General features: G+C 62.3%; 48 protein-coding genes (1 of these 48 running past the window's edge). 15 read left to right on the plus strand and 33 right to left on the minus strand.

The features are described 5' to 3' along the window. Window positions 1-92: 92 nt before the first annotated feature. Window positions 93-623 carry a ferritin-like domain-containing protein gene (locus tag AC3WKX_RS20710; RefSeq protein WP_003217418.1) on the minus strand — a complete coding sequence of 177 codons (531 nt, stop codon included), beginning with the start codon at window positions 621-623 and terminating at the stop codon, window positions 93-95. A gap of 98 nt (window positions 624-721) precedes the next feature. Continuing rightward, window positions 722-1,633, minus strand: coding sequence for a LysR substrate-binding domain-containing protein (locus AC3WKX_RS20715; RefSeq protein ID WP_085984661.1), 912 nt, complete (start codon window positions 1,631-1,633; stop codon window positions 722-724). A 124-nt stretch (window positions 1,634-1,757) separates the two neighbouring features. On the opposite strand from AC3WKX_RS20715, the gene AC3WKX_RS20720 reads away from it, so the two are divergent. Both AC3WKX_RS20720 and AC3WKX_RS20725 read left to right on the plus strand, forming a co-directional pair. Next, window positions 1,758-2,399, plus strand: a complete 642-nt coding sequence (locus AC3WKX_RS20720; RefSeq protein WP_102605729.1) for an FMN-dependent NADH-azoreductase — start codon at window positions 1,758-1,760, stop codon at window positions 2,397-2,399. Between the two features lies 1 nt (window position 2,400). Next, entirely contained in the window at window positions 2,401-2,706 is a 306-nt protein-coding gene (locus tag AC3WKX_RS20725) for a DMT family transporter (protein WP_102367994.1), read from the plus strand. Here AC3WKX_RS20725 and AC3WKX_RS20730 read toward each other — a convergent pair. Further along, window positions 2,699-3,595, minus strand: coding sequence for a DMT family transporter (locus AC3WKX_RS20730; RefSeq protein WP_102605728.1), 897 nt, complete (start codon window positions 3,593-3,595; stop codon window positions 2,699-2,701). The two genes, AC3WKX_RS20725 and AC3WKX_RS20730, sit on opposite strands and share 8 nt — an antisense overlap. A gap of 97 nt (window positions 3,596-3,692) precedes the next feature. Here AC3WKX_RS20730 and AC3WKX_RS20735 point away from each other — a divergent pair, with 97 nt between their 5' ends. From AC3WKX_RS20735 to AC3WKX_RS20745, 3 genes are all read left to right on the plus strand, one after another. Beyond that, window positions 3,693-4,487 carry an AraC family transcriptional regulator gene (locus tag AC3WKX_RS20735; protein WP_003217407.1) on the plus strand — a complete coding sequence of 265 codons (795 nt, stop codon included), beginning with the start codon at window positions 3,693-3,695 and terminating at the stop codon, window positions 4,485-4,487. A 63-nt stretch (window positions 4,488-4,550) separates the two neighbouring features. Further along, window positions 4,551-4,865 carry a PsiF family protein gene (locus AC3WKX_RS20740; protein WP_003217404.1) on the plus strand — a complete coding sequence of 105 codons (315 nt, stop codon included), beginning with the start codon at window positions 4,551-4,553 and terminating at the stop codon, window positions 4,863-4,865. 187 nt (window positions 4,866-5,052) lie between these two features. Next, on the plus strand, window positions 5,053-6,066 hold the full coding sequence (locus AC3WKX_RS20745) for an AI-2E family transporter (protein ID WP_003217402.1): 1,014 nt from the start codon (window positions 5,053-5,055) through the stop codon (window positions 6,064-6,066). A gap of 134 nt (window positions 6,067-6,200) precedes the next feature. Here AC3WKX_RS20745 and AC3WKX_RS20750 read toward each other — a convergent pair whose 3' ends face one another. Beyond that, on the minus strand, window positions 6,201-7,469 hold the full coding sequence (locus AC3WKX_RS20750) for an Hsp70 family protein (protein WP_102605727.1): 1,269 nt from the start codon (window positions 7,467-7,469) through the stop codon (window positions 6,201-6,203). Between the two features lie 288 nt (window positions 7,470-7,757). Here AC3WKX_RS20750 and AC3WKX_RS20755 point away from each other — a divergent pair, with 288 nt between their 5' ends. Next, a complete protein-coding gene (locus AC3WKX_RS20755) occupies window positions 7,758-8,705 on the plus strand; it encodes a DnaJ C-terminal domain-containing protein (RefSeq protein ID WP_003217399.1) in 948 nt (315 codons plus the stop codon). Between the two features lie 2 nt (window positions 8,706-8,707). Further along, window positions 8,708-9,016 carry a chaperone modulator CbpM gene (locus AC3WKX_RS20760; protein WP_003217397.1) on the plus strand — a complete coding sequence of 103 codons (309 nt, stop codon included), beginning with the start codon at window positions 8,708-8,710 and terminating at the stop codon, window positions 9,014-9,016. 5 nt (window positions 9,017-9,021) lie between these two features. Here AC3WKX_RS20760 and AC3WKX_RS20765 read toward each other — a convergent pair whose 3' ends face one another. Continuing rightward, a complete protein-coding gene (locus tag AC3WKX_RS20765) occupies window positions 9,022-14,937 on the minus strand; it encodes an NEL-type E3 ubiquitin ligase domain-containing protein (RefSeq protein WP_102605726.1) in 5,916 nt (1,971 codons plus the stop codon). Between the two features lie 284 nt (window positions 14,938-15,221). Between AC3WKX_RS20765 and AC3WKX_RS20770 the strand changes: the two genes are divergently transcribed. Next, complete coding sequence (locus tag AC3WKX_RS20770; protein WP_102605725.1) at window positions 15,222-20,381, plus strand: dermonecrotic toxin domain-containing protein; 5,160 nt, start codon at window positions 15,222-15,224, stop codon at window positions 20,379-20,381. Here the strand turns inward: AC3WKX_RS20770 and ureC are convergent. The 11 genes from ureC to urtA form a co-directional block, all read right to left on the minus strand. Then, window positions 20,378-22,078, minus strand: a complete 1,701-nt coding sequence (gene ureC / locus AC3WKX_RS20775) for an urease subunit alpha (RefSeq protein WP_003217391.1) — start codon at window positions 22,076-22,078, stop codon at window positions 20,378-20,380. The genes AC3WKX_RS20770 and ureC overlap by 4 nt on opposite strands. A gap of 128 nt (window positions 22,079-22,206) precedes the next feature. Beyond that, on the minus strand, window positions 22,207-22,515 hold the full coding sequence (locus AC3WKX_RS20780; protein WP_003217389.1) for an urease subunit beta: 309 nt from the start codon (window positions 22,513-22,515) through the stop codon (window positions 22,207-22,209). Further along, on the minus strand, window positions 22,512-23,042 hold the full coding sequence (locus tag AC3WKX_RS20785; RefSeq protein ID WP_102605724.1) for a GNAT family N-acetyltransferase: 531 nt from the start codon (window positions 23,040-23,042) through the stop codon (window positions 22,512-22,514). The genes AC3WKX_RS20780 and AC3WKX_RS20785 overlap by 4 nt, the downstream gene beginning before the upstream one ends. Before the next feature lie 5 nt (window positions 23,043-23,047). Further along, entirely contained in the window at window positions 23,048-23,569 is a 522-nt protein-coding gene (locus AC3WKX_RS20790) for a GNAT family N-acetyltransferase (protein WP_102605723.1), read from the minus strand. 9 nt (window positions 23,570-23,578) lie between these two features. After that, window positions 23,579-23,881 carry an urease subunit gamma gene (ureA, locus tag AC3WKX_RS20795; RefSeq protein ID WP_003217383.1) on the minus strand — a complete coding sequence of 101 codons (303 nt, stop codon included), beginning with the start codon at window positions 23,879-23,881 and terminating at the stop codon, window positions 23,579-23,581. A 148-nt stretch (window positions 23,882-24,029) separates the two neighbouring features. After that, window positions 24,030-24,869, minus strand: coding sequence for an urease accessory protein UreD (locus AC3WKX_RS20800; RefSeq protein ID WP_003217381.1), 840 nt, complete (start codon window positions 24,867-24,869; stop codon window positions 24,030-24,032). Between the two features lie 30 nt (window positions 24,870-24,899). Beyond that, window positions 24,900-25,598, minus strand: coding sequence for an urea ABC transporter ATP-binding subunit UrtE (gene urtE, locus AC3WKX_RS20805; RefSeq protein ID WP_003217380.1), 699 nt, complete (start codon window positions 25,596-25,598; stop codon window positions 24,900-24,902). 52 nt (window positions 25,599-25,650) lie between these two features. Continuing rightward, window positions 25,651-26,511 (minus strand): urea ABC transporter ATP-binding protein UrtD, encoded by an 861-nt coding sequence (gene urtD / locus AC3WKX_RS20810; protein WP_003217378.1) that lies wholly within the window; start codon window positions 26,509-26,511, stop codon window positions 25,651-25,653. After that, window positions 26,508-27,587: an urea ABC transporter permease subunit UrtC gene (gene urtC / locus AC3WKX_RS20815; protein ID WP_008439056.1), complete on the minus strand. Its 1,080-nt coding sequence runs from the start codon at window positions 27,585-27,587 to the stop codon at window positions 26,508-26,510. Before urtC ends, urtD begins: the two co-directional genes overlap by 4 nt. Further along, window positions 27,587-29,089, minus strand: a complete 1,503-nt coding sequence (gene urtB, locus AC3WKX_RS20820) for an urea ABC transporter permease subunit UrtB (protein ID WP_003217374.1) — start codon at window positions 29,087-29,089, stop codon at window positions 27,587-27,589. Before urtB ends, urtC begins: the two co-directional genes overlap by 1 nt. Before the next feature lie 134 nt (window positions 29,090-29,223). Then, entirely contained in the window at window positions 29,224-30,489 is a 1,266-nt protein-coding gene (gene urtA, locus AC3WKX_RS20825; protein WP_003217372.1) for an urea ABC transporter substrate-binding protein, read from the minus strand. A gap of 297 nt (window positions 30,490-30,786) precedes the next feature. Between urtA and AC3WKX_RS20830 the strand changes: the two genes are divergently transcribed. After that, window positions 30,787-36,708, plus strand: a complete 5,922-nt coding sequence (locus AC3WKX_RS20830) for a hypothetical protein (protein WP_102605731.1) — start codon at window positions 30,787-30,789, stop codon at window positions 36,706-36,708. Here the strand turns inward: AC3WKX_RS20830 and AC3WKX_RS20835 are convergent. From AC3WKX_RS20835 to AC3WKX_RS20885, 11 genes are all read right to left on the minus strand, one after another. Continuing rightward, entirely contained in the window at window positions 36,705-37,715 is a 1,011-nt protein-coding gene (locus AC3WKX_RS20835; protein WP_003217368.1) for a FecCD family ABC transporter permease, read from the minus strand. The two genes, AC3WKX_RS20830 and AC3WKX_RS20835, sit on opposite strands and share 4 nt — an antisense overlap. After that, window positions 37,712-38,659: an ABC transporter substrate-binding protein gene (locus AC3WKX_RS20840; RefSeq protein ID WP_008439045.1), complete on the minus strand. Its 948-nt coding sequence runs from the start codon at window positions 38,657-38,659 to the stop codon at window positions 37,712-37,714. The genes AC3WKX_RS20835 and AC3WKX_RS20840 overlap by 4 nt, the downstream gene beginning before the upstream one ends. Further along, a complete protein-coding gene (locus tag AC3WKX_RS20845) occupies window positions 38,656-39,444 on the minus strand; it encodes an ABC transporter ATP-binding protein (RefSeq protein ID WP_102605722.1) in 789 nt (262 codons plus the stop codon). Before AC3WKX_RS20845 ends, AC3WKX_RS20840 begins: the two co-directional genes overlap by 4 nt. A 139-nt stretch (window positions 39,445-39,583) precedes the next feature. Next, a complete protein-coding gene (locus AC3WKX_RS20850; RefSeq protein WP_102605721.1) occupies window positions 39,584-41,689 on the minus strand; it encodes a TonB-dependent receptor in 2,106 nt (701 codons plus the stop codon). 152 nt (window positions 41,690-41,841) lie between these two features. After that, window positions 41,842-43,224 carry a PepSY-associated TM helix domain-containing protein gene (locus AC3WKX_RS20855; protein ID WP_102605720.1) on the minus strand — a complete coding sequence of 461 codons (1,383 nt, stop codon included), beginning with the start codon at window positions 43,222-43,224 and terminating at the stop codon, window positions 41,842-41,844. 116 nt (window positions 43,225-43,340) lie between these two features. After that, on the minus strand, window positions 43,341-45,413 hold the full coding sequence (locus AC3WKX_RS20860; protein ID WP_102605730.1) for a TonB-dependent copper receptor: 2,073 nt from the start codon (window positions 45,411-45,413) through the stop codon (window positions 43,341-43,343). A gap of 93 nt (window positions 45,414-45,506) precedes the next feature. Continuing rightward, on the minus strand, window positions 45,507-45,932 hold the full coding sequence (locus AC3WKX_RS20865) for a DUF2946 domain-containing protein (RefSeq protein WP_166742140.1): 426 nt from the start codon (window positions 45,930-45,932) through the stop codon (window positions 45,507-45,509). A 10-nt stretch (window positions 45,933-45,942) separates the two neighbouring features. Next, the gene (locus tag AC3WKX_RS20870) at window positions 45,943-46,425 is read right to left on the minus strand and encodes a copper chaperone PCu(A)C (RefSeq protein ID WP_102606170.1); all 483 of its coding nucleotides are present in this window, start codon (window positions 46,423-46,425) and stop codon (window positions 45,943-45,945) included. Between the two features lie 46 nt (window positions 46,426-46,471). Continuing rightward, complete coding sequence (locus AC3WKX_RS20875) at window positions 46,472-46,867, minus strand: DUF2946 domain-containing protein (protein WP_003217351.1); 396 nt, start codon at window positions 46,865-46,867, stop codon at window positions 46,472-46,474. Window positions 46,868-46,964: 97 nt separating this feature from the next. After that, window positions 46,965-47,252 (minus strand): addiction module antidote protein, encoded by a 288-nt coding sequence (locus tag AC3WKX_RS20880; protein WP_008439033.1) that lies wholly within the window; start codon window positions 47,250-47,252, stop codon window positions 46,965-46,967. 3 nt (window positions 47,253-47,255) lie between these two features. After that, window positions 47,256-47,558, minus strand: coding sequence for a type II toxin-antitoxin system RelE/ParE family toxin (locus AC3WKX_RS20885; RefSeq protein WP_008439032.1), 303 nt, complete (start codon window positions 47,556-47,558; stop codon window positions 47,256-47,258). A gap of 640 nt (window positions 47,559-48,198) precedes the next feature. Between AC3WKX_RS20885 and AC3WKX_RS20890 the strand changes: the two genes are divergently transcribed. Continuing rightward, window positions 48,199-48,438, plus strand: a complete 240-nt coding sequence (locus AC3WKX_RS20890) for a DUF6124 family protein (RefSeq protein WP_003217349.1) — start codon at window positions 48,199-48,201, stop codon at window positions 48,436-48,438. Between the two features lie 58 nt (window positions 48,439-48,496). Here the strand turns inward: AC3WKX_RS20890 and AC3WKX_RS20895 are convergent, their stop codons facing one another. The 4 genes from AC3WKX_RS20895 to cbiE form a co-directional block, all read right to left on the minus strand. Beyond that, window positions 48,497-48,985, minus strand: coding sequence for a PIN domain-containing protein (locus AC3WKX_RS20895; RefSeq protein WP_102606171.1), 489 nt, complete (start codon window positions 48,983-48,985; stop codon window positions 48,497-48,499). Continuing rightward, a complete protein-coding gene (locus tag AC3WKX_RS20900) occupies window positions 48,982-49,260 on the minus strand; it encodes a hypothetical protein (protein WP_102606172.1) in 279 nt (92 codons plus the stop codon). The genes AC3WKX_RS20895 and AC3WKX_RS20900 overlap by 4 nt, the downstream gene beginning before the upstream one ends. A 125-nt stretch (window positions 49,261-49,385) precedes the next feature. Next, window positions 49,386-50,111, minus strand: a complete 726-nt coding sequence (locus AC3WKX_RS20905; protein ID WP_008439030.1) for a cobalt-precorrin-6A reductase — start codon at window positions 50,109-50,111, stop codon at window positions 49,386-49,388. Next, the gene (cbiE, locus tag AC3WKX_RS20910) at window positions 50,108-51,313 is read right to left on the minus strand and encodes a precorrin-6y C5,15-methyltransferase (decarboxylating) subunit CbiE (protein ID WP_102368009.1); all 1,206 of its coding nucleotides are present in this window, start codon (window positions 51,311-51,313) and stop codon (window positions 50,108-50,110) included. The genes AC3WKX_RS20905 and cbiE overlap by 4 nt, the downstream gene beginning before the upstream one ends. A 95-nt stretch (window positions 51,314-51,408) precedes the next feature. Between cbiE and cobG the strand changes: the two genes are divergently transcribed. From cobG to AC3WKX_RS20935, 5 genes are all read left to right on the plus strand, one after another. After that, window positions 51,409-52,710, plus strand: coding sequence for a precorrin-3B synthase (gene cobG, locus AC3WKX_RS20915; protein ID WP_023659365.1), 1,302 nt, complete (start codon window positions 51,409-51,411; stop codon window positions 52,708-52,710). Next, window positions 52,703-53,329 (plus strand): precorrin-8X methylmutase, encoded by a 627-nt coding sequence (locus tag AC3WKX_RS20920; RefSeq protein WP_003217338.1) that lies wholly within the window; start codon window positions 52,703-52,705, stop codon window positions 53,327-53,329. The genes cobG and AC3WKX_RS20920 overlap by 8 nt, the downstream gene beginning before the upstream one ends. Next, the gene (locus AC3WKX_RS20925; protein ID WP_102606178.1) at window positions 53,329-54,060 is read left to right on the plus strand and encodes a precorrin-2 C(20)-methyltransferase; all 732 of its coding nucleotides are present in this window, start codon (window positions 53,329-53,331) and stop codon (window positions 54,058-54,060) included. Before AC3WKX_RS20920 ends, AC3WKX_RS20925 begins: the two co-directional genes overlap by 1 nt. After that, window positions 54,060-55,700: a precorrin-3B C(17)-methyltransferase gene (gene cobJ / locus AC3WKX_RS20930; RefSeq protein ID WP_102606173.1), complete on the plus strand. Its 1,641-nt coding sequence runs from the start codon at window positions 54,060-54,062 to the stop codon at window positions 55,698-55,700. The genes AC3WKX_RS20925 and cobJ overlap by 1 nt, the downstream gene beginning before the upstream one ends. Before the next feature lie 302 nt (window positions 55,701-56,002). Further along, entirely contained in the window at window positions 56,003-56,794 is a 792-nt protein-coding gene (locus AC3WKX_RS20935) for a hypothetical protein (protein WP_102606174.1), read from the plus strand. 1 nt (window position 56,795) lies between these two features. Here AC3WKX_RS20935 and AC3WKX_RS20940 read toward each other — a convergent pair whose 3' ends face one another. Then, a complete protein-coding gene (locus AC3WKX_RS20940) occupies window positions 56,796-57,392 on the minus strand; it encodes a MarC family protein (RefSeq protein ID WP_003217330.1) in 597 nt (198 codons plus the stop codon). Between the two features lie 184 nt (window positions 57,393-57,576). Beyond that, window positions 57,577-57,671, minus strand: the end of a protein-coding gene (locus AC3WKX_RS20945; RefSeq protein WP_102606175.1) for a hybrid sensor histidine kinase/response regulator. Its footprint extends 2,683 nt past the window's final position; the window shows 95 of its 2,778 coding nt (coding positions 2,684-2,778); its start codon lies off the right edge, out of view; it ends in the stop codon at window positions 57,577-57,579.

Raw genomic sequence — 57,671 nt, forward strand, 5'->3', positions numbered from 1 at the left:
GGCGGTGGATCAGTCAAGAATGTTCCGACTGACCCACCGCCTTCGCGAGCAAGCCCGCTCCCACATGGGTTTTGCGGTGTTAGCTGTGTTAGTTACAGGTCCTTCAGAATATCCGCCATGTCGTCGGCGTGTTCTTCTTCCTGGGCCAGGATGTCTTCGAAGATCCGGCGAGTGGTCGGGTCTTTGTCACCGATGTACTGGATGATTTCGCGATAGCTGTCTACCGCAATGCGCTCGGCCACCAGGTCTTCGTAGACCATCTCCTTCAGCGTATTGCCGGCCACGTACTGCGCGTGGGAATTCTTCGACAGCAGGTCGGGGTTGAACTCCGGCTCGCCACCCAACTGCACGATACGCTCGGCCAACTTGTCGGCGTGTTCGGCTTCCTGGGTGGCGTGCTCGAGGAATTCCTCGGCGGCGACATGTGCCTTGACGCCATTGGCCATGAAGTAGTGGCGCTTGTAGCGCAGCACGCACACCAGCTCGGTGGCCAGCGATTCGTTGAGCAGACGCAGGATTTCCTGGCGGTCGGCGTCATAACCTTCGGTCACGGCACCGTTTTCGACGTTCTTGCGGGCGCGGTCACGTAAAGTGGCTACGTCAGACAAATGTGAGTCAGTCATCTCATTCTCCTGGTACTAATCCGGTTTTGCGCCACGCTCTGCCGGCGTGATCGCTCCAAGTTGTGAGTCCCAGGCAACGCAAAAAGTTTTATCGGATTTTACAGAGCGTGCCCCGACAGCCGCGCTTCCTCCTGCAACCACTCAAAAAACGCCCGGACCGGCGGGTGCCGTTCCCGTCCCGGTACGCACAGGGCGCTGTAGCCGGCGCCGTTGACGCGGACCTGTGGCCGGTAAGGCACCAGCAACCCGCTGGCGACGCTTTCCGAGACCAGGATATTGCTCGCCAGCACCAGGCCCTGGCCGGCGATGGCCGCTTGCAGGGCGTAGTGTTCTTCGTCGTATTCGCGCAGCGGCGAAGCGGATTGCAACCAGTCTTCCCCGGCCTTTTCGCACCAGGCCTGCCAGCCCAGGGCGTACAGCCTGGAGTTGTGCCAGCGCACGCTGATCAGGGTCGGGGTGCGCTCGCGCGCCAGGGCGACTTGTTCGGGGGAGCCATACACGGCGAAACATTCGTCGAACAGGCACAAACCGTACAGGTTCGTGTAGTCGTCGATGCTGTAGCGGATCACCAGGTCGACGCTGGCATCCTGCTGTAAATCGACCACGGCGCAGTTGGTGTCCAGGCGCAGGCTGATATCCGGATGGGCGGCATAGAAGCGCCCGAGTCGCGGCACCAGCCACAGAGCGGCAAACGCCGGCGTAGTGGAGAGCGTGAGATTGCCGGCGCTGCGCTGCGGGCGCAGGGTGTCGACGCTTTGCGCGACGTCCAGCAGCGCGCCGTGCAGGCTGTGGAACAGGCGCTCGCCGCGTTCTGTCAGGCGCACCTGGCGCGGAAGGCGCTCGAACAGCGGTACGCCGAGCCAGGTTTCCAGGGAGCGAATCTGATGGGACACCGCCGTCGGCGTGACCGACAACTCCTGGGCGGCGGCCTTGAAGCTCAACAGGCGCGAGGCCGATTCAAAGGCGCGCAGGGCGGTCAGGGGCAGCGAAGCAAACATGTGTGGCTCCATGGATGAATTCAGCTCATCCAAAACAACTATTGCTCATTTGTGAGGGTGGCCGCTCGGCTTTAGATTTATGCGCAACAGAGGCAGCCATTCAGGTTGCCTGAGTCTAGCGTGTGAAGGCCTACAGATGAAAAAAATGCTTGCGATCCATTCCAGCCCCCGCGGCGAACGTTCCCACTCCCGGCGCCTTGCCGAGGTGTTCCTGGCCGCCTGGCACACCGCCAATCCCGACGCGCAGCTGACCCGCCGCGAAGTGGGCCGGGCGTCTATCCCCCATGTCAGCGAAGCGTTCATTGCCGCCAGCTTCCACCCGGAGCCGCAGGCGATGCCGTTGTCCATGCACGCCGATTTGCAACTGAGCAATGAGCTGGTAGCCGAGCTCGTCGAGCACGAACTGCTGGTGATTTCCGTACCGATGTACAACTTCGGGATTCCCAGCGGCCTCAAGGCCTGGATCGACCAGATCGTGCGCATGGGCCATACCGTGGATATCACCCAGGACAGCCAGGGCATCGCCCAGTACCAGCCGTTATTGTTGGGCAAAAAGGCCTTGATCATCACCAGTCGCGGCGGCAGCGGCTTTGGCCCGGGCGGGGAAAACGAGGCGATGAACCACGCCGATCCGCACCTGCGGAGCGCGTTGGGGTTCATCGGCATTGAAGACGTCACGGTGATCGCCGCAGAAGGCGAAGAGTCCGACCCGAGCGTTTTCCGCCGTTCCTGCGATGCAGTCGAAGGGCAACTGCGCGACCTGGCCGGGAGCTTCTGAAGTGTCGTGGCTTTTCCTGCTGATCGCCGCCGGCTTTGAGGTGACCTTCGCCATGGGCATGAAGTACGCCGATGGTTTCACCCGGCTGTGGCCGTCGCTGGTCACCGTCATCGCGGCCGTGGGCGGGATCTACTTCCTGACCCTGGCCATGCGTGAGTTGCCGGTGAGCGTGGCCTACCCGATCTGGACTGCCATCGGCTCACTGGGCACGGTGTTTCTCGGTTTCGCGTTGCTGGGGGAGAGCCTGACGCTGATCAAGCTGGTGTCGGTGGGCTTGATCGTCGCCGGTGTGGTGGGGCTCAAGTAGCTTCCTGCGCGCTGACATTGCTGCGAACCGGCGTCGTCCAGCGCTCCGACAAAATCACCCCGCCCAGGGTCAGCAAGCCGCCCACCAGGTGATACATCGCCAGCTGCTCTTTCAACACCACTGCGGCAATCAACGCGGTGATCAGCGGCAGCAGGTTGAAAAACAGCGTGGTGCGGCTTGGGCCGAGGGTCTTCACCGAATGCATCCAGGCCAGCGGCGCGAGCATCGAGGCCAGCAGGCAGGCGTACAGCACCAGCGGGATATTCGACCAGCCAAGGCCGGCCTTGTCGGAGAGCAGGAACAGCGGAAACAACACCACCACCGCCACCAGCACCTGCAGGTACAGCAACACCAGTGGCGGCAAGCGCAGCTGCCATTTTTTCAGCAGGGTGCTGTAGACCGCGTAGGCGAGGGTGGCCACCAGCATCATCGCGTCACCCATATTCAGCCCGTGTCGCAGCAGGGCGCTGAGACTACCCGCAGAAACCACCACTACCACGCCGGCAAACGACAGCACGGCACCGGTCAGGGCGCCGAAGGTCAGGCGCTGGCCAAGGCTGATGATTGCGGCGGTGAGAGCCATCAGTGGCATCAGCGAGAGGATAATGCCCATGTTGGTGGCCGAGGTCAGGTTCGCGGCGTAATACGCCAGGCTCTGGTACACCGCCATGCCCAGCACGCCGAGGATGAAGATCTTGCCCAGGTTGGGACGAATCAGCGGCCAGTTGGCGATGACGGGTTTGAGCATGAACGGGGTAAACAGCAGGCCGGCCAGCAGCCAGCGGTAAAAACCGATCTCGGCAGGGAAAATCGTCCCCACCGCGAGTTTGTTGACCACGGTATTGCCGGCCCAGATAAAAATGGCCAGTAACGGATAAGCGTATTGCATCGAAAAGAACCAATTGCGTCTATGAGCGGTGATTATCGTTTGTCTGGATCGAAGCCTATACTTCGATCCAGCCATCCGACCTTTGTATCCAGACAACATGCTCAAGAAGTACATCAACCTTCCCGATTTTGACCAGTTGCCGGCCCCGGTGTATTTCCGTTATTCGGAATTCGAGGCTGACACCCATGCCAGTGCGCACCAGCATGCCTGGGGTTCCCTGGACTACTCGGCCCGTGGCGTGATGCGCTTTGAAGTGGCCGGCAGTCGCTTTATGTCGCCGCCGCAATATGCGGTGTGGATCCCACCCAACACCCAGCACAGTTCCTACAACGCCCAGGCGATCGTCTACCGCTCCGTATATCTGGCGCCCGCCTTGTGCGAGCAATTGCCGGCGCAGCCGTGCACCCTGACCATCAGCGATATCCTCAAGGCGATCCTCAGTGATTTCGCCGAGCGTGATGTCAACATTCCCGAGAACGAAGCCGACGTGCGCCTGGCCCAGGTGCTGGTAGACCAGCTCAGGCAGGCGCCGGTGCACGATTGTTTCCTGCCGTATGCCAGCCATCCCGGGTTGCTCAGTGTGCTGGAGGGCATGCAGGCCGACCCTGGCGATAACCGCGCGCTGGCCCAGTGGGCGCAGCAGGTGCATGTCAGTGAGCGCACCCTGGCGCGGCAATTTGTGCGTGAGCTGGGGATGAGCTTCGGCGAATGGCGCCAACGCCTGCGGTTCCTGGCGTCGATCGAGGCGCTGGACAGCGCGCGCAGTGTCCAGGAAGTCGCGTTTGACCTGGGCTACAGCACGGCCTCGGCGTTTATCGCGATGTTCCAGCGCCAGGCCGGCTGCACGCCGGAGCAGTATCGCCGGACCCATATACGCGGCAGGAAGGTGTAACAGGGTTTGACTACACTGCTGGGGAGGCCGTGCCCCTCGGCACGGTAACAGGGAGAAAACTCCATGAAGATGCTGCGTATTCCGCTGTTGATGATGGGCCTGCTGCTGTGTTCCCAAGGCTTTGCCGCGACTGCCGCACAGACGGCTCAGCAACAAAAAATGACTACTTGCAACGCCGAAGCCAAGACCAGTGGCAAGACCGGTGATGATCGCAAGGCGTTCATGAGCAACTGCCTCAAGGCGGCCCCGGCGGCCAACGACGCCAAGACCCTGACCCCCCAGCAACAGAAGATGAAAGATTGCAACGCCACCGCGAAAACCCAGGCGCTGACCGGCGATGCGCGTAAAACCTTTATGAGCACCTGCCTGAAGAAATAATGATGCAGAACTCTGTGGGCGCTGGCTTGCCCAAGATTGCGACCTGACAGTCGATGCCTATGTTTGGCTGACCCACCGCCATCGCAGGCAAGCCAGCTCCCACATTGGACCGTGTTTAGACTTCTCGCTTGATTCACCCAAGGCTGGCAGACTGCCCATCCTTTAACGCCGTTCGTTTTGAGGCTGTATGCCAACGTTTTCTCAGCGTCACGTGTTGTTGTTGGTCAGTTGCGTGCTGATTTTTGGCGGGCTGCTGCTGGTTTTGCCGTTGAAGTTGCTGCCGAGCCTGCTGGCCGGGCTGCTGGTGTATGAGCTGGTCAACATGCTCACCCCGCAGTTGCAGCGGTTGATCGAAGGCCGGCGTGCGCGCTGGTTGGCGGTAGCCTTGCTGGGAACCTTGATCGTCAGCATCCTGACCCTGATCTTCGCCGGGGCCATCAGCTTCCTGCTGCACGAAGCGGAAAACCCCGGGGCCTCCCTCGATAAGTTCATGGGCGTGGTCGACCGTGCCCGCGGCCAGTTGCCGCCGTTCCTCGACGCCTACCTGCCGGCCAGCGCCGCCGAGTTCCGCGTGGCCATCGGCGAATGGCTGAGCAAACACCTCAGCGAACTGCAACTGGTGGGCAAAGACGCCGCGCACATGTTCGTGACCTTGTTGATCGGCATGGTGCTGGGGGCGATCATCGCCCTGCAACGGGTGCCGGACCTGACCAAGCGCAAACCCCTGGCGGCCGCGCTGTTTGATCGCCTGCACCTGCTGGTCCAGGCCTTTCGCAACATCGTTTTCGCGCAGATCAAGATCGCCGCGCTGAACACCGCGTTCACCGCGATCTTCCTCGCGGTGGTGCTGCCGTTGTGCGGGATCCACCTGCCGCTGACCAAGACCCTGATCGTGCTGACGTTCCTGCTGGGCCTGCTGCCGGTGATCGGCAACCTGATGTCCAACACCCTGATCACCATCGTGGCCTTGTCGCTGTCGATCTGGGTGGCGGTGGCGGCGTTGGGCTACCTGATCGTGATCCACAAGGTCGAGTACTTCCTCAACGCGCGGATTGTCGGTGGGCAGATCAGTGCCAAGTCGTGGGAATTGTTGTTGGCGATGCTGGTGTTCGAAGCCGCGTTCGGCCTGCCGGGGGTGGTGGCGGGGCCGATTTATTATGCGTACTTGAAGAGTGAGTTGAAGCTGGCGGGGATGGTTTAGGCATTGATGTTGCCTGGACTGGCCCCTTCGCGAGCAAGCCCGCTCCCACATTTGACCGAGTTCCAACTTTGGAATGCAGCCGAATGTGGGAGCGGGCTTGCTCGCGAAGGGCGCGCCACGGTTTCAGCTAAAACTCAGTAGCCGTAGCGCTTGCTGGCCTCAATCGCCAGACCACTGCCAATACTGCCAAAGATGTTCCCTTCCACATGCTGCGCATTCGGCAGCATCGCCGAGATGCTGTGGCGCAGCGCCGGAATCCCGCTGGAACCCCCGGTAAAGAACACCGTGTCCACCTGGGCCACGTCCACCGAGGCGTCGTTGAGCAGTTGCGTCACCGCATTGCGCACCCGCTCCAGCAAGCCATCGATGGCCGACTCGAACAACGCCCGGCTCAACTCCACGCTCAACCCCGGCTCGACCCGGTCCAGCAGCACATGGCGGCTGTCCTGTTGGGTCAGCTGGATCTTGGTTTCTTCCACTTCCATCGCCAGCCAGTGCCCGGCGCGCTGCTCGATCAGGTTGAACAGGCGGTCGATGCCACCCGTGTCCTCGATGTCGTAGCGCATGCTGCCCAGTGCCAGCTTGGATTTCTGCGAGTACACCGAGTTGATGGTGTGCCAGGTCGCCAGGTTCATGTGGTGGCTGGTGGGCATATAAGCGCCGCTCTTCATGCGGCTGCCGTAGCCGAACAGCGGCATCATGCCGGCCAGCGAGAGCTGCTTGTCGAAGTCGGTACCGCCGATGTGCACACCGCCGGTGGCGAGGATGTCGTCGTGGCGGTTGTCGATCTGGCGGCGCTCGGGCGACAGGCGCACCAGGGAGAAGTCGGAGGTACCCCCGCCGATGTCGACAATCAGCACCAGCTCTTCTTTCTCGATGGTGGACTCGTAGTCGAAGGCCGCGGCAATCGGTTCGTACTGGAACGAGATGTCCTTGAAGCCGATCTTGCGGGCCACGTCCACCAGGGTGTTCTCGGCTTCCTGGTCGGCCATCGGGTCGTCGTCGACGAAAAATACCGGACGGCCCAGCACCACTTCTTCGAACTCACGCCCGGCGGTGGTCTCGGCGCGGCTCTTGAGTTGGCCGATAAACAGCGCCAGCAGGTCGGTGAACGGCATGGCCGTGCCCAATACACTGGTGTCGTGCTTGATCAGCTTGGAACCCAGCAGGCTCTTGAGCGAGCGCATCAGCCGGCCTTCGTAGTTTTCCAGGTACTCGTGCAGGGCCAGGCGACCGTACACCGGGCGGCGCTCTTCGAAGTTGAAGAACACCACCGACGGCAGCGTGATCTTGTCGTCCTCCAGCGCGATAAGCGTTTCCATGCCGGGACGAATCCAGCCGACGGTGGAGTTGGACGTGCCGAAGTCGATACCGCAGGCACGGGCTGGGGATGGGTTTTTCATGTCAATCGGGTTCCGGTTGAAAAACGGCCGCGCAGTGTATGCCACCCGCGTGCAGATGCGTAGGCCGACTATCCGCTAAATACAACGGACTTGTTACCTTGAAAGCCCGGTGTTTGCCCCCAAATCCTCCCCATACGGTTGGTGGCTGCAGGATTCTGCCCGCAGCGCCGATAAACTTCTGACGCACCCTTCGGTCACAAGATTGAGATCGGTCAATCCAGACGCCGCAAACAGGCGCATGCTGTGACGCTGGCAGTGCGATATCGATAACGGACGGTGATACTCCCGATGGACTTCAAAGACTATTACAAGATTCTCGGCGTCGAGCCGACTGCCGACGACAAAACGATCAAGGCCGCCTATCGCAAGCTGGCGCGCAAATATCACCCGGACGTGAGCAAGGAAAAGGACGCCGAAGCCAAGTTCAAGGACGCGTCCGAAGCCTATGAAGCGCTGAAAAGCGCCGACAAGCGCGCCGAATACGACGATCTGCGCAAATACGGCCAGCATGGCCAGCCGTTCCAGGGCCCGCCAGGTTGGCAGAGCCGTGGTGGCTATGGCGGCGGTGGCCAGGACACCGGCGACTTCTCGGACTTCTTCAGCTCGATCTTCGGTTCGCGCGGCAATGGTTTTGGTGGTGCCCAGGGCCGCAGTGCCGGGCGTCGAGGGCAAGATGTGGAAATGGAACTGCCGGTCTTCCTCGAAGAGACCCTGTCCAACGAGTCCAAGCAGGTCAACTTCCAGGTGCCGCAATACAACGCGGCCGGCCAGCACGTCAGCAACACCACCAAGAGCCTGAACGTGAAGATCCCGGCCGGTGTGGCCGACGGCGAGCGCATCCGCCTCAAGGGCCAGGGCGCGCCTGGGATTGGCGGTGGTGCCAATGGTGATCTGTACTTGATCATCAAGTTCGCGCCACACCCTAAATTCGATGTGGAAGGTGAGAACCTGATCATCACCCTGCCACTGGCCCCGTGGGAGCTGGCGTTGGGCACGGAAGTGGCGGTGCCGACCCTCACCGGCAAGATCAACCTCAAGGTGCCGGCCGGCAGCCAGAACGGCCAGCGCATGCGCGCCAAGGGCCATGGCTTGTTGAACAAGGCCGGGCAGCGCGGTTACCTGTTTGTGCAACTCAAGGCGGTGATGCCGAAAAACACCGACGACGAGGTCAAGGCGTTGTGGCAGGAACTGGCACAAAAAGCCGCCTTCGATCCAAGAGAATCATGGAGTAGCTAACGATGAGCAGTCCCCGTTTGGTTCAAGTGAACATGGCAGAATTCTGTGAGGCCACCGACCTGTCGGTGGCCTACGTGATCGAAATCGTCGAGCACGGCATCGTTGAACCGGTGGGGACCAGTCCCGAGTCCTGGCGCTTCACCGATTATGAACTGGCCCTGGCCAAGCGCGCCTCGGCGCTGCAAAAGGACCTGGAGCTGGAATGGGAAGGCGTCGCCCTGGCGCTCGACCTGCTGGAGGAAGTCCAGCAACTGCGGGCCGAGAACCAGATGCTCAAGCAACGGCTGGGGCGGTTGGTGCAAACGCCCTGAATCCATCAGGTGATGCTGCAGCGCGCCTTGCACGGCACCCAGTCGCGCAGGGTCAGCGAGCGAATCAGTTGCGCCTCGTCCACGGCCAGTTGCAGTTGCACATTTTCAGCCTGGGTTGCGTATGCCTCATCACTGAGGGCGCCCGCATCGTGTTCCTCGGATAACGCATTCAAGCGCACGTCATGGGGCTCCCTCAGGACTCTGAACTCATCGTCATAATGGTTGCGAATAAAGGCCTGCCAGAATTCGCGGCCCAGCAGCGACTGTACGAGCGTTTTGGAGTTGTCCAGTTTTTCTATTGTGATGGCGGCATTATTCAGGATCTGCGGCGCTACCTGTCCCGTTGCGAGGTAGCGGGCATCGTTGGGCTGACCGGGCAGGCCGAGGCGGCGGGCCAGGCCCATGCGATAGGCCAGGCGAATTTCAATATCTTCCAGTTTTTCCAGGGCGGCGACTTTTTGTTCAGGGGTCATAGTCGACGTGCGAATCATGCCTTCTCGAACCCGAATGTCTGCGCTGGCTAATTTTTCCACCTCGTCCAGGCGAAAAAGACCTTTGGCCAACGTGTAGAGTGCCGGTCCCGCCTCGCCATCGGCGGCATAGCGCGTGGCTTGCCACGTCAGCACCTTGGTCTCCATGTCACTGAACACCAGGGCCGACCGATCGCCGCAGCGCGGGTCACCCGCCAGGTTGAACAGCTCTTCCCGCAAGCCATCGTCCCGGGCCGCATAGAGCAATTGCCACAGGCGCGATTGCAGGTCGGTATAGCGGCTGCGGTACTCCGCCGATTCTTTGAGGTTGTCGAGGATGTCGAGGAAGATCTGCGAACCGGGTTTCTCGGCAATCGACTCCCACAGGCTGCGTCGTGCGTCGATTTCCTCGGGTGACAGACCATCCATCCAGTGCTGGTATGCCGGCTCCGGTGTGTCGTCCACGATCTGTTCTTGAGGCGCGTGAACCTCGACTGTAGCGGGCTGTGGCGCCCGATAACGCATCGCGCCGGGCTGCCGGCCCGCTGCTGCCTCGCGGTGGAGCAAGGTTGCATTGCTCCAATACTCGACCAACTGCCTGCGGGCTTCGGTGCTCAGCGGGTTGCCGTCGATAAAGGTGACGTTGTTGACGTAGATGAATGCCTCGGCCTCCTCGGGCAGCGGGTTGACCAGGGACTCGGGCAACTGCGTGATGCGGTTCTGCGCCAGGTTAACGATGTCCAACGCCTGATGTGGCCCCAAGCCCTGCGGCCACTCGGTGATCCCGGTGTTTTTCAAATTCACCCTACGCAGGTTCGGCAGGGTTGCGAAGTTGGGGGTACGCGCCAGGGGGTTGCGGCTCAGATTGATGATCTTGAGTGAAGTGAGCCCCTCCAGCAGATCCACGTCGGCCTCGCTCAGGGAAAGTTGGTTGCTCCTGAGGTCCAGGCGGGTAAGCCGAGTCATCCGGGCAACGCTGGGCGGGATTGAACGCAACTCTCCGTACGACAGGTCGAGCCAACGGGTGTGACTGAAGTGGCCGAGAAACTCATCCAGGCCGTATACGGATTGCATGTCCTGAAGCTTGATTGACCCAACGTGGCTGAAATCTGCTTCCAGCGCAGGCAAGTCGCCGACTCTCAAGCCGAGTGCTTCAAGGGTGTAGCCGGCGGGAGAACCATCTTGGGCCAGCACTTTGGGAGTCATGCGCCGCCAGCACGCCTTGAGGTCTCGAGCGAATTGCTGGCGATGGTTGGCATCCCCTGCACGCAGGTTTTCGCTGTCGGCAGCCACCAGGAACCGTTGTGTGGCCCAGGCGTTCAGTTGGGTGCTCAAGGTTTGCCACTCGCCTTCCAGGCGCGTCAGTTCAGCCGGCGCCCCGTCGCCTGCGTGCAATACGAATTGCTCGTTTTCCTCCTCGCTGTAGCCGGGAAACAAGTCCCTTATCCGCCGCATTTCGTCGGTGTGGCTCAAGGGTACTTCGAAGGCGCCAGGCTGGCCGCCGTTGCGCCAGCCCGGGCGAGTTTGTGCCAGGCGAGCGATGTACGCCCGCATCTGCTGATTGGCTTGCGGGGTGAATGGGTTGTCACGCAGGCGGGTCATGCGGTTGAGACGGATGCTGGCTTCCACGTTTTCGGGGGCTGGGTTGAGCAGGCTGTCGGGCACCGCGCTCAGGTGATTGCCGGACAGGTCGACTTCTCTCAGCTCCGGCAGTTCCAGCAGGCCTGTGGGCCACTGATTGATCCGGGTGTCACGCAGCTCCAGCTTTCGCAGTCGTAGCAGCGGGCTGAAATCCGGCAGGGTGCCCAAGGGGTTGTCGTTCAGGCACAGTTCTTCCAGGCGGCTCAGGCCGGCCAGTTGGCCGGCGCTGATTTCGCTCAGGCGGATGGCATTTTTCGACAGGTCCAGGTGCGTCAGCGCCTTTATGGCCGTGATTGCTTCGGGCAGTTCGGTCAGCGTGTGGCGTCCGATACCGCCGACTTGTTTGAGGGTCAAACGTTTCAGATTGGGGAAGTTGCCAAGGAACTGCCCGGGGCCGTCGCTGAAGCTCACGTAGTCGAGAACCAACTCCTCGACATGGGCAAAATCGGCGTTGAGTTTGGGCAGGTTCACCTGGGCGCTGATTTCCAGTCGGCGCCCGGTGTAGGCCCCGGCACGGTCCACGGTCTGTCGGCGCCAGCAATCTCTCAATGCATCGGCCACTGACTGCTCTCGGCCTCCCGGGTTTACCTCAAATGGACGCCGGCTCGTATCTTCTCGGGCACTGCGATTCACCCAGTCCTTGAGTGCGCGTTTGAGGGCGGCGTACTGGTCTTCCCGGCGCGTCAATTCAGTGCGCGCATCGCTCCCGAGGGTCTCGATGAAGGCTGTGGCCTGCTCGTCGCTGAACCCCGGATACAGCTTGCGCACCCGCGTATGGGTGCTGCGCAATTGAGTGAGTTTGTGCAGCGGGGAGCCGCCCCGCAGGCGCAGGTCTCCTGCCAAGGGTTTGCGCAGCATCGGGTATTCCAGCAGCACCGAGCGCAGCTCGTCCCGGGCCAATGGCGTTTGCCGCACCCGCTGCTTCAGGGTGCCGGCGTCCCGTGCGGCTTCGCCAAGTGCTCGACGCTGGCCCTGTTCAAGGCGTGCCAGAACGGCGCCATACAGGTCGGTGGCGCCGAACGCTCCGTCTTCACCCATCGCCAGCACCAACGGCAGTGCGTCGGCCTCTGGGCCGACGGCGTCGATCAGGGGGCCCTGTTCGCTGCCCAAGCGGATTTCCACCCGAAGGCTCGGGTCCCAACCCGGCAAGCTGGGCAGGGTATGCAGGGCCAAGCGCAGGCTGTCCTGGCTCTGCAGGGTGTCGAGGAACAAGCCTTCATAGGCCCGTGCCATGCGCACTTGCTGCTGGCTTTCGCGCGCCAGGGCGGTGAGCCTTGGTGACAACTGCTGATGGCCACTCAGCGCAGTTAAATCCGCGTCCGTGGCGGTTTCCAGCAACTGCCTGGCAACCTCCGCCGGCAGGCCGGAAAACCTGTCAATGAGCTGCTGTACCGGGGGCGAGCGGGTCAGGTTATGGGCGCGATAATCCGCGTCGAACAGCGAGGTCCGACTGTCCCGGGCGGCCTGGGCAACTTCCCGGCGCCACAGCATCGTCTGTTCGTCCAGCACCCGGGGAGTCGGGTCGAGGACCGCCGGATAGCTCAAGCCTCGGTGCGCCACCACGCGCTCGGTGATCGCCGGGTCGGCCAGCGCATAATCCAGCGGGTCGTCACTGCCCATCTTCTCGATAAAGGTCTCGATCCGCTGATGGATGCCAAAGCGCGCCAGGCTGTCACTCAACAGGGCGGGCGGCGGTTGCAGGTCCACATGCAGTTGGCGCAGTTGATCGGCGCGAGTGCCACTGGCCAGGCGTGCCTGTTCCAGTTGTGCGTCGCTCAAGCCCCGTGTGCGATAACCCAGGCGGCGCATCAGCGCCGGGCCGTCCCAGGTCAGCGGTTCTTCGCCTTCATGCAGCCAGGCACCTGCGCCGTTATGCGCCACCTGCGGGGCATAAGCGTCGGAGCGTGTGGGGTGTTGTATGCGATAGGTGTCGCCGTCGGGCTCGGGTTTGACGGCATACAGTTGAGCGTCGAGGGGCAACAGCGGCTGCTGGTCGTGGCTGTGCAAGCCCAGGTCATCAAACGTGGCGTCCTTGGGCAATACGACGGGGCTGCGATAAGGCGTAAGGTCCGGCTTCCACAGCCGCTGCTCGCCACCTGGCAAACGCACCGGCTTGAGCCCTTGTACCAACGCGGGTGTAGGCGGTGCAGCGAGCTTTTGCAGGCCTTTCCCCGCGCCGGCCAGCAGCGCCATGGCGGCCAGGTTTTGCGCGACGTCGAACCAGTGCGTCTTGGCCGTGTCCCGGTCGCCTTCGCCCCAGTCGATCACACCTTCGAAGGTTTCGTAGAGCAATTGGCCCGCCATGGCGGCCAGCATGATTTCGCCGAGCACCGGGACGAACGCCAGTCCCAGGCCGAGCACGGTAGCGCCGGCCTCCAGCCAACGGGCGATTTTTTGCCCGCGCACCCGGGCGTCGACATCGGCGGTGGGCACTGCCTGGTCGCGCGCATCGCCGAGGGCCTTGTCGCGGCCATGTTCAAACAGGTTGGCCCACAGGTCGACGTTGTCAGCCCACAGGCCCTGTCTTGAGACCACCATCAGGTACAGGTCGGGAGCGCCCGTCTTCACCACCCTGCAGCCGGCTTTCGGGGGCGGAAGCGACTGGGGCATGACCGTCGTAGTCAATACCGGGAAGGCCAGTTGCAGCATTGTCTGGGTCACCGGCGAACGCGCTACTGCGTCGACGGCGGCGGTGGAGTCCGCAGCGGGTTCGGTAAACCGGTTGAAGAACGCCGGCTTGTCATGCTCATTGAGAAACTGGCTGAAAAAATGCTGGTAGCTCGTGGGCGTCGGGCGGTTGTTATTGCCGGATTCGCTTGGCGCTTTGTCGCGCGCCACCCACTGGCGGTTCAGTTCGGTTTTCAGCGCATCAAGGCTGTTGTAGCGCTTGAGCGGGTGCTCCGGATCGTGGGGCAGGTAGACGATGAAGTCGGTGGCATAGCGATATTTTTCCACCGGTGTAAACACCACGCTCCCCATGAGCGCGCGGTCCATCACGCTCAGGCAACTGAACCACACCGGCTTGCCGCCCAGCGTCGGGTTGCGTTCGCCGTCGACCACCTTGAGCACCATGGTGAAGTCATCCGGGAGAATGTCCTGCTTGAGCAGCGCCAGGTACGCCGCAGCCCTGAGGGCATCCTTCTGGCTGGTGATCACGGCGTCGCGCAACCGGGTGGCGGCCGTCTCGTCGGTGGGCAGTAATGTTTCCTTGAGGTGCGCCTGGTAGCGGGCACCCACGTCCAGCGTACGGCACAGCCTGATAAAGGCGGGTACGGTCAGCGCCGGGCTGATCCTGGGAGAGGCGCCTTCCCGGTCCGGGTATTGGGTGAACCCGGAGGCAGGATCGAATGCGCCGTCTTCACCTTCACTGGCTTCAAAGTTATGCAGGGCAGCCTGCACCAGCGACACCTCCAGTACTTTGTATTCGCCGGCCTTGATCCCCAGGGTGCCGAGCCTCAGCGGCTCATACAAACGAAGAGAGGTGCCTTCGACATCCACGGTGAGGTTGAATTGTTCTTTCAGCGCGCCGTTGAGCAGGCCTATGGCGAAGGGCTTGAGTGCCTGGACGTTGGCCAGGTGTTTATCCACCGCGTGTTGGGATTTGAAACTGGTTTCATTGAACCCCTTCAGGGTTCTTCGCTGCAGCGGCGACAAGCTGTCCATCCACTGCGCCTGTTCGAGCCTGGCCTGTTTCAACGCTTCTATGCGGTGGGCCGGCGCCTGTACCAGCCAGTCCGGAATGGCCTGGCGAATGAACGCACTGTTGTCGTCGGAAGATGAGAGGGGAGTAACGGAGGGGGCATCCTGCATGGGGGCATTCCTTTGGGTAAGCAAAGGAAAAAGGCTACTGAAAACCGCTGTGGATTAATAAGTCGAAAAGCCGCTGGATAGCACGCAATAGTTAACGCATCGGCCCCGGATTACCTATGGATCGACGACTTAATTACCCCATGGAAATCCCCCCGTGTGCATCAAGCCTGTCAGCGCTTTTTGAGTGTTCGTCCATGGGGGGCAATCCGTTCAAATAGCTACCGCCGAGTGCCGGGGGCGACTGATTAAGGTCATTGCCTTAATTTCCCTATCGGTACTCGTTTATGCCAGCACCTCAAGCCTCCACCTCGCTCCTGCCGGGCGGCGAAGGGCGTCACTATGCACAGATCAAAGCCGCCATCCCCGAAAGCCTGGTCAGCGCATCTCCTGCCCTGCGTGCAGCCATCACGCAGGCCAAGCCAGAGATCCCCGCCTGGTATGCGGCCACCACCCCGGCACAGAAGGCTGCGCTGCAAAACCTGTTGGAGGCGAGCATCAAGTCTCACACTGCACTGGAGCAAGCGACCGGCAAGGTGCAAGAGGTCAACGCCTTCGCCCGGCCATTGCTTGAAGCCGCGTTGAAGGCCGCCGGGTTTGAGCTGGACGTCAACCAGGTGCATCTGCGCCTCTATGTACCGGTCGAAGGACTAGCGACAGGCTACCGGACCAAGACTTTGTCCCTGTTGCAAGCGGCCTTGAACAATTTTGAAGCGCGCGAGACCCGCGCCGGGTTCTTCGACAGTGCTTCAGGCTTTATCACCGCTCCCGGCGCCGATGGCCGTTTCGAGCGCCATACCACGACCCTGACGATCGAGACCTTCGCCCGGTTATGCCGCGACCTGGACCTGGGCAGGCTGTACCAGGAACACCTCACCACCTACCTGCTGCCCGTGCAAACCGTGTCCAGGAACCTGCTGCGTGAACGCTTTATCACCCGGCAAAAGGACGCCTTCAGAGCCGCCGCCTACGTGGCGTTGCTCAAAGGTGATATTCGCAGCGACGACTACGCGCTACTGCTGCGCATCGCCAATGGCGAGCGACGCATCAAGCACGAAGGCAAGCAGGTCTGGCACCGCTGGCCCAGTATCATGGAACTGCAAATGCACGGCTGCCTCATGATCGACCCGAGCGTGGAGCATGGGTATGGCACCTGGCTTATCGTCTACATCCCCGACCACCCCGAGCACCCCATCAAGCGCTACAAAACCTTTGCCGACTATGCAGAGGAAACGACCCGTGAGCTGACCGCTTACAGGCCAGAGGACTATTGGGACAGCAGGGGGGTTCAGGTCACGGCCCACCAACAGTTTTTCTCACGGTTCATCGGGAAAAAATACCTGGCTTACTACTACGGGCGGTTCACCGAGAAACGCGTCGATGAACCGCAAAGGCGCGTGGCCCTGGGCCCTGATCCAGCGTGGCGACAGTACTACGCAAGAAAATCCCTTACCGAACTCCAGGCGATCAACGCCGTCATAAAGTCCCCGCGACATATCAGCCGCACGCCGCAGGACCAGCCAAACCTGAACCTCAACGCCCACCCGATCAAGGGGCTGTGGATCGACGTCGACCCTTGGGACGAGCTGTACGCCGACATGCGCAAGCGCGCACTCGACGATGGGTTGAGCATGGCGATACCCACCGCTCACACCGACGCGGCTGGCCACGACCGGCGGATGGCGCATCTGATGAACATCGGCCTGTTCACCTTGAACCTGGTGTCGATGTTCATTCCGCCCTTGGGTGCACTGATGGCGGTGGTCACGGCCGGGCAACTGCTGTACGAAGTGCTGGAGGGCGTGGTTGAACTCGGCCAGGGTGACCGCGAGGCCGGCTGGGCGCATATCGCTGACGTGCTGGAAAATCTCGCGCAACTGGCGGTGGGCGGCGCTGCGTTGCATATCAGCCTGTCGCCGTTTATCGAAGGACTCAAGGCCGTCAGGCTGCCGTCGGGCAAGGCCCGCTTGTGGAAGCCGGACCTTGCGCCCTATGCGCAGGACATCCGACTGCCGGCAGGCTCGGTTCCCGACCAGGCGGGACTACATGCCGTCAATGGGCGCCAGGTCGTGTCGGTGGACGGCAATCGCTACGCCGTGACCGCGCAAGACGAACCGGGCGTGTACCGGGTCCAGCACCCCAGCAGGCCCGAGGCGTATGAGCCTCAGATCGTCAACAACGGTTCTGGCGCCTGGACCCATGAGGCCGATGAGCCCCTGACGTGGCAAGGTGCTCCGCTGATGCGGCGACTGAGCCATGTAATGGAAGGCCTGAGCGATACGCAGTTGGAGCAGGTGCGCAAGATCAGTGACACCGATGAAAGCGTGCTGCGCCGGCTGTACGTGGAAAGCGAGCCGACGCCGGCAATCACACTCGACACGGCGGTTCGCATGCGGGCTTACGGGCGCGCCGAAAGCTTGAGTGGGCAGATCCTTGCGGGGTCGATGTCGATGGACCTGGGCAGCTACGCCGCGTCGTTGATGGTGGAAATGACCGGCTGGCCGCCCGGCAGGACCATCGAAGTATTTGACGGCCAGGGCACCAGCAGGACAGCTGCGTTGTATGGCCAACCTCATGCGCCCGGGACGGAACTGATCAGCATCAGCCGCATCGACCTGTTCGGCGGCAAGCTGCCGGCGTTGATCGTCGAGAGTTTGCCCGAGGAGCAGCTTAAAAACCTGCTCGGCCAACATATGCCCTACGGGGCCGTGCTGCGTAGCCAGGCGTTGCAGGAACGGCTGGGAATCTATGCAAAACAGTCCCTGCGGCGGGTGTTCGACAGCCTTTACCTCGGGCGGTCATCGCCTGGCAGCGCCGAACTGCAACTGTTCGCGCGCGACTTCAAAAGCCTGCCACCGGTCATGGTCGAGGAACTGCTGGAAGGTGCCAGCCCCTCGCAGCGGGCGAGCCTGGTCAACAATCGCAAGATTCCCCTGGAGCTGGCGCAGCAAGCGCGCCGGCAACTTGGGCATCTGCGTCTGGCCCGGGCGTACGAAGGGCTTTATCTGGACGAGTTGGCCAATGTCGACACCGAAGCGCTGGCGCTCAACACGCTGGAGCGCCTTCCTGGCTGGCGAAACGACTTGCGCATTGAGGTTCGCGAAGGCTCCCTGGCCGGAAGCCTGCGTGCCGGCTATGGCCCACCCGAGTCCGCGCACCGCAAGGTATTGGTGCACAGGGGCGATGGACGCTACGAGGCGTTTGACGCACGAGGGCAAAGCCTGCATGTCGTCGACAATCTGTACGGCGCCTTGCAACATGCCCTGCCAGACACCCACCGCCAGTCTCTGGGATTGCCAGGCATTGGGCAGGGGCCGGAGTTAAGAGGCAAAATCCAGGAACATGCCCTGTCGCGCGGTGCCTTGCGCAAGGTGCTGCAGATGCAACCCGCCCAACCGTTCTTCAAACCGCTATCGCAGTTGTCGGGCGGCAGGCGTGGGTACCCCTTGAGCGGGCGCGGCGGGTGGGCGTTTGAGCGGAGCCTGCAGGCACGCATTCGCAACTTGTACCCGGACATCACCGCCAACGAAATTGCCGAGTTGCGACCTCTTGGCGACCCACTCGATCTCACCTGGGTACAGGAACTCGAAAGCGAATTCAGCAACCTGACTCAGACGTTGCGAACCTGGCAGATCAGCGCTCGCGCAGGCGCGTCGACCAGTGGCCAGGCGGCAGATCGGATTTATCGGGCCAGGGGCCGGATCGTCAAGGCCATTGAGGCGGCCTGGCGCAGAACCGGGCTGCGGGATATCGACGGCAATGGTCGATACCTCGGCCAGGCCATCAAGTGGGATGGGGTCGAATTGCGCCAGCAGTTGCGCACCCTGCCGCCATTGCCGGCCGACTTTGATCACGTCAGTAAGCTGACCCTGCGCAGCATGGCCTTGACCAGTGACGACGTCGATGGGTTTGTTTCCAACTTTCGCAGCCTGCGCAGCTTGTCCGTGCAAGCCTGCCGGTTGACGCGGCTGCCGCCGGCCATTGCCGCCATGCCGCACCTGACCGAGTTGTATCTGGGAGGCAATGAAATAGTCCTGAGTCAGGAGAGCGTCATGGTCTTGGGCAAACTGAAACAGCTCAAGGAGCTGTCGCTTGAAAGCAATCCATTGGGTCTGGCGCCGGACGTGAGTCGCATGCCTGATTTGCGCCAGCTGTGGCTGGCTGAAACAGATTTGGAGGAGTGGCCTGCCAGCGTGTTTCGCCTGCCGCGCCCACGGCATTTCATTCTGGATTTGCGTGAGAACGCGCTTATCCGCGTACCGGTATTTGCGCCGGGTTCTGATAACGCCCGGATCATCGCGCGCACGACGCTCTCCCGAGAGCTACTGAGTACTAAAGCCGTGAGCGATTTCAGGTTATATATCGAGGCAGCCGGTAATGATCCGGATCGTCAGCTTCCACCCAAAGGCCGGGCCGATAGCAAACTCTGGAAAACGGGATTGACCGACGAGGAATGGGAATCCAAGCAGCAATTGTGGCAAAGGCTGGAGGATGCCTTCGGTTCTGAAGCTTTTTTCAACGAAATTCGCTACCTGTCCAAATCAGGGGATGCCGTAGTCGAGGGCAAGCGCTACCTGCCGGAGCTGACTGCGAAAGTATGGCGCATGCTGGAGGCCATGGGCGAAGACGCCGAGTTGCGAGAGGAGCTGTTCCGCATGGCACAGTTCCCCACGGCTTGCGTGGATGCGGGGGCGCAGTTGTTCAATGCCATGGGGGTTGAAGTGTTGTTGCGCTCGGCCTATGCCAATGAAGACGCGAATGCGGTGAGAAGCAGCGTGCTCAAGTTGGCCAGGGGCAAGTGGCGATTGGAGGAGTTGGGGCGGATCGCTCATGCGCGCGTGGCACAATTGATCAGTCAAGGCGCCAGGTATAGGGAGTATGACCAGGAGGGCATGTTGGTCTCTCATTACGACAACGCAGGCAATGAGATCCCGCCTATTGATGAGGTCGAGATCTACCTGGCCTACACCTCGCAGCTTTCCGCCCGCCTGGACTTGCCGTGGCAGGCCAGAACCATGCTGTACCGCGAAGAGTATGTGACGCCGGCCATGGTAGAGGCGGCGTACGAGCAGGTGACAGCGCTGGACCAGGGTGAGCAGTTGCGCAAGAACCTGATCGAGCAGCCGATGTGGAAGGAGTTTCTGGAGCGGGCCCACAAGGTGGAATACTTGAGAATCTTCCGGAAATCTGACGCGTTGCTCGACTATGAGGACGCGCAAGCGCAATGGGCCAGGGATGGCGGCTTGTCTGCCGAGGCCAAGAAGGACCTGAGCGACACCATCGCCAGGACCGCCGATATCCTCGGTCGGCCGCGCGGTAACAGCCTGCCGGGAACCGTCATGAGTCGGGCTGAATACGACACTTCGCTTGCCAGCATCACCAGCGAACTCAACTCATTGAACACGACACTGACCGACCAGGCGATCAGTGCCGTATTTGGGGCTTAGAACAAGAAGTACCGCTGCGCCATCGGCAACACATCCGCAGGCTCACACCACAGCAATACTCCATCGGCCTTGACCTGGTAGGTCTGCGGGTCAACCTCGATATCCGGCAGGTAATCGTTGTGGATCAAGTCGGTTTTCTGCACCGCGCGGCAACCCTTGACCACGGCGATCTGCTTCTTCAACCCCAACTGCTCCGGCAGGCCTGCCGCCAACGCCGCCTGGCTGATAAAGGTCAGGCTGGTGGCGTGCAGCGAGCTGCCGAAGCTGGCGAACATCGGGCGGTAGTGCACCGGTTGCGGCGTCGGGATCGAGGCGTTGGCGTCGCCCATGAGGCTTGAGGCAATCGCGCCGCCCTTGAGGATCAGGGTTGGCTTGATCCCGAAAAACGCCGGGCGCCACAGCACCAGGTCGGCCCACTTGCCCACTTCAATCGAGCCCACTTCGTGGCTGATGCCGTGGGTAATCGCCGGGTTGATGGTGTACTTGGCGATGTAGCGTTTGGCGCGGAAGTTGTCATTGCCTTCGCCGTCGCCAGGCAATCGCCCGCGCTGTTTTTTCATCTTGTCGGCGGTCTGCCAGGTACGTGTGATCACCTCGCCAACCCGCCCCATGGCCTGGCTGTCGGAGCTGATCATCGAGAACGCGCCGAGGTCATGAAGGATGTCTTCGGCGGCAATCGTTTCGCGGCGGATGCGGCTTTCGGCAAAGGCCACGTCTTCGGCAATGCTCGGGTCCAGGTGATGGCACACCATCAACATGTCCAGGTGTTCGTCGATGGTGTTGCGGGTGAACGGCCGGGTTGGGTTGGTGGAGCTGGGCAGCACGTTGGGGAAGCCACAGGCCTTGATGATGTCTGGCGCGTGACCGCCACCGGCACCTTCGGTGTGGTAGGTGTGGATGGTGCGGCCCTTGAAGGCGGCGAGGGTGGTTTCGACAAAGCCGGATTCGTTGAGGGTGTCGCTGTGGATCGCCACCTGCACGTCGTACTCGTCGGCGACGCTCAGGCAGTTGTCGATGCTCGCTGGCGTGGTGCCCCAGTCCTCGTGCAGCTTCAAGCCAATGGCACCGGCCTTCACTTGTTCGATCAACGGCTCCGGCAGGCTGGCGTTGCCCTTGCCGGTGAAGCCGATGTTCATCGGGAACGAGTCGGAGGCCTGGAGCATGCGCGCCAAGTGCCATGGGCCGGAGGTGCAGGTGGTGGCGTTGGTGCCGGTGGCCGGCCCGGTGCCGCCGCCGATCATGGTGGTGACGCCGCTGGTCAGTGCTTCTTCGATTTGCTGCGGGCAAATGAAGTGGATGTGGGTATCGATGCCGCCGGCGGTGAGGATCATGCCCTCACCGGCAATCACTTCGGTGCTGGCGCCGACACAGATGGTCACGCCGGGCTGGATGTCCGGGTTGCCGGCCTTGCCGATGGCGGCGATGCGGCCGTTTTTCAGGCCGACGTCAGCCTTGACGATGCCCCAGTGGTCGATGATCAGCGCGTTGGTGATCAGGGTGTCGACCACCTCATGGGCGAGCAATTGGCTCTGGCCCTGGCCATCACGGATCACCTTGCCGCCGCCGAATTTCACTTCTTCGCCGTAGACGGTGAAGTCCTGTTCGACTTCGACGAACAGCTCGGTGTCGGCCAGGCGGACCTTGTCACCAACGGTGGGGCCGTACATGTCGGCGTAGGCTTGTCTGGAAATCTTCATGTGTTTAGTTCCTGATCGTTCCCACGCTCTGCGTGGGAATGTCGCCCTGGACGCTCTGCGTCCGCTCTTGAAGGTCGTGACGCGGAGCGTCACAGGATGCATGCCCACGCAGAGCGTGGGAACGATCATTAATCCAGGTCGCCCATGATGCGTCCGGCAAACCCGAACACCCGGCGTTTGCCACTCAGCTCAACCAGTTCCACTTCACGACTCTGCCCTGGCTCAAAGCGCACGGCGGTGCCGGCCGGGATGTTCAGGCGCATGCCACGGCTGGCAGCACGGTCGAACGTCAGTGCGTCGTTGGTCTCGAAAAAGTGATAGTGGGAACCAACCTGGATCGGCCGGTCGCCGCTGTTGGCTACGCTCAGGGTGGCGGTGCGCCGGCCCACGTTGAGTTCGATGTCGCCAGGCTGGATCTGAAATTCGCCAGGAATCATGCAGGTTGCCCCAGGGTCTTGAAGTAGATGGCGGTCGGGGTGTAGCGCCCGTCCGGGCTTTGGCAGTAGTTGGGCAATTCGCCGATCTTGGTATAACGCAGCGACTGGTAGAAGGCTTCGGCGCCGGAGCCGGCTTCGGTGTCCAGGTACAGCAGCCCGCGTTTGTACTGGCGGGCGCTCAGTTCCAGGGCGCTCATCAGTTGCTGGCCAAGGCCACGGCGCCGGGCCTCGCTGTGCACCAGCAGCTTCTGCACTTCGGCGCGGTTCAGGCCGTTGGCTTTCATGCACAGCGCCAATTGCACGCTGGCGATGACGTGTTCATCACGCACCACCACCCACAGCAGCAGGCTGCCATCGGTGAGGCTGGCCTGCACGCCGTTGAGATAAGCGCTGGCCTGGGCCTCATCGAAGTCGGCCATGAAACCCACCGATGCGCCGTGCTTCACGGCGTCCAGCAACAGCTCAATCAAACCCGGTCGGTAATGGGCAAAACTTTCGGCATTGACTCGACGCAGTTGGGCGTTCATCGGTGTCACTCCTTGGGCGGCACAGCGCCTGGGTTGAGCGTCAGTTGCATGAAGGTCAGGTCCAGCCAGCGTCCGAACTTGGTGCCGACCTGGGGCATCTGCCCGGTGGTGATGAAACCCAGGCGCTCATGCAGGCGGATCGAGGCCTGGTTGCCGCTTTCGATGGCGGCGACCATCACGTGTTTGTCGCAGGTTTTCGCCCGCTCGATCAGCGCCTGCATCAGCTGGGGGCCGAGGCCTTTGCCGCGCTGGTCGTTGCGCACGTACACCGAGTGTTCGACGGTGTGGCGAAAGCCTTCGAAGGGCCGCCAGTCACCGAACGAGGCATAGCCGATGACCTGCTCGTCTTCGACGGCCACCAGGACCGGGTAAAACTGTGACTGACGAGCGCTGAACCAGGCCTGGCGGTTGCCCAGGTCTACCGGTTGTTCGTTCCAGATCGCCGTGGTGTTGAGCACCGCGTCGTTGTAGATATCGCGAATCCCTGGCAAATCGGCGTGCACCGCATCACGAATCAAAAAGGACATGGTCGGGCCTCAGGCGATGGGTTGGTGGACGGTGACCAGCTTGGTGCCGTCGGGGAAGGTGGCTTCCACCTGGATGTCCGGGATCATTTCCGGGATGCCTTCCATCACCTGTTCGCGGGTGAGCAGGGTGGTGCCGAAGTGCATCAGCTCGGCCACGGTGCGGCCATCGCGGGCGCCTTCCATCAACGCGGCGGAGATGTAGGCGATGGTTTCCGGGTAGTTGAGCTTCACACCGCGCGCCAACCGCCGCTCGGCCACCAGGCCGGCGGTGAAGATCAGCAGTTTGTCTTTTTCCCGTGGGGTCAGGTCCATCGTTCAAGGTCCACTATGAAATACATTCGTAAAAACACCGGAGATCCAATGTGGGAGCGGGCTTGCTCGCGAATGCGGTGTGTCAGTGAATGCATCTTTGCCTGACCCACTGCATTCGCGAGCAAGCCCGCTCCCACATTTTTAATCTTCATGTGCTCCAGATTCTCGGTGATACAGCCTCGCGGCCCAGCACGGCCGGGCGCAGCAGGCGCCACAGTGCGATCAGCCAGGCTCGCGCCAGCAGCGCTTCACTGGCCAGGCAGCGGGCCACCAGCAGGCCGGGCAATTGGGTCAGGTCGCCGCGTACCGGGTGGGGCAGGGAGCGACATTGTTCGAGCAGTTCAGGGTCGATTTCGCCGGTCACCAGCAAGGTCGCAAACACCGGTTGCCCGTCCAGCCCGATGGGTGAGTCGAGCAAACCGTCGGCGCCCACAATGCGCTGGCGCTCATGCCAAATCAACTGGCCGTCGCGGCGGATATCCAGGTGCGACTGGAAGTGCCCGAGGTCGAAACGCTCGCCGCTGGCGGGGCGCCCGAGGGCGACCACGTCCCAGTAAAACAGCCGGGCATCGCCTTGCAGGTCGATGCGGGTGGTGAGTTCGGCCTGGGCGGCGCTGAACACGATGGTCTCCTGCGGCAGCCATTCCAGCGTCGCGCCCGCCTCAACCGTCAGCTCCAGTTTCTGATACGCCGGCCCGCCGGCGCGGTACCACTTGGCCGCGCCGGGGCTGGTCAGTTGCGCCCACGCACCTTCGGCGACATGGGCGCTGATATCGAGACGATCACCGCCGGCAATCCCGCCCGGCGGGTGCACGATGATGTGCTGGCACACCTCGGGGCCTTCGGCGTACAGATGCTTTTGCACCCGCAGTGGGCCGAGGTGGCGGCGCATCACTGGGCGCGTGGTGTCGCCGAAACGCGCGTAGCCGAGTTCCAGCTCGGCGTGCCAGCTTGGGGTGAACAGCGCGGTGGGGGCAGGTAGGGTCATGGTCAGTGCTTATCGTTAGGACGCTACAGATTAGATCGTAACGAGCCCGCGCACACCCTCGCTTTCCATATTTTCTCCACGCCCCTGCTGGACGATTTCGCCCCGGGACATCACCAGGTACTGGTCGGCCAGTTCCGCGGCAAAATCATAGAACTGCTCCACCAGCAGAATCGCCATGTCGCCGCGTGCCGCGAGCTTCTTGATCACCGCGCCGATCTCCTTGATCACCGACGGCTGGATGCCTTCGGTGGGTTCATCGAGGATCAGCAGGCGCGGGCGGCTGGCCAGGGCCCGACCGATAGCCAGCTGCTGTTGCTGGCCGCCGGACAAGTCACCACCCCGGCGTTGCTTCATTTGCAGCAGCACCGGGAACAGCTCGTAGATGAAGGCGGGCACTTCCTTGGCTTCGGAGCCGGGGAAGCGTGACAGGCCCATCAGCAGGTTTTCTTCCACTGTCAGGCGGCCAAAAATCTCCCGGCCCTGGGGCACGTAAGCGATACCGGCGTGCACCCGCTGGTGCGGCTTGAAGCCGGTAATGGCGCGGCCTTCCCAGTTCACCGCACCTTCCTTGGCCGGCAGCAAACCCATCAGGCACTTGAGCAAGGTGGTCTTGCCCACGCCGTTGCGGCCCAGCAGGCAGGTGACTTCGCCGACTTTTACCTCAAAGGAAAGCCCGCGCAGGATGTGGCTACCGCCGTAGTACTGGTGCAGCTTGTCGACTTGCAGCATGTTCAGTTCCCCTTAATGATCGTTCCCACGCGGAGCGTGGGAACGATCAGGTTCAGCGGCCGAGGTAAACCTCGATCACCCGCTCATTTTCCTGCACCTGTTCCAGCGACCCTTCGGCCAGCACGCTGCCCTGGTGCAACACCGTCACGTGGTCGGCAATCGAGCCGACAAAGCCCATGTCGTGTTCCACCACCATCAGCGAATGCTTGCCCGCCAGGCGCTTGAACAGCTCGGCGGTGAACTCGGTTTCGGCATCGGTCATGCCCGCCACCGGTTCATCCAGCAGCAACAGTTGCGGGTCCTGCATCAGCAACATGCCGATTTCCAGGAACTGTTTCTGGCCGTGGGACAGCAAGCCGGCCGGGCGATTGACTGAAGCGGTGAGTCGGATGGTGTCGAGTACTTCGCTGATGCGGTCTTTCTGCTCACCACTCAAGCGCGCCCGCAGGCTGGCCCACACCGATTTGTCGGTCTTCTGCGCCAGCTCCAGGTTTTCAAACACGCTGAGGGCTTCGAATACCGTGGGCTTCTGGAACTTGCGACCGATGCCGGCCTGGGCGATCTGCACTTCGCTCATGCTCGTCAGGTCGAGGGTTTCGCCGAACCAGGCCTTGCCGTGGCTGGGCCGGGTCTTGCCGGTGATCACGTCCATCAGCGTGGTCTTGCCCGCGCCGTTGGGGCCGATGATGCAGCGCAATTCGCCGACGCCGATGTACAGGTTCAAGTCGTTCAACGCCTTGAAGCCGTCGAAGCTGACGCTGATGTCTTCCAGGGTCAGGATCGTGCCGTGGCGGGTGTTCAGGCCTTTGCCGGCAGCCTGGCCGAGGCCAATGGCATCGCGGGCGCTGCCCTGGTCTTTATTGGGTTCAAGGATAGGTTCGAGCATAAATTCGGCCGTCGCTGTGATCCTCATTGGTCGCCCCTTTTCTTCAGCAGGCCAATCACACCCTTGGGCAAGTACAGGGTGACGATGATGAACAGCGCACCGAGGAAGAACAGCCAATACTCAGGAAACGCCACGGTGAACCAGCTCTTCATGCCGTTGACCACACCGGCGCCCAGCAGCGGGCCGATCAAGGTTCCACGCCCGCCGAGGGCCACCCACACAGCGGCCTCGATGGAGTTGGTCGGCGACATTTCGCTGGGGTTGATGATGCCCACTTGCGGCACATACAACGCGCCCGCCAAACCACACAGCACCGCGCTCAACACCCACACGAACAGCTTGAAGCCACGCGGGTCGTAGCCGCAGAACATCAGGCGATTTTCCGCATCCCGCAGCGCTGTCAGTACCCGGCCGAACTTGCTCTGGGCCAGGCGCCAGCCGATGAACAGGCTCGCCACCAACAACACCACGGTGGCCACAAACAGCGCCGCTCGCGTGCCCGGCTCGGTGATGCCAAACCCGAGGATGCTGCGGAAATTGGTAAAGCCGTTATTGCCGCCGAACCCGGTCTCGTTGCGGAAGAACAACAGCATCCCGGCGAAGGTCAGGGCCTGGGTCATGATCGAGAAGTACACGCCCTTGATCCGTGAGCGGAAGGCGAAGAACCCGAACACCAGCGCCAGCAATCCCGGCGCCAACACCACCAGGCACATTGCCCAGAGGAAGTGGCTGGTGCCGGTCCAGTACCACGGCAACTCGGTCCACGACAAAAAGGTCATGAACGCCGGCAGCTCATCGCCGGACGCCTGGCGCATCAGGTACATGCCCATGGCATAACCGCCCAGCGCAAAGAACAGGCCGTGGCCGAGGGACAACATCCCGGCATAACCCCACACCAGGTCCAGCGCCAGGGCGACGATGGCATAGCACAGAATCTTGCCCACCAACGTCAGGGTATAGGCGGAAACGTGCAGCGGATTTTCCGGTGACAACAGCGAGAACAACGGCAGCGCCAGCAGCAGGATCAGCACCACTGCACCGACCGCGACAGTCACCTTGGGGCCGGCCTTTTGCGCGGCCGTAAGCATCAATGGCTGGTTCATCAGTCGATCACCCGTCCTTTCAGTGCGAAGAGTCCTTGCGGGCGTTTCTGGATGAACAGAATGATCAGCGCGAGGATCAGGATCTTGCCGAGCACGGCACCGATCTGCGGTTCAAGAATCTTGTTGGCTATCCCCAGGCCGAAGGCGGCCATGACGCTACCGGCCAACTGGCCGACACCGCCGAGTACCACCACCAGGAACGAGTCGATGATGTAGCTCTGGCCGAGGTCCGGGCCGACGTTGCCGATCTGGCTCAGGGCCACGCCACCGAGGCCCGCTATGCCGGAGCCGAGGCCAAAGGCGAGCATGTCCACGCGTCCGGTGGGCACGCCGCAGCAGGCGGCCATGTTGCGGTTCTGGGTGACGGCCCGCACGTTGAGGCCCAGGCGCGTCTTGTTCAGCAGCAGCCAGGTCAGCACCACCACGAACAGCGCGAAGGCGATGATCACGATGCGGTTGTACGGCAGCACCAGGTTGGGCAGCACCTGGATTCCCCCGGACAGCCACTCGGGGTTGGCCACTTCAACGTTCTGCGCACCGAACACCAGGCGCACCAGTTGGATCAGCATCAGGCTGATGCCCCAGGTGGCGAGCAGGGTTTCCAGCGGGCGGCCGTAGAGGTGACGAATCACCGTGCGCTCCAGGGCCATGCCGATGGCGGCGGTGACAAAAAACGCCACCGGCAGCGCGATCAGCGGGTAGAACTCGATGGCCTGGGGCACGTAGCGCTGCATCAGCAACTGCACCACATAGGTGGAGTAGGCGCCGAGCATCAGCATCTCGCCGTGGGCCATGTTGATCACCCCGAGCAGGCCGAAGGTGATCGCCAGGCCGAGCGCCGCCAGCAGCAGGATCGAGCCCAGGGACATGCCGCTGAAGGCCTGGCCGAGAATCTCGCCCACCATCAGTTTGCGTTTGACCTGGGCCAGGCTGGTCTCGGCGGCGGTGTGCACCGTGGCGTCGGCTTCGACGCCGGGGGCGAGCAGGGCTTCCAGGCGAGTGCGGGCCAGCGGGTCGCCGGTGCCGCCGAGCAAGCGCACGGCGGCCAGGCGCACGGCCGGGTCGGGATCTACCAGTTGCAGGTTGGCCAGGGCGAGACTGAGGGCTGTGTGTACGTCATCATTGGTTTCGCCGGCGAGTTGCTGGTCGAGGAATTTCAGCTGCGCAGGTTGTGCACTTTTTTGCAGAGTCTGGGCGGCGGCAAGGCGCACCTTGGGGTCGGCAGCGAGCAATTCCTGGCTGGCTTGCACGTTGTCGATCAGGCCGCGCAGGCGGTTGTTCAGGCGTACGGTCTTGGTTTCGCCGTTGACGCTGATCTGGCCTTGTTGCAGGGCGTCCACCAGCTCGATGCGCGCCGGGTCGGGCTGGGCGGCCCAGTCCTGGAGCAGCTTGGCTTGTTGCATCGGGTTGGCGTTGATGAAGTCTTCGGCGTCGCTGGCGTGTGCGGCGAGGGGCAGCAACAGCAGGGCGGCGAGGATGAAGCGGTATAGGGCAGTGGGCATACAAAATGTCCTGATCATGCACGGACAATGTGGGAGCGGGCTTGCTCGCGAAAGCGCTGGCTCAGTTTCGGATGCGTCGACTGACACACCGCTTTCGCGAGCAAGCCCGCTCCCACATTTAGACCGAGTCGGTCTTAGTTGCTCTTGACGGCGTAATCCGGCTTCTTGTCATTCCCCGGAATGTACGGGCTCCACGGCTGGGCACGAATCGGCTCCTGGGTCTGCCACACCACCGAGAACTGCCCGTCAGACTGGATCTCGCCGATCATCACCGGCTTGTGCAGGTGGTGGTTGGTCTTGTCCATGGTCAGGGTGAAGCCGGACGGCGCGGCAAAGGTCTGCCCGGCCATGGCTTCACGCACTTTGTCGACGTCGGTGGACTTGGCTTTCTCCACCGCCTGCGCCCACATGTGGATGCCCACGTAGGTGGCTTCCATCGGGTCGTTGGTCACGGCTTTGTCCGCGCCCGGCAGGTTGTGGGCCTTGGCGTAGGCTTTCCAGTCTGCGACGAATTTCTTGTTCACCGGGTTCTCCACCGACTGGAAGTAGTTCCAGGCGGCGAGGTTGCCCACCAGCGGCTTGGTGTCGATGCCGCGCAGTTCTTCTTCACCCACGGAGAAGGCGACGACCGGTACGTCGGTAGCCTTCAGGCCCTGGTTGGCCAGCTCTTTGTAGAACGGCACGTTGGAGTCGCCGTTCACGGTGGAGATCACCGCGGTCTTGCCACCGGCGGAGAATTTTTTGATGTTGGCCACGATGGTCTGGTAATCGCTGTGGCCGAACGGGGTGTAGACCTCTTCGATGTCTTTATCCGCTACGCCTTTGGAGTGCAGGAACGAACGCAGGATCTTGTTGGTGGTGCGCGGGTACACGTAGTCGGTGCCCAGCAGGAAGAAGCGCTTGGCGCCGCCGCCTTCTTCGCTCATCAGGTATTCCACCGCCGGGATCGCCTGCTGGTTCGGTGCCGCACCGGTATAGAACACGTTCGGCGACATCTCTTCGCCTTCGTATTGCACCGGGTAGAACAGCAGGCCGTTGAGTTCTTCGAACACCGGCAATACCGATTTGCGCGACACCGAGGTCCAGCAACCGAACACCACGGCGACCTTGTCCTGGGTCAGCAACTGGCGGCCCTTTTCAGCGAACAGCGGCCAGTTGGAAGCCGGGTCCACCACTACCGGTTCGAGCATCTTGCCGTTCACGCCGCCCTTGGCGTTGATCTCGTCGATGGTCATCAGCGCCATGTCTTTGAGCGAGGTCTCGGAGATCGCCATGGTCCCGGACAGCGAGTGCAGGATGCCGACCTTGATGGTCTCGGCGGCCTGTACCGTCCAGGTCATGCCCATCGCGGCGATGGATGCCGACAGTGTGAAAGCCTTGATCAAGCTGCGACGCTTCATTGTGCAATCTCCATGACTCAATGATGTGATGAGGGAGTGATTGCAAAGGCTGTGCCGGGGCGCGCAATCGTGGTGCGCGCGAGCCGTGACCGGGCTGTGGGGGTGGGCGATGCACCAATGCGGCGCCAATCAACGCAGGCTGTGCGTGCAGGCGCACCCTGATGGTGCCTGGCGCCCCGAGCCTTAACTATCTAATGCCTGCGTCCAGCCAAACCCTTGAAAGTGAAGCCTGCCTGGTGCCCCCGGCAACCCAGGGGCAGCGCCAGTTTTCTTAACTTCACTCAAGTGACGATGAACATGGACAGTACTCACATTCAAGACGATCAAGCGGCGAGCACGCGCAGGCCGGTTCCCCATCTGGGGCCGGCATTCGTCACCGATCACGATGCCGCCCATTGGGCGCATCAACAGATCGGCAACCGGCGCGAGACGGTATTTGGCGGGCTGGTTTTCAAGCGTGATGACGGGATGTACCTGCCAAGCGTGCCGGTGGCCGGCACCGCCACTGCATTCGATTTCCAGAGCGACCTGCTCAAGGTCGATGCCAACAGGAATTTCCTGGCGTACGAGGGCCACAGCGTTCACGCCCTGTACAGTTCGCGCGGCGAGGATGGCACCCGACGCTCCGCGCAGATACAGCACTGGACAGGCGCGCAGCGCCGCCTGGATCGCAGCTTTTTCCCCATCAATATCCTGCGCATCATCATCCAGGTGCGCATGCTGTGCACCCGTTACTACTTGTCCGGGTTCTATGGCTCGCTCATCCAGTATGAAAGCAGCGGCTCTGCGACTGAGGCCAGCTTCTTGAACCAGTTGATGGCGGCCAAGCCTGCGGCCGATTTCGACGACTACATCGCCTTTATCAATGAGACGGCCAGGGCCGGCTACCTGCGGGTCATCGTTGCCAACGCCGAGCTGGGTGGAAAGCCTGGCCAACTGCTGGCGCCGTGGACCCTCAATCAAACCCTGTCGCAAATCGGGCAGGACGCACTGGCGCCTCTCGCCAGCCAAGTCAGCCGCCGGTGGCAGGACGCGGTGCGATCAGTCTTGCCGCCGCTGGGGTTTGCACGGCAGGAGAGTCTCTTTGGCTACCTGTACAAAAGCGCGTCGAACCAGTACGTGGCCGAATTTCCGTCGGATGAACTCAAGGCAGCGTTTGCGCTGACCAGTGGCAAGTTGTCACTGCCAAAAGTGCACAAGGCGGACAGTGAGTTTTTGACCTTCGGTATTTACTGCTCCCTATCACCGCAAGCGAAACCGACCGTGGCGAAAGAGTCGTGGCTGGCGGAAAACTTCTTCACGGCTTCCGCGTTGGCTGCCGTGGTGATGATGGCGGGGACCGACGACCTGGGCTTGCACTTTTACTTGCGCGCTAACGACGGCGCGCTGCTGATGTATCACTGCACCGGCTCGCAGGCGCAGTCCCAGCTGTTCGCCAATCGCGGCGCGGATCTCGACGGACGCTTGAAGGACGCTACCTTGAGCCCTTCCGAGTTTGTCCGGCAAGTGGCTGCCGTGGGCACGCTGACGGTGGTTGAGCCCGGACGGGTGTGGGACAAGGCCGGAGTGGTAGGACCGCAATGGAGGGCCTTCGCGAAAGTCCATGCGTCGCTGAGCCCTGCCTTCGTCACTGCCGATGATGTCGCACGCTACCTGCATTACAAGGTGGGTTCACCCCACGGCTCTTTTCTCCAGGCTTACATCTTCAAGCGCAGCGATGGGCTGTTTGTGGCCTCCAGTCTGTCAAACCCTGAAAAGTGGCTATCGTTGTGGGGTGGGGCATTGCCCACCGACAACGCTCTGACGCGGGTCGAGCTTGAAGGGCACCAAATGGTTGGCGAGTTCAATCGAGCTGTCTACGACCTGGCCGAGGTGCGTGCCAACTATCCTCAAAAAACCTCGCGACAGCTGGCGTTCCTGATCAGTACACCGTCGACTCAAGCAATCGACATGACGCTGGTTTTTTCCGATCAGATCAAGGTGCTTTACACCAGCGGAACAAACGGTACGTTGATCAAATACGCTGTCAGCGGCTCTCGGGCCGAGCGTGAATTCGGCGAGTACCTGGCACAAGTTGAACGCGATGGCCAGGGAGTGGCCCGCGTACAAGGTTTTGACGGCACGCGTGAAGGGTTGATCAAAGAGCTGGTAAAACTCGGTGAGTTGACGGTGCTGCTGGCGGATGAGACCTGGTACAACGTCCAGGGCCGGGTCCCGGCCACCTGGGAACCCGAAACGCCTTTCGCCGCAGCAGCCCCCATTGATACGCCGCTGAGCTGGGTTTTCACTGACCTGGCAACCGCCGCCCGTTATGCCCATGACCGCATGCAGGCAACGGCGGATGGCCGGCGAGTCGGTTGCATCCTCAAGCACTCGAGTGCAGAGCAGTATGTGGTCAGCGAGCCTTGCGCACCGATACCCGCCGGCAAAACCCTTTTCGTGTTGGCGAATGTTTTTGGCAATGCCAGCCTGCCGCCCGGCTTCGCCCTGCGTGGCTGGTACTGTCGCAGCGCACCGGACGCCACCGGCATCGGCGCCGAACCCTGGTTGTACGAGGGCTTTATCGACACCACGGATTTTGCCCAGGGGATTGCCGCGCTGCGCATCCACCCCGAGAGCAATCTGGCCTTCTACCTCAGCACGGCGGACGGCGCTCAGTTGGCCTATGACGCCTCCGGCTCGGCCGAAGAAAGCCAGCTCTACCAGGTGCTGCCCGATGGCCGGGTGACGGACAACGGGCTGGGGGATGAACTGCGGGCCGCCACCGTGACGCCCCACGAGATGATCCAAAAGGTCGCCGCCGCCGGGGCGCTGTCGGTGTTGCAACCGGGCACGTTGTGGGATGTGCCGGGGCTGGTCGCCGACACCTGGCGACCTTACGCACTGGCACCCCGCCCGCAACTGAGCCGCGGGTTTCTCCAGGTAGAAGACGCGGCACGCTATGCCCACGGGCAAATCGGCAGCTGGCGTGAGGGCGAATACTGCGGCTATATCCTGCAGCGCCCGGACGGTCTCTACGTGGCCACTGAGCCATTGCCGGCCAGCGACGCCGGGCGCTTTGCCCTGGGCGTTGTCTACCCTCAGGACGTCAAGGGCCGCTCACTGCTCCCGCCCGGTCACATGCTGAAGGCCGTGTACGGTTCCAGCCGCGGGGTTTCGTTGCTGGAACCCGAGCGCCTGCAGCGCCCGGGCTGGTCGCGGGACGATGCCTGCCTGGAGGCGCAGATGTTCAGCGCCCTGGACGTGCACACGCTGATCCGCAATCGCCAACAGGTGTCCGTGGCCTACCTGTCGGGCGCCGAAGATTGTTTGCTGGCGTATGACCTGATCGACTCTGCCGCCCAGGCGAACCTGTTCAAGGCGCTCGACCCCTTGCCCCATCGCAGCCCAACGGCCCTCAACCTGGCCAGCGGCACGCTGACGGCGCGGGAGTGGATCAGCCAGGTGGCGGCGGCCGGCAGCGTGCGGGTGGTGCAGGCCAACCCGTTGTGGGGCGCGCCGGGGCTGATCGCCGAACACTGGCGGCCACGCCTGCCGATACCCCGGCGCGAACGTCCGGAGCAGATTGCCTATGGCCCGGTCTGCGCCAGTGCCGCTGACGCGGCTCGGGCACTGCACACGCGCCTGGACCATGAAGCACCGACGCAAACCGGTTTCGGTTTCATGCTCAAGCATCGCGATCAGGACGCCTTTGTCTGCTCCGAGCTTGTACCCGCCTGGGATAGGGCCGGGCTGTTCGCCTTGAGCGCCGTGTTTGCCGTGGATGACGAAGGCGAGTTCATTTACCCCGCGGGTTATCAACTGCACGCCTTGGTTTACCGGCGCAACTGGATGCCACAGGGGCTGACCACCGCCGAACACTGGCTGGCGCAGCATTTTATTTCGGCCGGGGATCTGGCCAGTGCCACCGTCGAGGCCAAGCGCCAACGGGAGACAGGCGCACTGACGGGCTTGCCGGTGTTTATCTCGACACTGGACCAGGCGCTGCTGCAGGTACAAACGCCGGTGGCATCGACGCTGTTCAACCCGGTCCGCCAGCCGTCGGGGGTCTATGAAGACGTGCAGACCTTGATGGCCAGCGGGCAGCTCTCGGCGGTCGGGTTTGTCAACGAAGTGGCGAAGTTGAGCTGGTTGAGCGTTTTGGTGCCGAGCGAATGCTGGGCGTTGGCGGGTAAGCTGGATGTCAGCCAGGCCCCATGGACCGCCTTCGCCAACTTTATGCGTCGCCCATTGAGCCCGCTGTTCAGCAACCAGGCCGATGCGGTGCGTTACGCCCACCAACAGCTGGGCACACAGCGCGACACGTTGCAAGGCGGGCTGGTGTTGCAGCGCAACGGCAAGTTTGTCGCGACCCTGGCGGTGCCGGTGTTGAGTGAAGACTTCGACCCGAACGTCATCCTGCCGGGCCTGGACGTCAGCCAGGCGCTGCTGGCCCCTGGTTGGAAAATGGTCGCGCGTTACCGGTCACGTGTCGCCCGGGTGCTGGAGTTCTGGTTACCCTCTGAAGAAAACGCGGTGTATCAAAACCTGTTCTCGACCAAAGTACTGGAGACCGCCCTGAAGTCGGGTCACCTGTGGACCCACGAATACCTGCTGACGCCCGACGGCTCACTTATCGGTTTCAGTACCCAGGACGCCGAGCGCAGCTTGCTGGATTCGGCCCGGCGCAACGAAGCGACGCAGTTGCTCAGCCACCTGGAAACCTCCCTGGCCCCCAACAGCCTGGCGCTGCACGACCCTTACAGCAATGCCGTCGAGCAGCAGATGCGCGGCGGCCGCAAGAGCCCCACCGAGCTGGTCAATCAGCTGGCGCGGGTGGGGACTTTGCAAGTACTGGAGGGCGGCCCGTTGTGGGGCACTGCCCAGCGTGTGCTGCCGGGCTGGATGCCCGGCCTGGCCTACGTTGCACCGCAGGCGGCGGTCCATGCCGTGGCGGATCGGCAGCTGGGCCCGGTGTTCAAGCATGCTGACGACGCGGCACGCCATGGTCATCAATACGCCCAGGGGCGCGCCGATTTGAGTTTTGGCGTGATTCTCAAGTCCTCCGACAATGGGCATTTTGTCGCCTGCGCACCGGTCAAGGGCGACGACCTGGGCTTTGCCCTCGACCGGGCGTTCCTGCGCGGGCAGTTGCCGAGCGGGTACAGCCTGCAAGGTCTGTATCTGAGGCTGCCGCATCGCGCTGCGCCCGAGTTGCCCCAGGCCGAAGGCTACGCGCAACTGATGGCTCCGGCCGTGGTGCTGGCGGCGCTGAGCTTTTTGCGGGTGGCACAGAGTGAGCGGTTCCTGGCGTTGCATGTGTCGTGTGCCGACGGCTCACTGTTTCGGTACCAGGCGGTGAGGATCGACCCGGACTGGGATTCCAGCCGCCGGCAGGCGGCGTATCTGAAACACCTCAACAGTCGTGGCAGCATCGACAGCCATGTGTTGAAACTGGTGGAGTCCGGCGAGCTGCGGGTACTCGACAGCAGCCCGTTCTGGGATGCCTTGTTGCCCCGGATAAAGCGCCTGGCCACGACACTGGCAGTGCGCGATACCCGCATGGCCCTGGGCCCGTTGTGCGCCCACCCGGACGATGCCGCGCGCCAGGTATGGCAACAGGTTGTGCCGCTGGAGCACCAGGCGCGGCTGGGAGCGGTGCTGGGCAACGGCGACAGCGACACGTTCATCGCCGTGCAACCGGTGGCAGACCCGGGCCCCTCGGTGGCCGTGGGACTGCGGCCGGACACACCGGCCTACAAGGCATTGTTCGAAGGCATCATGAACCTCGGCTACCCCAGCACATCGACCCGCTACCCGGCGGGCTACAAGGTGATGGGCGTCCAGCAGTTGTTCAAGCTCGACACCGAGCGCCAGCATCTGGCGGATCGCTACGAAGAAGGCCTGGCCCACAACTTCATTGCCCAGAAGGAAATCCGCGGGTTCATCGAGATGCTGCGCCAGGACAAGATCGCGGGGGCGCGTTACTACTTCACCCCGGTGCACGGCGCGTTGATTGTGTATGAGCCCAGCTATCACGCGGACGAAAGCCAGTTGCTGCGCGATGACTGGATCGACGAAGACACGGGTGTGGTGAAGGTCAAGCCCAGCGAGGTGATCCGCCGGTTGGCGACCTCTGGCAAGCTGACCATCCTGGAAACCGATCGCTTCTGGCAACCCCGCAGCCAGGTGGCGCGGCGCTTGTTGCATGCATTCAAGCAGGCCGACCAGGGGGTTTAACGCCGCCGCATCAGCCCGATAAAAAACAACCCGCCAATGGCCGCCGTGGCCACGCCGATGGGCAGGTCTTCGGGGGCAATCATCGTGCGGGCCGCCACATCCACCCACACCAGGAACACACTGCCCAACAGCACGCACACCGGCAGCAAACGCCGGTGTTCGGCACCTACAAGGCGCCGGGCAATGTGCGGCACCATCAGCCCGACAAAGCCGATGGAGCCGCTGATGGACACCAGCACGCCGGTCATCAGCGAGGCGATCAGGAACACCTTGAGCCGCACATTGCGCGCGTTCAGGCCCAGGGTCACGGCGGTCTGTTCGCCGGCCATCAGCGCGTTCAACGGGCGAGCCATCCCCAGCAGCAACACCAGCCCCAGCAACACGGTGGCGAAGGGAATGGCCAGCAGTTCCCAGCGCGCCAACCCCAGGCCGCCGAGCATCCAGAACATCACCGCCGAGGCGGCGCGATGGTCGCCCATGAACAGCAGCAAATTCGCCACCGCCATCATCACGAACGACACCGCCACCCCGCACAGCAGCAGGCGGTCGCTCTCCAGCCGACCGTTGCGACTGGCCACCGCCAGCACCACGATCATGCTCAGCAACGCACCGATGAACGCCGCGATGGGCAGGGTCAGCAAGCCGATCACTTCACCCACATGCAGCACCACGATCACCGCACCGAGGGTGGCGCCGGAAGTCACGCCCAGCAGGTGCGGATCCGCCAGCGGGTTGCGCGTTACCGCCTGCAACACCGCGCCGATCAACGCCAGCCCGGCGCCCACCAGGGCACCGAGCAACATGCGCGGCACGCGGATCAGCCACACGATATGTTCCTGCCCCGCGCTCCAGTCCACCTCGCCAACGCCGAAGGCTTTATGCAGCAGGATCCGCCACACCACGTCCACCGGTACCCGCGCCGAGCCGAACCCCAGCGAGACCACACATGAGATCAGCAACAACGCGCCGAGGGCACTCAGCAGCAGGGCATAGCGACGGGTGATCATTCGCCGTGAAACCCCTTGGCCAGGGTTTCAACCGCCAGCACGTTGTCGATGCCCGGCGTGGCTTGCACGTAGGGGATCACGATAAAGCGCTGGTTCTTGATCGCGTCCACCGATTGCAGCGCCGGGTTGTTCAGCAGGAACTGCTCTTTTTGCTCGGCGGTGATTTCGCTGTAGTCGACGATCACGATGACCTGCGGGTTGCGCTCCACCACGGTTTCCCAGTTGACCCGGGTCCAGCTGGCGTCCACGTCATCGAGAATGTTGCGCCCACCGGCGGCGTCGATCAGCGCCTGGGGCATGCCCAGGCGGCCGGAGGTCATGGCGCGGTCTTCGCCGCTGTCGTAGAGGAACACGCGGGGCTTGTCGGCCGGCAGGTTTTCCTGCACTTGGGCGACCTGTGCCTGCATCTGCGCGATCAGTGCATTGGCGCGGTCCTGCACGTCGAAGATCTTGCCCAGGTTGCGCAGGTCGTTATAGGTGTCTTCCAGTGTGGCCGCCGGGCGCTTCATCACGAAGGCACAGGACTCGGTCAGCTCGTAGACGTTGATGCCCAACGGTTGCAGGGTTTGCGGGGTGAGGTCGCCACCGACGCGCATGCCGTAGTCCCAGCCGGCGAAGAAGAAGTCGACGTTGGCGTTGAGCAGGGTTTCCACCGACGGGTATTTGCTCGCCAGTTCCGGCAGGCCGTCGAGAATCTGCGCCATTTCCGGGGTGACCGACTTCCAGCCGGTCACGCCGCTGTAGCCGGCCATGTGCGACTTGAGGCCCAGGGCGAGCATCATCTGGGTCATGTTGATGTCGTGGCTGACCGCGTGTTTTGGTGCCTCGGCGAAGGTCACTTCGCGGTTGCAGCTCTGGATTTTCAGCGGGTAATGGGTCGCTTCGGCGAACGCTTGGGAAGTGCCGAGCAGCAACGCGAGAGACAGCAGGGAGCGCAGGATCATGGTTGGGTTATCCAGGTGATTCGGGGGTAGCCGGACAAGGGGTGAGTGTCGATCAATGCTTCAACGCCGAACACTTCGCGCAGCAATTCGGCGGTCAGCACTTCGTGAGGTGTGCCGCTGGCGACGATGCGCCCGTGGTTGATCACATACAGCCGATCGCAGAACGCCGCGGCCAGGTTCAGGTCATGAATGCTGGCGAGGGTGCCGATGTTCAGGCGCTTGACCAGTTGCAGCAATTGCAACTGGTAGCGCGGGTCGAGGTGGTTGGTCGGTTCGTCGAGGATCAGCAGTTGCGGTTGCTGGGCCAGGGCGCGGGCGAGGATCACCCGCTGCTTTTCTCCGCCCGAGAGGGTGGCGAAGGCGTGGTCTTCAAAGCCCAGCAGGCCGACGGATTCGAGGGCCTGGCGGATCAGGTTCTGGTCTTCAAGCGTATCGCTGTCGAACAGGCCCTTGTGCGGTGTGCGGCCCATGGCGACCACTTCATCCACCCGCAGGCCGAAGGCGTCGGGAAACTCCTGGAGCACCACGGCAATGCGTTGCGCGCACCACTTCGAGGATTGCTTCCAGACGTTCTGGTGTTCCAGCAGCACCTCACCGTCAGCCGGTTTGCTGAACCGATAGGCGCAGCGCAGCAGGCTGGTCTTGCCGCTGCCGTTGGGCCCGATCAGCCCGACGAACTCACCGGCGTTCACGTGCAGGCTGGCGTCACGCAGTTGGAACTGGTGATGACAGTGCTCGTGGCCTGGTGGGGTCCAGGCGAGGGCGGTGAGGTTGAGTGAGGTCATCTTTACTCTCAGGTCCAACACAGGACAAATGTGGGAGCGGGCTTGCTCGCGAAAGCGGTGGATCAGTAACAGATACAGTGCCTGACACACCGCATTCGCGAGCAAGCCCGCTCCCACATTTGGACAGTGTTGCGTTCAGTTAGAAGGTGTAGTCCGCCGTCACGAAGAACGAGCGCGGCTCGCCCAGGATCCATTGCTGGCCGTCGTTGTATTGGCTGACGGCGTAAGTGCGGTCGAACAGGTTATTCAATTGCAGGCCCAATGTCGTGTTGCGCATGGCTTTCCATGAAACGCTGGCGTCGACCACGGTGTAGCTCGGCACTTCGCTGGTGTTGGCGGTGTTGGCGAAACGCGAGTCTACATAACGCACACCCGCACCGGCACGCACGTCGTCAGTGATGGCCTTGCTCAGCCACAGGTTGGCGGTGCGGCGCGGCACGTCGGTGGGGCGGTTGCCGTCGCGGGACACGGACTGGCCGTTGACCACTTCGGAGAAGTCGTCGTACTGCGCCCGCACGATCGCAGCGTTGGCTTGCAGTTGCCAGGCATCGGGCAGTTGCAGGTCGAGGCTGGCTTCCAGGCCGTTGGAGGATTGCTGGCCGACTTGTTCCTTGAGGGTGGTGCCTGGGATGCTCACCAACAGTTTCTTTTTGACGATGTGGTAGGCCGCCAGGGTCCATTCACCACGGGAATCCCAGAACGCCTGCTTGAGGCCGATCTCGGTTTGCTTGGCGGTGGACAGGCCGAACTGCTGCTGGCTCGGGCTCAGGGTGATCAGGCTGCCGACGCCGTCGGTGCTGGTGGCGTACTGGCCGTAGACCGAGGTGTCCGGGGTGATCGCGTAGACCAGGCCGGCTTTCCAGTTGTTGCCGGTAAAGGTCTTGTTGGCGTCGCTGCCATCCACCAGGGAGTCACTGTCGATGTGCAGGTAATCGCGGCGCACGCCGGTGATCAGCGACAGTTTATCGGTCAGTTGCAGGCGGTTTTCGGCGAACGCAGCCAGCTGTTTGGTGGTGCTGACGGACTGCGGAATGAAGGGGCTGGCGCTTTCAAACGGCTGCGGTACCGGGTGGTTGATGTCCACCGGTTGGCCGGCGTTCGTCAGGTCATCGAACGGCGAGTTGCTGGCCAGGCGGAAGCGAATGCGGTTGTACTCCACCCCCGTCACCGTCTGGCTGTCGAGGCCGAACAGCGTGTGCTTGAAAGTGAAGGTCTGGCGGTCGCCCACCTGTTCCTGGTTGTGCTTGATGCCCAGGTAGCTCTGGCGCACCAGGCCGCCGTCGACGTAGTTGTAGCTCTCGGCGTTCTGCCAGCGCCGCTGGTTTTTCAGGTAGGACAGTTCGTTGGTGGCGGTGACGTTGTCGTTGATCTGCCACTCGCTGGTCAGGCGCGTCCACTGGTCGTTGTAGTGCTGGATATCGTTGCTGACGTTGTAGTTCTTGTCCCGCAGGCCCTTGTGCAACTGGCCGTTGATCAGCGGTGTGCCGTAGTCGTTTTGCGGGGTCTGGTCGCCGTAGTCGGAGGCCAGGGTGAAGCTCAGGTTATCCGCCGCCTGCCAGCGCAGGGCACCGCTGACGAAGTCGCTGCCGGACTCGCCGCGGTCGATGAAACCGTTGCTGCGCAGGCGGTTGATGTTCAGGCGATAGCTCAGGGTGTCGGTCAGCGAGCCGCCGCTGTCGAGGGCTTGCTGCTGGCGGTCATAAGAACCGTAGCCCAGGCGGATATGGTTTTCGATCTCGCCCTCGAAGGGTTTCTTCGCGATGGTGTTGATCACCGCGCCGGTGGCGCCCTGGCCGTACATCACCGAGGCCGGGCCGCGCAGTACGTCCACCCGCTCAACGGACCAGGTGTCCACCGGGAAGGTGGAAGTGCCCGCGCCATCGAACATGCGCGCGCCGTCGTACAACTGCAGCACCGAGCTCTGGCCGGTGAACCCGCGTGCCGACAACGAGGTACCACCGTCGCCCGGCGTGCCGGTGCGGCTGATGCCGGTGGCCCGGGAAATCGCGTCCTGCACCGTGGCATCGCCCCGTGCGCGAATCTGCTTGCCGGTCTGGCTTTCAACGCTGCCCGGGGTTTGCAGGGCCGTGAGGTTCAGGCGTGAACCTGCCGTGGTCGGGGTGTTCAGGTCGACGCGCTCGTCGTCGACAGCGGGGGCGGAGACGGCACTGGCGGGAAGCGTCAGGGCCTGGGCAGTGTTTTGCAGGGCGAGCAGGCACAGGCCGGACGCAAGGTACTTGTTCATCGGACGATAAATCGCTTCTTCGAGACGGTACTCGCCGCAGGGCGCGGCGAGTGGGGGAACGCATTAAGTGTTACAATATAACACTTTGTGCGGCGTGGGCGAAAGCCCGCGTAAGACTACATAACGCCTCTAGGTAGGGCATCTCGTCTGTTTCACGCTGAACCTGAGGCAGATTCACGTTGGCCAAACCACCGTGAAAGCACCAGGCGATCCAGTGCCCAGACCACGATCAGCGAGGCGCCCACCAGCGGAAAGACAATCGCCAGCCCGAGCATGATTACCATCGCGGTTTTCCATTTCGGCAGGTCATGGCGCAACGGTGGAACCCCCAGGCTGCCCTGTGGCCGACGCTTCCACCAGATCACCACACCGCTGACGGCGCTGAGCAGGATCATCAGGCAAATCAGCAGCACGATGATCTGATTGACCACGCCAAACATCTTGCCTTCGTGCAGCATCACGCCCGATTCGGTAACCCGCGCCACGCTGTTGTAGTGCTCCCAGCGCACATCGGCCAGGACCTTGCCGGAGTATTGGTCCACATGCAGGGTGGCGTCATTGCGCGGGTCGTTGGCGAACACCGCGAGGGTGAACACGCCTTCGGCAGTGGTGGGGAAGGTGATGCTGTAGCCGGGCTCGACCTTGCGTGAGTTGGCGAGGTCGACCACCTGTTGCAGGCGGATACTCGGGGCTGCCGGGCCCTGGCTCATGCCGGCGTGCTTCATGTGCTCGGCATGCTCGCCAGACATCGGCATCGGCGTGTTTTCCATGGCCCACGGCACGGTTTGTTGGCTCGCGGTGTTGAGGCTGCGGGCCTGCTGGTCGGACTGCGGCACGTTGTTCCACATGGCCGCCGGGAATTTATTCCACAGCTCGGCGTATTGCTTGCCCCAGAAGCCGGTCCAGGTCATGCCGCTGAGGAGCATCACCAGCAGGAACGCCGCGCCCCAGAAACCGGCGACCGCGTGCAGATCGCGCCAGAACAAGCGACCGCGGCTGCCCAGCCGCGGCCACAGAATGCCCGCCGCCGACTTGCCTCGCGGCCACCACAGATACGCGCCCGAAATCACCAGCATCACGCCCCAGCCGGCGGCCAGTTCCACCAGGCGATCACCGACGGTGCCGATCATCAACTCGCCATGCAGCGCGCGGGCGATGGCTTGCAGGTTGTACTTGGCGTCCTGTTCGCCGAGCACGGTGCCGCGATACGGGTCGACGAATACAGTCACTTCGCGCCCGTCGTTGTGCATCACGAATTGCGCGCTGCTGGTGGCGTCGGCAGGTGGCAGGTACTTGCTGATCTTGCCTTGTGGATAGGCAGCCTGGGCACGTTGCAGTTGCTCGTCGGCACTCAGCGCGTGTTCGGCGCTTTGCACGGTCAGCAGGTTGCCGTACATCAGCGGGTCGAGTTGGGGTTTGAACAGGTAGATGATGCCGGTCAGGGCCAGCAGCACCATGAACGGCGCGACAAACAGCCCGGCGTAGAAATGCCAGCGCCAGGCCAGGTTGTAGAAGGAAATCTTCGGTGGGTTCATCAGGGTGCTCCGCAAAGGCTTGGATTTTTTGTGTTATCGAGGACGCCATCGCGGGCAAGCCCGCTCCCACAAGGGAATGCATTGCAACTGTGGGAGCGGGCTTGCCTGCGATGCGCTTAGAAGCTCATGTCCACCTTGGTCCAGAGCGTGCGCCCCGGTTCCTTGATGGCTTGCGGGTCATTGGCCGGGTAGCCGAACCCGGCGTTGCCGGCCAGGTTCAAGTGCTCGGCGTACGCCTTGCCGAACAGGTTGTCGACGCCGGTGCTGACCTTAAAATTCTTGTTGATGCGATACGCCGCGTTCAGCGAGAACACGCCAAACCCCGAGCTTTTGTCGAAGTCCTTGCCCACCACGTTGCCCTTGTTCTGGTCGATGCGGTTTTGCGCCGCGACCACCCGCCACAAGGCGCCGGCGCTCCAGTCGTCCTGGCTGTAGGTGAGCCCGAAGCGCGCATCCAGCGGCGGGATCTGCGGCAGCGGTTTGCCGTCGCTGGTGTTCTTGCCCCAGGCGTAGGCGAAGGTGGCATCGGCCTTCCAGTTGGCGGTCAGCTTGTAGGCTGCGCCCAATTCACCGCCCATGATTCGCGCGTCCACATTGCGCGCCTGGGAGGTGGTGCCCATCATTCCCGGCTGGTAGTCGAACAGGATGAAATCACGCACCTGGCCGACGTAGCCCGAGGCCCAGGCATCGAGATCGGCGGATTTGTATTGCAGGCCAAAATCCAGCTGGGTGGTTTTTTCAGGCTTCACACCGTCGAAGGCATTCACGGTACCGACCGACCCGGTGTCGGGAGAAAACAGCTCCCAGTAATCAGGGAAACGCTCCGAATGCCCAAGTCCTGCGTACAGGGTGGCAGGGCTGTCCGCCAGATCGTGCTCGTAGCGCACAAAGCCCGACGGCAGCGTATCGGCGCGGGTTTTACCGGCGGTGGGGTTGGGGCTGCTCATCATCCCGGAGCTGATGGTTTGCCGGAAATCCTTGGCCGAGGCGCGGTCGACGCGGGCGCCGGTGATCAGGCGGTCGCGGTCGGCGGCGTACCAGGTCAGTTCGCCGAACACCCCGTAGTTGTGGAAGTTGGCGTCCTTGCTGCGGGGCAGGTCCTTGTAGGTGTCGACGCCCATGGCGCTGCGTTCGCGGTGTTCGTTGGTTTGTGCATCAATGCCGCTGATCAACTGCACATCGGCCCAGCGCCAGGTGGCCTTGATACGGGCGCCGAGGGTGCGGCGGTCGACGTTGGCCGCCATGGGCCCGGCCATCATCCCGGTGCCCGACGGGACGCGCAGGGTGTAGTTGTCCATCACGTGGTCGGCGTAGTTGTAGTAGACCTGCGCTTCGACCTTATCCAGCACCTCGCCGATGTTCGATTTCTCGAAGCGCAATCCGAGGCTCTCGCGCAAAAACTGCGAACCGTCCATGCCACGCCCGGCGTAGCGGGCTTCGCCATCGCCACGGCCGGCGGTGAGTTCCAGCAGGGTGTCGGCGTCCGGGGTCCAGCCCACGGCCACGTCGCCGTTCCACTTGTCGTAGCGCGAGGCGACGGTGTCGTTGTTGCCGTCCTTGTAGTCATCGGCGTGGGCCTGGTTGCCGATCACCCGCACATAACCCAGCGGCCCGCCGGCTGCTGCGTCGACGACTTTGTCGAAACGCCCGTTGGAGCCCGCCAGGATGCTGGCGTTGACCCGCGTGCCCAGCTCGCCGAATTGCTCAGGCTCGCGCTCGAACAGGACCGTGCCGGCTGAAGCGCCCGGACCCCAGAGCACGGTTTGCGGGCCTTTGATCACGGTGAGCTTGTCGTAGGTTTCCGGTGAGATATAGGAGGTGGGCGCATCCATCCGGCCGGGGCAGGCGCCGAGCATCATGCTGCCGTTGGTGAGGATGTTCAGACGTGAGCCGAACATGCCCCGCAGCACCGGGTCGCCGTTGGTGCCGCCGTTGCGCACCAGGGCGAAGCCGGGGATGGTCTTGAGGTAGTCGCCGCCATCGCTGGCGGGCACCGGTTGGCGCGGGTCTTTCGGGTTGGTGACGACGGTCAGTGGTGAGCTTGGGGCAATGGCGGTGATCACCGTCGGGCTCAGTTCGTTCTGGTCGGCAGGCTCGTCGGCGTGGACCTGAGGAACCAGCAGCGCGCCACACAGAACGGCGAAAACGGGAGTACATCCCAAACGGGTGTCAGCAGAAAACCTGGACATGAAAAATTCCATCATTCATTCGTAAACAACACGGCCAGCAGCCTGCGGCTGTCTGTCTAAAGTCGGCCGGGGTGAAGTAACGGTGTGAGGTGCTTACGCGATGATGGGCGGGGCGCGGCTGCGGGCGCCGGGGAACACGGTTTGCCGGGCATGGCCCAGGCGTGGGGCGGGGGTCAGGGCGTTGGCGGGCGGCGGGCTGCCGAGGGTGACAAACGACACGCTGCCAGGCAGCGCCGGGCAACTGAAGAGCAGGCTGCAATAGCCGCACTTTTCCCAGAGCACGTGGTGTTCGTCGGGTGCTTTGTGGTGATCGGTCGCAGGCTTGGCGTCGCCATGGCAGCTCGGCGCGTCCATGGACATTTCCATCGACATGCCGGCGTGATGATCCATCGGCATCGCTTGGGAAATCAGCGGACCGATAAAGATCATCAGCATGGCGAACAGGCTGATCCAGCTGCCGCGCATAAGGCCTACAGGCTTACGGCGGTGCGGGGACAACCTGGCGCGTGGGGCGCCCATCAAGGTTTATCTATTGGGCGTGCATGTGTTCGTGGCTGGCCATGGGCGGCTGCTTCTGCACTGACACTTCCACCTTCACTGGCCCGGCCTTTTCAAAGTTCAGGGTCAGCGGGAAATGCTGGCCGTCGCGCAAAACGCTGCGGTCCTTCAGGTCCAGCAGCATCACGTGGTAGGCCATGGGCGCGAACGCCAGGTCACCTTTGGCCGGCACCGCGACGCTGGTCACTTGCTGCATCTTCATCAGATCGCCCTGCATCACATGCTCATGCAGTTCGGCCTTGGCGGCCACGGGCGTGTCGACGCTGAGCAAGCGATCCGCATGCTCGCCCTGGTTATGAATCACGAAATACGCCGCGACGGTCGGCGCATTGGGCGGCAGTTCCTGGGACCAGGGTTCGCTGACCACCAGTTCGCCGACCTTGAAGTCTTCGGCATTGGCAGCAGCACACACCGGCAGCAACAACGCAGCCAGAAGCAGGGAAGATTTGAGCATGGCAGTTCTCCAGAACGGTTCTAAACGCAGTTCACTTGCGAAGAAATCAGACCGTTGGAGAGGCGCGGGGGTTAAGGCTCGGCCATTGCTGGCGCGGGGTGGGGGATTGCAATGACGGCGGCGGCAGGTCTTGCACCGCGTCGAATCTTGCGAAATACAGTGTTGGTGAATGCCCCGGCAGCGCCACTAATGGCGCCGAGCCCGAGCAGCACCAGCAATGCTGCATGGTGGAGTGATCGTCTTGCTGCGGCGCCGGAATCTCCAGCTTGCCCAGGGCAATGGCCGTCAGCTTGTTGGCATTGGAGGAGCAGAAACTGCCCCAAAGCAATTGCTTGACCGGGTCATCCGCCTGCTGCATCGCGCTCGCCATCGGCATGGCAAACGCATTGAACAGCACTGCAAGGCAGGCTATCCAGGCAATTGCAAAGCGTTGACGGGCCATGGCGGACAATCCGTAGGGTTAAGCGATCAGGTGGGTATTTAGCCTGATCGGGGAGGATAAGTAAAAAGGGGCGGTGTGGTTTGGTGTCGCAGTGCTATCAACCAGCTGTGGCGTGCAGCTTCAGGCCGAGCGCTTTCATGACCTTCATGATAGTCGCGAACTCGGGATTGCCAGTGCTGGAGAGGGCTTTATATAAACTTTCGCGTCCGAGGCCTGCGTCGCGGGCTACTTGAGTCATGCCTTGGGCGCGGGCGATGTTGTTGAGGGCTGAACGAATAAGCAGTCCGTCACCGGCATCCTCCTCGAAGCACGCTTCAAGATACTCGGCCATATCTTCAGGAGTCTTGAGGTGTTCCGCTATGTCGAAGTCTGTAAATTCAGTCATGGCTTACTCCTTTTTTTCAAAGTCTGCTGCAATTTGCTTAGCGCGCTGGATATCGCGTTTCTGCGTTGATTTATCGCCGCCTATCAACAACAGGTAAACCACCTCCTCTCTACGAGTGAAATAAACCCGGTATCCAGGACCGTAGTGGATGCGCATTTCCGAAACGCCATTTCCTACTGTCTCACAGTCTCCGAAGTTGCCTGATTGTGCGTTATTCAACCTTGCCAGTACGCGTGCACGGGCCGGTTTATTGTTTAACGAATCAAGCCACTCCAGGAAATGCTTGGATTTCTTGAAGTGAATCATCTTGGATCGTATTCCTTGGGATACAGAATGACAAGTCACGATGCTCCGCAAAAGCAGTGCATCCCCATCGCAGACTCTGGTGCAAAACTGCGGGAGGGGAGCTTAGGGCGAGGGCTTTTGGCTGAACCAGCCGGCTGGTTCGGAGGGGGGTGTAAGGCGAATCAGTTTTTAAAGCGAGGTTGTCAAAAGGATGTCGATGATTGAGGCGCTTTCCTACGAGGTCATTGCACCTTGCGATACAGGCGACTCGGTCTTCCTGCTGGAACGAGGTGATGCTATCGCAGGCAAGCCAGCTCCCACAGTTTGGATTGTGTTCGATTCGAATGTGGAGGCCCTCCACAGAAATTTCCGACAGTGATTGGCGGTTGTCCTTGGGAAACTCAATCTCTAGTCTCCGAACACCACTGCAAACTCAGTGGTCGGGCGTCGCGGCCCGGATCCTATAGGCGCTAAGCGCCATCGTCTGCTTTCAGTTGACGCTTTTTTATCGTCTACTGTGCGGCGCTATGGTGGCTGTGCGCGGGATACCTTCGGGTATGCCGGGTTGCCTAGGGACCGGTCCGCGAACCTGCGCACAGCTGCCACCTTCCATCGCGTCGCGGCGATCAGTGGCAGCTTCACATCCCTTAGGAGCTTCACAATGATTAAACCTACCCCCAATCCCCCCTTTCGGCTGTTCACCGTAGCCGACGGAATCAGCACCGAAGACCTGTTGGTCAACCTCATTGAAACACTCGCCTCGGCCAATGCGCTGAGTTGCGACTTGGCGTTTAGCCTGGAAGGATCGAAGCGAGAGGAGTTGTTGGGCGTCGCTCAGTTGATCGAGCTGGCGGAGTTACTGGCTGATCGGGTGCACGAAGGTGGCGGAAAACGCATTTAACACTTCGATGATCGATCGTTCCTGCGCTGATGTGTGGGAATGATCCCGTGAGACGCCTTTAAACGTCCCAGCTTGCTTCCCGTATGTGATTAAAGTTCACGACATCTACGCTGTGCTGATGAGCAAATCCAGCGACTCTTAGGTCATCTGTCAAAACTAGATAATTATCTTTGGCTGCACAGATAATACCGACGTCGGTAAGTCCGTAGGGCGACAGCTCATAATCGCAACTTATATCAAGAGCAGGGCAGTGAATCTCAATGACTGTCGATAATGATTTTTTTAATGTTGCGTAGAAGTCGTGTAGCTTGCTCCCATAAAGCCCGTTTGTAAGGTTGCTGACTTCCGCAAGTATATGAGGAGTTGAAATAAGCTTTTCGAATTGATCAATCACGTTAAGCAGAAGTTTGTAATCTTTGGCGGTGTACCCGCTTGTTCTTTTGAAGCCTGCAATACTGGGTGTGCCTCCGATCAGTACCAAGAGCAGAAGGTTGGTGTCGACTATGATTCCTTTTCTTCGATATTGCCGGATATATGTTTCGATCATACTTCGCGGATCTTCATGGAGCGGAACTCGCCAGTCTCCGAGTCAATGAAGAATATTTTATATTTTCTTGCGTACATTTGTCCCGCTAAAGATGCGCCTAATCGTTGATATTTATCAGGGGCTGGAACATTGAAGCCAAGTGTTATTGCCCACGTTTTGTCGCCTGGGTTTAACTCGACTTCCTCAAGCATCAAGTCCTGAAGCACTGTTTCCTGGCCGAGAAAGTCATTGGCTGCTGCCTTGGCAACTTGCACGGCTTCTTTGACGTCTATCATGTCAGCTCCTGAATAGAATTGAGTCTGGCTTGAACTGTTTCTGGAGTGTAGCAGTTCATGTTGTGGATTCATCGCCGTCCCTTTAGTCACAAATAGAGTTGATAGAGGTGGGCGATGATCCTGATCTATCGAATGAAATCTGCCAATAACTCGATTGTTTCTGCGGGCGACAAAAGCTCCTGATCCACCGCCACCAACACCGGCCGCCTCAACACCAACACCGGCACCCCCCGCTCCCGTGCCACTTCCAGCTTCGGCTCGGTAGCCGTGCTGCCGCTGTTCTTGCTGATCAGCACATCAATTTGCCGTCGCTCAAACAATGCCCGCTCATCCTCGATCAAAAACGGCCCACGGGCGCCGATCACTTCGCAGCGTTCATTGCCGGGGTACACATCCAGTGCGCGCAACGTCCAGAACTGCTCGGCGGGGATTTCGTCGAGGTGTTGCAACGGTTCACGGCCCAGCGTGAACAGTGGTCGCTTGAAGGGTTTCAGAGCTTCAATCAACTCCGCCCAGTCACCGACTTCGCGCCAGTCATCATCCGCCTGTGGCTGCCACGCCGGGCGGCGCAGGGCCCAGCAGGGAATGCCACACACACCCGCAGCACGGGCGGCATTGGCGCTGATCTGTGCGGCATACGGATGGGTCGCGTCCAGCACCAGCTCGATACCTTCATCGCGAATGAACTGCGCCAAACCTTCCGCGCCGCCATAGCCACCGACGCGCACCTGGCACGTAAGGTCGGTGGGAACGCGGCCAACACCCGCCAGGCTGTAGATATGTTCGGGCCCCAGTGTGCGGGCGATGGCCAGGGCTTCCGTCACGCCGCCCAACAGCAGGATGCGTTTCATAGCGGCTTGATCACTTCCAGCAGGGTGATCGGCAGCGCCTGGCGCCAGGTATCAAAGCCCCCCAGTGGCTGGGCCTGGGCCACATGAATGCGGGTCAGCTCGCCGCCGTGTTGTTCGCGCCAGGCCATCAGGGTCATTTCACTTTGCAGGGTCACGGCGTTGGCCACCAGCCGGCCGCCCGGGCGCAGGTGTTGCCAGCAAGTGTCGAGCACGCCGTCGCGGGTGACGCCGCCGCCGATGAAGATGGCGTCCGGCGCTTCCAGCCCGTTCAGGGCGTGGGGCGCGGTGCCGCGAATCAGTTGCAGGCCGGGGACGCCAAGGGCATCACGGTTATGTTCGATCAACAGTTGCCGGCCTTCATCGGCCTCGATGGCCAGGGCGCGGCAGCTGGGGTGGGCGCGCATCCATTCGATCCCGATGGAGCCGCTGCCCGCGCCCACGTCCCACAGCAGTTCACCGGGCATCGGCGCGAGGCGGGCGAGGGTCATGGCGCGCACGTCGCGCTTGGTCAGTTGGCCGTCGTGCCTGAAGGCCGAGTCCGGCAGCCCTGCCAGGCGTGACAGGCGCGCTGTGTTGGCGTCGGCCACGCAGTCGATGGCCAGCAGATTCAACGCGGCAATCGGTTCGCCAGGCCAATCCCGGGCGATGCCGTCGATGCGGCGCTCATCCGGCCCGCCGAGGTGTTCAAACACACTCAGGCGACTTGCGCCAAACCCGCGCTCGGCCAATTGTGTGGCAATCGCCGCCGGGCTCTGGCCGTCATTGCTCAGCACCAGCAAACGCACGCCGCTGGCCAGATGCGCATTCAGCGCCGCCATCGGCCGGGCAACCACCGACAGCGTCACTACCTCTTGCAACGGCCAGCCCAGACGCGCCGCCGCCAGGGACACGGAAGAGGGCGCCGGCAGAATCAGCAGCTCATCGGCCGGCACCTGCCGCGCCAGGCTCGCACCCACGCCATAGAACATCGGGTCGCCGCTGGCCAGCACGCACACCGCTTCACCACGCCTGGCCAGCACCGGCTCCAGGGAAAACGGGCTGGGCCACACCTGGCGTTCGCCACGGATGCACACCGGCAACAAGTCCAGCTGGCGTTGCCCGCCAATAATGCGCGAGGCGCGCAACAGGGCGTGCCGGGCGTTTCTGCCCAGGCCCTTGAAGCCGTCTTCACCGATGCCTACTACCGTCAGCCAGGGCGACATATGAATTCCTTGAACGACATCCGACGGGCAGGCTTTTCATGCCGCCGGACAAAGCAGGCATAATACCGCGCCTTTACCCGTGAACCGGTAGCCCCGTGAAACCAATACCACCGTCCAATACCTTGCGCCCCTCGGCCTGTCCGGGGTTGCTGCGTATTGTCCAGGCGTTGGATGGCGGGATTTGCCGCATCAAACTGGCGGGCGGTTCGATCCGTGCCGAGCAGGCGTTTGCCGTGGCCGACGCCGCCCAGGCCCATGCCGGCGGGGTGATCGAGGCGACCAACCGCGCCAACCTGCAGATTCGCGGGATCGGCGCCGAACAGGATGCATTGATCGCCGCCTTGCTGGCCGCCGACCTGGGCCCCAAGCGTGCCGCCGGTGATGATGTGCGCAACCTGATGCTCAGCCCCAGTGCCGGCATTGACCGCGAGATGCTGTTCGATACCCGACCGTTGGCCGACCAGATCCTCACCACCCTGGAAACCCACCCGCGTTTCCATGAGCTGTCGGCCAAGTTCGCCGTGCAACTGGACGGCGGTGAAGCCCTGGCCATGCTCGAGCATCATCACGACCTGTGGCTGTCAGCCTTCGATGCCAATGGCAACACGCTGTTGGCATTCGGCCTGGCAGGCTGCCCGGCGCGGGATGCGCCCTTGGCGGCGGTACCTTTGGCACAAGGGCATGCACTGGTGGTGGCGGTGCTGGAGCGGTTCCTTGAGCTGGCCCGGCCTGATCAAACCCGCATGCGCCACCTGCTGGCTGAAACCGCTGTGGATAACTTTTTGCGGCAGCTGAATATGCCATTGCAGCCGGTTGATGGCTTTTCAAGGCACTCCAACCCCGCGCCGCTGCACCTGGGAAGTTATCCACAGCGCCAAAAAAACCAGGTCTACGTCGCCGCCGTCGCACCCTTGGGCCGCCTGGATTCGGCGATGCTCAGGGGCGCTGCGCAACTGGCCGTCGACCATGGCGACGCCACCTTGCGTGTCACGCCATGGCAAGGCCTGCTGCTGCCCAATATCCAGGATGCGGCGGCTGTCACCGAACGCCTCGAACAGCTTGGCTTTTTGTGTTCGGTGGACCAACCCCTCGCACGGATGATCGCCTGCACCGGCGCCGGCGGTTGCGCCAAAGGCCTGTCCGACACCAAGGCCGACGCCGTGCAACTGGCTGCGCTTGCGCCCGGCCACAGCGTGCACCTGTCCGGCTGCCCGCGTTCCTGCGCGGCCGCCCACACCGCGCCGGTCACCCTGCTGGCGGTAAGTCCCGGCCACTACGACCTCTATTTTCGCGACGCAGGCCTGCCCGGTTTCGGCCGCCTGCACGCGCGCACTCTTTCTATTGAAGCGGCGGGCGCCTTGTTGCGCGCTCACCCACGGAGCAACACCGATGATTGATTACATCCGCGACGGTCAGGAGATCTATCGCAACTCCTTCGCGATCATTCGCGCAGAAGCCCGGCTTGATCGCATCCCTGCCGACCTGGAAAAACTCGCGGTGCGGGTGATTCATGCCTGCGGCATGGTCGACGCCATCGACGGCCTGCAATTTTCCGAAGGTGCCGGCAAGGCCGGGCGCGAAGCCCTGGCCGCTGGCGCGCCGATCCTGTGTGATGCGCGGATGGTCTCCGAAGGCGTGACCCGTACGCGCCTGCCGGCCAACAATCAGGTGATCTGCACCCTGCGCGACGACAGCGTGCCGGAGTTGGCCCGCGAGCTGGGCAACACCCGTTCCGCCGCCGCCCTGGAGCTGTGGCGCCCGCACCTGGAAGGCAGTGTGGTGGTGATCGGCAATGCGCCGACAGCGCTGTTTTACCTGCTGGAAATGCTCGACGCCGGCGCGCCAAAACCTGCACTGATCCTCGGGTTCCCGGTGGGTTTTGTCGGCGCCGCCGAATCCAAGGCGATGCTGGCGGCAGACAGCCGCGGCGTACCGTTCGTGATCATGCAGGGCCGCCTCGGCGGCAGTGCGATGGCCGCCGCCGCGGTCAACGCCTTGGCCACGGAGGTCGAATGATGCCGGCACGCGGACGTTTGATCGGCCTGGGCGTAGGCCCCGGCGATCCGGAACTGATTACCCTCAAAGCCCTGCGCCTGCTGCGCGAATCGCCGGTGGTGGCGTACTTCGTGGCCAAGGGCAAGAAGGGCAACGCCTTCGGCATCATCGAAGACCATTTGGTGCCCCAGCAAACCCTGATGCCGCTGGTGTACCCGGTGACCACTGAAGTGTTGCCGGCGCCGCTGTCCTACGAGCAAGTGATCAGCGATTTCTACGACGCCGCCAGTGTCGACGTTGCGGCACACCTGGACGCGGGGCGCGATGTGGCGGTGATCTGTGAAGGCGACCCGTTCTTCTACGGCTCCTACATGTATTTGCACGACCGCCTGGCCGAGCGCTACGAAGCCCAGGTGATCCCGGGTGTGTGCTCGATGCTCGGTGGCGCCTCTGTACTGGGCGCACCGTTGGTGTATCGCAACCAGAGCCTGTCGGTGCTTTCCGGCGTGCTGCCCCATGACGAACTCAAGCGTCGCCTGGCGGATGCCGACGCGGCGGTGATCATGAAGCTGGGGCGCAACTTCACCAAGGTGCGTCAGGTACTGGAAGAATTGGGATTGGCGAGCCGGGCGTTGTACGTCGAGCGCGCGACCATGGCCAATCAGAAAATCGTCGCCCTGGATCAGGTCGATCCGACGTCCTCGCCGTATTTCTCGTTGATCATCGTTCCCGGTGAAAGGTGGCAAGGCTGATGACGGCTCCCGCGATTGTCATCCTGGGGCAGGGCAGCCTCGCCACGGCCCGCGCTATCCAGCAGGTGTATCCCGACGCACTGATCCACGGCCTGGCCGGGCGGGTCGAGGGCGCCGATCAGGCCTATAACGAATTCGGCGCCACAGTGCGCCAGTTGTATCAACAGGGCACGCCGATCATCGCGCTGTGTGCCGCCGGGATTGTGATCCGCACCCTGGCGCCGCTGTTGCTGGAGAAGGGCATCGAGCCTGCTGTGCTGGCCGTCGCCGAAGACGGCAGCGCGGTGGTGCCGTTGCTCGGTGGCCTGGGTGGCGTGAACGTGATGGCGCGGGAAATCGCCGCTGCCCTGGACGTTGCCGCCGCGATCACCACCAGTGGCGAGCTGCGTTTTGGTACCTGCCTGCTTAACCCTCCCCATGGTTATCAACTGGGGGATCTGGAGCTGGGCAAACGCTTTGTCTCGGATTTGCTGGCTGGCGAATCAGTACGCATTGAAGGCGCGGCGCCGTGGCTGGATCAGGCCAACTTGCCCCAGGATCAACAGGCACGCCTGGCGATTCACGTCGGCAGTGCCGAGCGCACACCTGCGGCCAATGAGTTGCTGATTTATCCGAAGACGGTGCTGGTTACCTGCCAGCCGGGGCCGCAACTGGCCGGGCGAATTCGTGCGGCGTTGCAGGATGCCGGGCTCGCCGTGCAGTCCCTGGCTTGCCTGCTGGCGGCTGAAACGGAGATGGCCGATTCGTCATTGCACGAAGCGGCGTTGGAGCTGGGCGTGCCATTGCGCTTCGCCGATCTGGCGCCTCAGGCGGACATTGCGATCACGGTGGCCGAGGCTCCTCTGGACCTGTCCCTGATCGGTCGTCCCCGTGGCCGCCTCGCGGTGATCGGTCTGGGCCCCGGCGCTGCCGAACTGATGGTTCCGGCAGTAAAAGCCGAGCTGGCCCGCTGCACTGACGTGCTGGGTTACGAAACCTATGTGCGCATGGCCGGGCCGTTCCGCGCGGACCAGATCCAGCATTGCACCGACAATCGCGAAGAGATGCAGCGCGCGCGTCATGCCTTTGAGCTGGCGGCGCAGGGGCGTTCGGTGGTGGTGGTGTCTTCGGGTGACCCGGGTGTATTCGCCATGGCCGCCGCGGTGATCGAAGCCTTGCACGAGTCCAGCGACCCGGCCTGGCATCAGGTCGACCTGGAGATTTTGCCGGGCGTGTCGGCATCCCTCGCCACGGCGGCCCAGGCAGGTGCCCCGCTGGGGCATGACTTCTGTGTGATGTCACTGTCGGACAACCTCAAACCCTGGTCGATCATCGAGAAGCGCCTGGACCTGGCGTCCCAGGCCGACCTGGCGCTGGCGTTCTATAACCCGATCTCCCGTGCGCGGCCCTGGCAGTTGGGACGCGCCCTGGAAATCGTCGCGCAGCACCGCACGCCTGAAACACCGGTGGTCTTGGGCCGTGACATCGGTCGCCCGGGCCAGACCCTGCGAGTCACCACCCTGGGGCAACTGACGCCGGAGCAGGTGGACATGCGCACCATGGTGCTGATCGGTTCGTCCACCACCTGCGTCTTTGCGCGGGCAGGTGGTGGCGAGTGGGTCTACACGCCACGTTGGTACGGCGAGAAACCCGCCTCCTGAAAACAACGGCGGCCCCGCCATGGGGCCGCCTTGAAACGTCAGTCATTGATGCCGGAAAGGTCTGCTTGCCGAGGTTTTTTTGCATCGGCTCAAGTCATACCTTTCTCTACGGCTTGAAGAAAAGCACGGCGCTTTTGTGTGCCGCCGCCTCATCCCCAGCGTTTACTCAGCTGCGCCGCCTGCAGTGATTTTTCCTGCGGGTCGCGGCGCGTCCCGTGGTCAATTTTCAGCAGCTCAAAATCCCCGGCAAGTCGACTAGTGTTGGCGTTGAGCCCCATGTTGGGGGTTATGGAGAAATGGCTATGGAGCGAAACAACAAACGGATCAACAGCGCAAAAAGGAGGAAGCTGATTGCCGCTTACCGGCTTCCGGGCGCGCCCGGCCTGGCGTCGGGATTGAGCGCGCCGGTGAAGCCCGAGGCGGATGATGAGCTGGACGCGGCGGTGGTGAACAACAGCGTCATGTCGTTTGTGCAAGGCATGACCAGCCTCAACAAGGAGTACACCCGCAAAAGCTATTTGCTGGCGAGCAGCTACGTCAGCGATGTGCTGCGGGTCGCCCGGGGCACAGAGGCCTGGTACAACGAATTCATCAAGGTCATGAGCAGCCTCGGCTGGATGCCGGTCAGGAGCAGTTTCGAGCGGGTGTACACCTCTCGCAAGGGGCTGTCGGTACAGCTGGCGGCGCTGAACCTGATGGCGGCCACCGTGGCCTCGACGTTTCTGTCGGGGCCGCTGATCAGTGTATTGCCCAAACGGGTGGCGGAGGCGGTTGAAGCCTTGAAGCAGCTCCCGGCCTCATTTGAGTTATTCAAGCGAAATACCACCACGCGTGACGGTGGCGATTTCGGCTTGGCGTCCTGCTCGGAAATCGCCGGGGAAGTTTCGATGGTGCTGGTGACGTACAGCTCCCACGGCGTCAGCAAGCAACTGGGCATACCGTTTCTGGAGTGGGACAGTGCATCCGTCGAGGCCTTCAGTGGCCGCACGTGCCTGGTGCTGAACAGCTCGGTGGTCAACGAAGACACGATTCAACTGCTGCGGGACAGCGCAGGGGACAAGGTCCGCCTGGCTATCGCCAACTACAGAATTTGATCTACGGCACCAGGTAACCGCGTACACCGGTGAAGATGATTTGTGCGGCCAGGGCGCACACGAACAGCCCCATCAACCGGCTGACAATCTGCAAGCCCTGGTCGCCGAGGATGCGTTCGATACGGTTGGACAGGTACAGCACCACGCCCACCGTCAGGCTGGCCAGGGCGATACTGAGGATCGCGGTGATCTTGTCGTCCCAGTGCGGCTGGCTGACGCCCATCACCAGCAGCGCACCGATGGTGCCGGGGCCGACGGTCAGGGGAATGGTCAGCGGCACGATGGTCACGTCCTGCTGCACGTTGTCGGTCTGCACCGCTGACTTGCCCTGGGCCATGCCCAGGGCCGAGATGAACAGCACACTGCCGGCGCCGATGCGGAAGGCGTCGACGGTGATGCCGAACACACTGAAAATCACCCGGCCGAACAGGTAGAGCAACACGCTCGATACCAGGGTGGCGAGGGCCACTTTCCAGGCCAGGCGCCGCCGCTCCTTGCTGGAGTAACCGCGAGTCAGGCTGATAAAGCAGGAGAGCACGAAGAAGGGGCTGTAGAGCACCAGCATCTTCAGGTAAACGCTGAATAGCACGTGGAGCATGGTGGGAGCTCGCAGCGAAGGAGGGCGAGCGGGAGTTTATCAGGCCTGTGACGAACGGGCTGCACTGATCCCCTGTAGGAGCGAGCTTGCTCGCGAAGGTCGTTAACGATAACGCGGGCTTTCTGGTTTAACGCGGCGCTCTCAGGTTCTTCGCGAGCAAGCTCGCTCCTACAGGTTGGGCGTGTCAGGAAGTCGGGGCGTGCTCGGGGCGTTGTGCCCGCTGTGCTACCCAGTACTCCACCAGCTCGCGCAATTGCGACAACTCCACCGGCTTGGCCA

It is taken from the genome of Pseudomonas sp. GP01-A4 (genome assembly GCF_058780865.1).

Bases quoted from the DNA above. Each gene is read 5' to 3' on its own strand.
- urtB (WP_003217374.1), bottom strand. From the start codon at position 29,089: ATGCCCACTGCCCTATACCGCTTCATCCTCGCCGCCCTGCTGTTGCTG.
- AC3WKX_RS20735 (WP_003217407.1), top strand. From the start codon at position 3,693: ATGCTCAAGAAGTACATCAACCTTCCCGATTTTGACCAGTTGCCGGCC.
- AC3WKX_RS20765 (WP_102605726.1), bottom strand. From the start codon at position 14,937: ATGCAGGATGCCCCCTCCGTTACTCCCCTCTCATCTTCCGACGACAAC.
- AC3WKX_RS20800 (WP_003217381.1), bottom strand. From the start codon at position 24,869: ATGACCCTACCTGCCCCCACCGCGCTGTTCACCCCAAGCTGGCACGCC.
- cbiE (WP_102368009.1), bottom strand. From the start codon at position 51,313: ATGTCGCCCTGGCTGACGGTAGTAGGCATCGGTGAAGACGGCTTCAAG.
- AC3WKX_RS20790 (WP_102605723.1), bottom strand. From the start codon at position 23,569: ATGTCCTTTTTGATTCGTGATGCGGTGCACGCCGATTTGCCAGGGATT.
- AC3WKX_RS20905 (WP_008439030.1), bottom strand. From the start codon at position 50,111: ATGAAACGCATCCTGCTGTTGGGCGGCGTGACGGAAGCCCTGGCCATC.
- AC3WKX_RS20785 (WP_102605724.1), bottom strand. From the start codon at position 23,042: ATGAACGCCCAACTGCGTCGAGTCAATGCCGAAAGTTTTGCCCATTAC.
- AC3WKX_RS20710 (WP_003217418.1), bottom strand. From the start codon at position 623: ATGACTGACTCACATTTGTCTGACGTAGCCACTTTACGTGACCGCGCC.
- urtA (WP_003217372.1), bottom strand. From the start codon at position 30,489: ATGAAGCGTCGCAGCTTGATCAAGGCTTTCACACTGTCGGCATCCATC.
- AC3WKX_RS20935 (WP_102606174.1), top strand. From the start codon at position 56,003: ATGGAGCGAAACAACAAACGGATCAACAGCGCAAAAAGGAGGAAGCTG.
- AC3WKX_RS20845 (WP_102605722.1), bottom strand. From the start codon at position 39,444: ATGACCTCACTCAACCTCACCGCCCTCGCCTGGACCCCACCAGGCCAC.
- AC3WKX_RS20780 (WP_003217389.1), bottom strand. From the start codon at position 22,515: ATGATTCCTGGCGAATTTCAGATCCAGCCTGGCGACATCGAACTCAAC.
- AC3WKX_RS20855 (WP_102605720.1), bottom strand. From the start codon at position 43,224: ATGAACCCACCGAAGATTTCCTTCTACAACCTGGCCTGGCGCTGGCAT.
- AC3WKX_RS20715 (WP_085984661.1), bottom strand. From the start codon at position 1,633: ATGGAGCCACACATGTTTGCTTCGCTGCCCCTGACCGCCCTGCGCGCC.
- AC3WKX_RS20835 (WP_003217368.1), bottom strand. From the start codon at position 37,715: ATGATCACCCGTCGCTATGCCCTGCTGCTGAGTGCCCTCGGCGCGTTG.
- urtE (WP_003217380.1), bottom strand. From the start codon at position 25,598: ATGCTGCAAGTCGACAAGCTGCACCAGTACTACGGCGGTAGCCACATC.
- ureA (WP_003217383.1), bottom strand. From the start codon at position 23,881: ATGGACCTGACCCCACGGGAAAAAGACAAACTGCTGATCTTCACCGCC.
- AC3WKX_RS20840 (WP_008439045.1), bottom strand. From the start codon at position 38,659: ATGATCCTGCGCTCCCTGCTGTCTCTCGCGTTGCTGCTCGGCACTTCC.
- AC3WKX_RS20875 (WP_003217351.1), bottom strand. From the start codon at position 46,867: ATGGCCCGTCAACGCTTTGCAATTGCCTGGATAGCCTGCCTTGCAGTG.
- AC3WKX_RS20870 (WP_102606170.1), bottom strand. From the start codon at position 46,425: ATGCTCAAATCTTCCCTGCTTCTGGCTGCGTTGTTGCTGCCGGTGTGT.
- urtC (WP_008439056.1), bottom strand. From the start codon at position 27,587: ATGAACCAGCCATTGATGCTTACGGCCGCGCAAAAGGCCGGCCCCAAG.
- AC3WKX_RS20750 (WP_102605727.1), bottom strand. From the start codon at position 7,469: ATGAAAAACCCATCCCCAGCCCGTGCCTGCGGTATCGACTTCGGCACG.
- AC3WKX_RS20830 (WP_102605731.1), top strand. From the start codon at position 30,787: ATGGACAGTACTCACATTCAAGACGATCAAGCGGCGAGCACGCGCAGG.
- AC3WKX_RS20900 (WP_102606172.1), bottom strand. From the start codon at position 49,260: ATGATAGACGTCAAAGAAGCCGTGCAAGTTGCCAAGGCAGCAGCCAAT.
- AC3WKX_RS20745 (WP_003217402.1), top strand. From the start codon at position 5,053: ATGCCAACGTTTTCTCAGCGTCACGTGTTGTTGTTGGTCAGTTGCGTG.
- AC3WKX_RS20755 (WP_003217399.1), top strand. From the start codon at position 7,758: ATGGACTTCAAAGACTATTACAAGATTCTCGGCGTCGAGCCGACTGCC.
- AC3WKX_RS20740 (WP_003217404.1), top strand. From the start codon at position 4,551: ATGAAGATGCTGCGTATTCCGCTGTTGATGATGGGCCTGCTGCTGTGT.
- ureC (WP_003217391.1), bottom strand. From the start codon at position 22,078: ATGAAGATTTCCAGACAAGCCTACGCCGACATGTACGGCCCCACCGTT.
- cobJ (WP_102606173.1), top strand. From the start codon at position 54,060: ATGACGGCTCCCGCGATTGTCATCCTGGGGCAGGGCAGCCTCGCCACG.
- AC3WKX_RS20925 (WP_102606178.1), top strand. From the start codon at position 53,329: ATGCCGGCACGCGGACGTTTGATCGGCCTGGGCGTAGGCCCCGGCGAT.
- urtD (WP_003217378.1), bottom strand. From the start codon at position 26,511: ATGAGGATCACAGCGACGGCCGAATTTATGCTCGAACCTATCCTTGAA.
- AC3WKX_RS20770 (WP_102605725.1), top strand. From the start codon at position 15,222: ATGCCAGCACCTCAAGCCTCCACCTCGCTCCTGCCGGGCGGCGAAGGG.
- AC3WKX_RS20890 (WP_003217349.1), top strand. From the start codon at position 48,199: ATGATTAAACCTACCCCCAATCCCCCCTTTCGGCTGTTCACCGTAGCC.
- AC3WKX_RS20730 (WP_102605728.1), bottom strand. From the start codon at position 3,595: ATGCAATACGCTTATCCGTTACTGGCCATTTTTATCTGGGCCGGCAAT.
- AC3WKX_RS20760 (WP_003217397.1), top strand. From the start codon at position 8,708: ATGAGCAGTCCCCGTTTGGTTCAAGTGAACATGGCAGAATTCTGTGAG.
- AC3WKX_RS20880 (WP_008439033.1), bottom strand. From the start codon at position 47,252: ATGACTGAATTTACAGACTTCGACATAGCGGAACACCTCAAGACTCCT.
- AC3WKX_RS20720 (WP_102605729.1), top strand. From the start codon at position 1,758: ATGAAAAAAATGCTTGCGATCCATTCCAGCCCCCGCGGCGAACGTTCC.
- AC3WKX_RS20895 (WP_102606171.1), bottom strand. From the start codon at position 48,985: ATGATCGAAACATATATCCGGCAATATCGAAGAAAAGGAATCATAGTC.
- AC3WKX_RS20850 (WP_102605721.1), bottom strand. From the start codon at position 41,689: ATGAACAAGTACCTTGCGTCCGGCCTGTGCCTGCTCGCCCTGCAAAAC.
- AC3WKX_RS20865 (WP_166742140.1), bottom strand. From the start codon at position 45,932: ATGGGCGCCCCACGCGCCAGGTTGTCCCCGCACCGCCGTAAGCCTGTA.
- AC3WKX_RS20885 (WP_008439032.1), bottom strand. From the start codon at position 47,558: ATGATTCACTTCAAGAAATCCAAGCATTTCCTGGAGTGGCTTGATTCG.
- AC3WKX_RS20860 (WP_102605730.1), bottom strand. From the start codon at position 45,413: ATGTCCAGGTTTTCTGCTGACACCCGTTTGGGATGTACTCCCGTTTTC.
- AC3WKX_RS20920 (WP_003217338.1), top strand. From the start codon at position 52,703: ATGATTGATTACATCCGCGACGGTCAGGAGATCTATCGCAACTCCTTC.
- AC3WKX_RS20940 (WP_003217330.1), bottom strand. From the start codon at position 57,392: ATGCTCCACGTGCTATTCAGCGTTTACCTGAAGATGCTGGTGCTCTAC.